Source organism: Pseudomonas algeriensis (assembly GCF_048847255.1).
Lineage (GTDB): Bacteria > Pseudomonadota > Gammaproteobacteria > Pseudomonadales > Pseudomonadaceae > Aquipseudomonas.
The window spans coordinates 396,921-451,502 of record NZ_JBKKRK010000003.1 but is presented as its reverse complement, the minus strand read 5'-3'; the positions used below and the strand labels follow the sequence as shown (position 1 = coordinate 451,502).

57 protein-coding genes (2 of these 57 running past the window's edge) are annotated in these 54,582 nt (G+C 60.4%); 28 read left to right on the top strand and 29 right to left on the bottom strand.

The window, feature by feature from the left end:
- Positions 1 to 586 carry the 3' portion of a L,D-transpeptidase family protein gene (locus ACLK1G_RS07290; protein WP_420764810.1) on the top strand. The gene continues 386 nt to the left of window position 1, outside the view, so only the last 586 of its 972 coding nucleotides appear in the window; the start codon falls outside the window, past its left edge; it ends in the stop codon at positions 584 to 586.
- A gap of 137 nt (positions 587 to 723) precedes the next feature.
- Here the strand turns inward: ACLK1G_RS07290 and oprI are convergent, their stop codons facing one another.
- Positions 724 to 975: an outer membrane lipoprotei OprI gene (gene oprI, locus ACLK1G_RS07285; RefSeq protein ID WP_011335311.1), complete on the bottom strand. Its 252-nt coding sequence runs from the start codon at positions 973 to 975 to the stop codon at positions 724 to 726.
- A gap of 635 nt (positions 976 to 1,610) precedes the next feature.
- Between oprI and ACLK1G_RS07280 the strand changes: the two genes are divergently transcribed.
- Entirely contained in the window at positions 1,611 to 1,892 is a 282-nt protein-coding gene (locus ACLK1G_RS07280; RefSeq protein ID WP_420764809.1) for a GNAT family N-acetyltransferase, read from the top strand.
- Between the two features lie 83 nt (positions 1,893 to 1,975).
- On the opposite strand, the gene ACLK1G_RS07275 is transcribed toward ACLK1G_RS07280, so the two are convergent.
- On the bottom strand, positions 1,976 to 3,052 hold the full coding sequence (locus tag ACLK1G_RS07275; protein WP_420764808.1) for a 3-deoxy-7-phosphoheptulonate synthase: 1,077 nt from the start codon (positions 3,050 to 3,052) through the stop codon (positions 1,976 to 1,978).
- A gap of 214 nt (positions 3,053 to 3,266) precedes the next feature.
- Between ACLK1G_RS07275 and ACLK1G_RS07270 the strand changes: the two genes are divergently transcribed.
- The 4 genes from ACLK1G_RS07270 (at position 3,267) to cysB (ending at position 6,838) form a co-directional block, all read left to right on the top strand.
- Entirely contained in the window at positions 3,267 to 4,232 is a 966-nt protein-coding gene (locus ACLK1G_RS07270; RefSeq protein ID WP_420764807.1) for a putative 2-dehydropantoate 2-reductase, read from the top strand.
- An 18-nt stretch (positions 4,233 to 4,250) separates the two neighbouring features.
- Positions 4,251 to 5,156 (top strand): 5'-nucleotidase, encoded by a 906-nt coding sequence (locus ACLK1G_RS07265; RefSeq protein WP_420764806.1) that lies wholly within the window; start codon positions 4,251 to 4,253, stop codon positions 5,154 to 5,156.
- A gap of 96 nt (positions 5,157 to 5,252) precedes the next feature.
- Positions 5,253 to 5,753, top strand: coding sequence for a universal stress protein (locus tag ACLK1G_RS07260; protein ID WP_420764805.1), 501 nt, complete (start codon positions 5,253 to 5,255; stop codon positions 5,751 to 5,753).
- Between the two features lie 110 nt (positions 5,754 to 5,863).
- Positions 5,864 to 6,838, top strand: coding sequence for an HTH-type transcriptional regulator CysB (gene cysB, locus ACLK1G_RS07255; RefSeq protein ID WP_003183769.1), 975 nt, complete (start codon positions 5,864 to 5,866; stop codon positions 6,836 to 6,838).
- Positions 6,839 to 6,844: 6 nt separating this feature from the next.
- Here the strand turns inward: cysB and ACLK1G_RS07250 are convergent, their stop codons facing one another.
- Both ACLK1G_RS07250 and ACLK1G_RS07245 read right to left on the bottom strand, forming a co-directional pair.
- Positions 6,845 to 7,327, bottom strand: coding sequence for a GreA/GreB family elongation factor (locus tag ACLK1G_RS07250; protein ID WP_420764804.1), 483 nt, complete (start codon positions 7,325 to 7,327; stop codon positions 6,845 to 6,847).
- A gap of 2 nt (positions 7,328 to 7,329) precedes the next feature.
- Positions 7,330 to 7,716 carry a cytochrome b/b6 domain-containing protein gene (locus tag ACLK1G_RS07245; protein WP_420764803.1) on the bottom strand — a complete coding sequence of 129 codons (387 nt, stop codon included), beginning with the start codon at positions 7,714 to 7,716 and terminating at the stop codon, positions 7,330 to 7,332.
- A gap of 121 nt (positions 7,717 to 7,837) precedes the next feature.
- Here ACLK1G_RS07245 and earP point away from each other — a divergent pair, with 121 nt between their 5' ends.
- Together earP and ACLK1G_RS07235 are read left to right on the top strand one after the other, a co-directional pair.
- The gene (earP, locus tag ACLK1G_RS07240) at positions 7,838 to 8,971 is read left to right on the top strand and encodes an elongation factor P maturation arginine rhamnosyltransferase EarP (RefSeq protein ID WP_420764802.1); all 1,134 of its coding nucleotides are present in this window, start codon (positions 7,838 to 7,840) and stop codon (positions 8,969 to 8,971) included.
- 48 nt (positions 8,972 to 9,019) lie between these two features.
- Positions 9,020 to 9,589 carry an elongation factor P gene (locus tag ACLK1G_RS07235; RefSeq protein ID WP_007955690.1) on the top strand — a complete coding sequence of 190 codons (570 nt, stop codon included), beginning with the start codon at positions 9,020 to 9,022 and terminating at the stop codon, positions 9,587 to 9,589.
- Between the two features lie 71 nt (positions 9,590 to 9,660).
- Here ACLK1G_RS07235 and ACLK1G_RS07230 read toward each other — a convergent pair whose 3' ends face one another.
- The 3 genes from ACLK1G_RS07230 to ACLK1G_RS07220 form a co-directional block, all read right to left on the bottom strand.
- Positions 9,661 to 10,674: an alpha/beta hydrolase gene (locus tag ACLK1G_RS07230; protein ID WP_420764801.1), complete on the bottom strand. Its 1,014-nt coding sequence runs from the start codon at positions 10,672 to 10,674 to the stop codon at positions 9,661 to 9,663.
- A gap of 36 nt (positions 10,675 to 10,710) precedes the next feature.
- Complete coding sequence (locus ACLK1G_RS07225) at positions 10,711 to 11,130, bottom strand: organic hydroperoxide resistance protein (RefSeq protein WP_420764800.1); 420 nt, start codon at positions 11,128 to 11,130, stop codon at positions 10,711 to 10,713.
- A gap of 296 nt (positions 11,131 to 11,426) precedes the next feature.
- A complete protein-coding gene (locus tag ACLK1G_RS07220; protein WP_420764799.1) occupies positions 11,427 to 11,888 on the bottom strand; it encodes a MarR family winged helix-turn-helix transcriptional regulator in 462 nt (153 codons plus the stop codon).
- Positions 11,889 to 12,035: 147 nt separating this feature from the next.
- On the opposite strand from ACLK1G_RS07220, the gene ACLK1G_RS07215 reads away from it, so the two are divergent.
- A complete protein-coding gene (locus ACLK1G_RS07215) occupies positions 12,036 to 12,785 on the top strand; it encodes a sulfite exporter TauE/SafE family protein (RefSeq protein WP_420764798.1) in 750 nt (249 codons plus the stop codon).
- Here ACLK1G_RS07215 and ACLK1G_RS07210 read toward each other — a convergent pair.
- Positions 12,775 to 13,629, bottom strand: coding sequence for a LysR substrate-binding domain-containing protein (locus ACLK1G_RS07210; RefSeq protein ID WP_420764840.1), 855 nt, complete (start codon positions 13,627 to 13,629; stop codon positions 12,775 to 12,777). The genes ACLK1G_RS07215 and ACLK1G_RS07210 overlap by 11 nt on opposite strands.
- A 97-nt stretch (positions 13,630 to 13,726) precedes the next feature.
- Between ACLK1G_RS07210 and ACLK1G_RS07205 the strand changes: the two genes are divergently transcribed.
- Positions 13,727 to 13,948 (top strand): DUF1127 domain-containing protein, encoded by a 222-nt coding sequence (locus tag ACLK1G_RS07205; protein ID WP_420764797.1) that lies wholly within the window; start codon positions 13,727 to 13,729, stop codon positions 13,946 to 13,948.
- Positions 13,949 to 14,012: 64 nt separating this feature from the next.
- Positions 14,013 to 15,242, top strand: coding sequence for a winged helix-turn-helix domain-containing protein (locus tag ACLK1G_RS07200; protein ID WP_420764796.1), 1,230 nt, complete (start codon positions 14,013 to 14,015; stop codon positions 15,240 to 15,242).
- A 132-nt stretch (positions 15,243 to 15,374) separates the two neighbouring features.
- Here ACLK1G_RS07200 and ACLK1G_RS07195 read toward each other — a convergent pair whose 3' ends face one another.
- On the bottom strand, positions 15,375 to 16,721 hold the full coding sequence (locus tag ACLK1G_RS07195) for a class II 3-deoxy-7-phosphoheptulonate synthase (protein WP_420764795.1): 1,347 nt from the start codon (positions 16,719 to 16,721) through the stop codon (positions 15,375 to 15,377).
- Positions 16,722 to 16,864: 143 nt separating this feature from the next.
- Here ACLK1G_RS07195 and ACLK1G_RS07190 point away from each other — a divergent pair, with 143 nt between their 5' ends.
- Both ACLK1G_RS07190 and ACLK1G_RS07185 read left to right on the top strand, forming a co-directional pair.
- The gene (locus ACLK1G_RS07190) at positions 16,865 to 17,620 is read left to right on the top strand and encodes a spermidine synthase (RefSeq protein WP_420764794.1); all 756 of its coding nucleotides are present in this window, start codon (positions 16,865 to 16,867) and stop codon (positions 17,618 to 17,620) included.
- A gap of 465 nt (positions 17,621 to 18,085) precedes the next feature.
- Positions 18,086 to 19,759, top strand: a complete 1,674-nt coding sequence (locus ACLK1G_RS07185; protein WP_030141884.1) for a DEAD/DEAH box helicase — start codon at positions 18,086 to 18,088, stop codon at positions 19,757 to 19,759.
- A gap of 200 nt (positions 19,760 to 19,959) precedes the next feature.
- On the opposite strand, the gene ACLK1G_RS07180 is transcribed toward ACLK1G_RS07185, so the two are convergent.
- Complete coding sequence (locus ACLK1G_RS07180; RefSeq protein WP_420764793.1) at positions 19,960 to 20,727, bottom strand: DODA-type extradiol aromatic ring-opening family dioxygenase; 768 nt, start codon at positions 20,725 to 20,727, stop codon at positions 19,960 to 19,962.
- 104 nt (positions 20,728 to 20,831) lie between these two features.
- On the opposite strand from ACLK1G_RS07180, the gene ACLK1G_RS07175 reads away from it, so the two are divergent.
- Positions 20,832 to 21,536: a thiopurine S-methyltransferase gene (locus tag ACLK1G_RS07175; protein WP_420764792.1), complete on the top strand. Its 705-nt coding sequence runs from the start codon at positions 20,832 to 20,834 to the stop codon at positions 21,534 to 21,536.
- Positions 21,537 to 21,584: 48 nt separating this feature from the next.
- On the opposite strand, the gene htpX is transcribed toward ACLK1G_RS07175, so the two are convergent.
- Positions 21,585 to 22,472, bottom strand: coding sequence for a protease HtpX (gene htpX, locus ACLK1G_RS07170; protein ID WP_003183732.1), 888 nt, complete (start codon positions 22,470 to 22,472; stop codon positions 21,585 to 21,587).
- A gap of 301 nt (positions 22,473 to 22,773) precedes the next feature.
- A complete protein-coding gene (locus tag ACLK1G_RS07165) occupies positions 22,774 to 23,985 on the bottom strand; it encodes a pyridoxal phosphate-dependent aminotransferase (RefSeq protein WP_420764791.1) in 1,212 nt (403 codons plus the stop codon).
- Between the two features lie 220 nt (positions 23,986 to 24,205).
- Between ACLK1G_RS07165 and msrB the strand changes: the two genes are divergently transcribed.
- The 3 genes from msrB (at position 24,206) to ACLK1G_RS07150 (ending at position 25,817) form a co-directional block, all read left to right on the top strand.
- Positions 24,206 to 24,601, top strand: coding sequence for a peptide-methionine (R)-S-oxide reductase MsrB (gene msrB, locus ACLK1G_RS07160; RefSeq protein ID WP_420764790.1), 396 nt, complete (start codon positions 24,206 to 24,208; stop codon positions 24,599 to 24,601).
- A 272-nt stretch (positions 24,602 to 24,873) separates the two neighbouring features.
- Positions 24,874 to 25,359: a glutathione peroxidase gene (locus tag ACLK1G_RS07155; protein WP_420764789.1), complete on the top strand. Its 486-nt coding sequence runs from the start codon at positions 24,874 to 24,876 to the stop codon at positions 25,357 to 25,359.
- The gene (locus tag ACLK1G_RS07150; protein ID WP_420764788.1) at positions 25,356 to 25,817 is read left to right on the top strand and encodes a MarR family winged helix-turn-helix transcriptional regulator; all 462 of its coding nucleotides are present in this window, start codon (positions 25,356 to 25,358) and stop codon (positions 25,815 to 25,817) included. Before ACLK1G_RS07155 ends, ACLK1G_RS07150 begins: the two co-directional genes overlap by 4 nt.
- On the opposite strand, the gene ACLK1G_RS07145 is transcribed toward ACLK1G_RS07150, so the two are convergent.
- Complete coding sequence (locus tag ACLK1G_RS07145) at positions 25,801 to 28,122, bottom strand: hybrid sensor histidine kinase/response regulator (protein WP_420764787.1); 2,322 nt, start codon at positions 28,120 to 28,122, stop codon at positions 25,801 to 25,803. The two genes, ACLK1G_RS07150 and ACLK1G_RS07145, sit on opposite strands and share 17 nt — an antisense overlap.
- 163 nt (positions 28,123 to 28,285) lie before the next feature.
- On the opposite strand from ACLK1G_RS07145, the gene ACLK1G_RS07140 reads away from it, so the two are divergent.
- Positions 28,286 to 29,176: an ATP-binding protein gene (locus ACLK1G_RS07140; protein WP_420764786.1), complete on the top strand. Its 891-nt coding sequence runs from the start codon at positions 28,286 to 28,288 to the stop codon at positions 29,174 to 29,176.
- Positions 29,173 to 29,655, top strand: coding sequence for a GAF domain-containing protein (locus ACLK1G_RS07135; RefSeq protein WP_420764785.1), 483 nt, complete (start codon positions 29,173 to 29,175; stop codon positions 29,653 to 29,655). The genes ACLK1G_RS07140 and ACLK1G_RS07135 overlap by 4 nt, the downstream gene beginning before the upstream one ends.
- On the opposite strand, the gene ACLK1G_RS07130 is transcribed toward ACLK1G_RS07135, so the two are convergent.
- From ACLK1G_RS07130 to ACLK1G_RS07100, 7 genes are all read right to left on the bottom strand, one after another.
- Entirely contained in the window at positions 29,656 to 32,604 is a 2,949-nt protein-coding gene (locus ACLK1G_RS07130) for an HD domain-containing phosphohydrolase (protein WP_420764784.1), read from the bottom strand.
- 74 nt (positions 32,605 to 32,678) lie between these two features.
- A complete protein-coding gene (locus ACLK1G_RS07125; RefSeq protein WP_420764783.1) occupies positions 32,679 to 36,299 on the bottom strand; it encodes a transporter substrate-binding domain-containing protein in 3,621 nt (1,206 codons plus the stop codon).
- An 11-nt stretch (positions 36,300 to 36,310) separates the two neighbouring features.
- Positions 36,311 to 36,937 (bottom strand): response regulator, encoded by a 627-nt coding sequence (locus ACLK1G_RS07120; RefSeq protein ID WP_420764782.1) that lies wholly within the window; start codon positions 36,935 to 36,937, stop codon positions 36,311 to 36,313.
- A gap of 345 nt (positions 36,938 to 37,282) precedes the next feature.
- Entirely contained in the window at positions 37,283 to 38,611 is a 1,329-nt protein-coding gene (locus ACLK1G_RS07115) for a deoxyguanosinetriphosphate triphosphohydrolase (RefSeq protein ID WP_420764781.1), read from the bottom strand.
- Between the two features lie 150 nt (positions 38,612 to 38,761).
- Positions 38,762 to 39,097: a hypothetical protein gene (locus ACLK1G_RS07110; protein ID WP_420764780.1), complete on the bottom strand. Its 336-nt coding sequence runs from the start codon at positions 39,095 to 39,097 to the stop codon at positions 38,762 to 38,764.
- Positions 39,094 to 39,483, bottom strand: a complete 390-nt coding sequence (locus ACLK1G_RS07105; protein WP_420764779.1) for a phage holin family protein — start codon at positions 39,481 to 39,483, stop codon at positions 39,094 to 39,096. Before ACLK1G_RS07105 ends, ACLK1G_RS07110 begins: the two co-directional genes overlap by 4 nt.
- Positions 39,484 to 39,485: 2 nt before the next feature.
- Entirely contained in the window at positions 39,486 to 39,800 is a 315-nt protein-coding gene (locus tag ACLK1G_RS07100) for an ElaB/YgaM/YqjD family protein (RefSeq protein WP_420764778.1), read from the bottom strand.
- 340 nt (positions 39,801 to 40,140) lie between these two features.
- Between ACLK1G_RS07100 and ACLK1G_RS07095 the strand changes: the two genes are divergently transcribed.
- Entirely contained in the window at positions 40,141 to 41,349 is a 1,209-nt protein-coding gene (locus ACLK1G_RS07095; protein WP_420764777.1) for an ammonium transporter, read from the top strand.
- 7 nt (positions 41,350 to 41,356) lie between these two features.
- On the opposite strand, the gene ACLK1G_RS07090 is transcribed toward ACLK1G_RS07095, so the two are convergent.
- Positions 41,357 to 43,069 (bottom strand): cation:proton antiporter, encoded by a 1,713-nt coding sequence (locus tag ACLK1G_RS07090; RefSeq protein WP_420764776.1) that lies wholly within the window; start codon positions 43,067 to 43,069, stop codon positions 41,357 to 41,359.
- A gap of 191 nt (positions 43,070 to 43,260) precedes the next feature.
- Here ACLK1G_RS07090 and ACLK1G_RS07085 point away from each other — a divergent pair, with 191 nt between their 5' ends.
- From ACLK1G_RS07085 to ACLK1G_RS07075, 3 genes are all read left to right on the top strand, one after another.
- Positions 43,261 to 43,500, top strand: a complete 240-nt coding sequence (locus ACLK1G_RS07085) for a glutaredoxin family protein (RefSeq protein ID WP_420764775.1) — start codon at positions 43,261 to 43,263, stop codon at positions 43,498 to 43,500.
- 90 nt (positions 43,501 to 43,590) lie between these two features.
- Positions 43,591 to 43,911, top strand: a complete 321-nt coding sequence (locus ACLK1G_RS07080; protein ID WP_420764774.1) for a transcriptional regulator — start codon at positions 43,591 to 43,593, stop codon at positions 43,909 to 43,911.
- A 73-nt stretch (positions 43,912 to 43,984) separates the two neighbouring features.
- Complete coding sequence (locus ACLK1G_RS07075; RefSeq protein ID WP_420764773.1) at positions 43,985 to 44,875, top strand: pseudouridine synthase; 891 nt, start codon at positions 43,985 to 43,987, stop codon at positions 44,873 to 44,875.
- A gap of 82 nt (positions 44,876 to 44,957) precedes the next feature.
- Here ACLK1G_RS07075 and ACLK1G_RS07070 read toward each other — a convergent pair whose 3' ends face one another.
- Both ACLK1G_RS07070 and mobA read right to left on the bottom strand, forming a co-directional pair.
- A complete protein-coding gene (locus ACLK1G_RS07070; RefSeq protein WP_039588986.1) occupies positions 44,958 to 45,179 on the bottom strand; it encodes a YgdI/YgdR family lipoprotein in 222 nt (73 codons plus the stop codon).
- 75 nt (positions 45,180 to 45,254) lie between these two features.
- Positions 45,255 to 45,857 carry a molybdenum cofactor guanylyltransferase MobA gene (mobA, locus tag ACLK1G_RS07065; RefSeq protein WP_420764772.1) on the bottom strand — a complete coding sequence of 201 codons (603 nt, stop codon included), beginning with the start codon at positions 45,855 to 45,857 and terminating at the stop codon, positions 45,255 to 45,257.
- Between the two features lie 78 nt (positions 45,858 to 45,935).
- Here mobA and moaB point away from each other — a divergent pair, with 78 nt between their 5' ends.
- Together moaB and ACLK1G_RS07055 are read left to right on the top strand one after the other, a co-directional pair.
- A complete protein-coding gene (gene moaB, locus ACLK1G_RS07060) occupies positions 45,936 to 46,475 on the top strand; it encodes a molybdenum cofactor biosynthesis protein B (RefSeq protein WP_420764771.1) in 540 nt (179 codons plus the stop codon).
- Between the two features lie 22 nt (positions 46,476 to 46,497).
- On the top strand, positions 46,498 to 47,685 hold the full coding sequence (locus ACLK1G_RS07055; protein ID WP_420764839.1) for a molybdopterin molybdotransferase MoeA: 1,188 nt from the start codon (positions 46,498 to 46,500) through the stop codon (positions 47,683 to 47,685).
- Between the two features lie 60 nt (positions 47,686 to 47,745).
- On the opposite strand, the gene ACLK1G_RS07050 is transcribed toward ACLK1G_RS07055, so the two are convergent.
- On the bottom strand, positions 47,746 to 48,054 hold the full coding sequence (locus ACLK1G_RS07050) for a hypothetical protein (RefSeq protein WP_420764770.1): 309 nt from the start codon (positions 48,052 to 48,054) through the stop codon (positions 47,746 to 47,748).
- A gap of 348 nt (positions 48,055 to 48,402) precedes the next feature.
- Between ACLK1G_RS07050 and yegS the strand changes: the two genes are divergently transcribed.
- Positions 48,403 to 49,320, top strand: coding sequence for a lipid kinase YegS (gene yegS / locus ACLK1G_RS07045; RefSeq protein ID WP_420764769.1), 918 nt, complete (start codon positions 48,403 to 48,405; stop codon positions 49,318 to 49,320).
- Here the strand turns inward: yegS and ACLK1G_RS07040 are convergent.
- The 3 genes from ACLK1G_RS07040 to ACLK1G_RS07030 form a co-directional block, all read right to left on the bottom strand.
- A complete protein-coding gene (locus ACLK1G_RS07040; RefSeq protein ID WP_420764768.1) occupies positions 49,304 to 49,963 on the bottom strand; it encodes a response regulator in 660 nt (219 codons plus the stop codon). The two genes, yegS and ACLK1G_RS07040, sit on opposite strands and share 17 nt — an antisense overlap.
- Entirely contained in the window at positions 49,960 to 50,853 is an 894-nt protein-coding gene (locus ACLK1G_RS07035) for a sensor histidine kinase (RefSeq protein ID WP_420764838.1), read from the bottom strand. Before ACLK1G_RS07035 ends, ACLK1G_RS07040 begins: the two co-directional genes overlap by 4 nt.
- Positions 50,854 to 51,078: 225 nt before the next feature.
- Positions 51,079 to 51,546: a hypothetical protein gene (locus ACLK1G_RS07030; RefSeq protein WP_420764767.1), complete on the bottom strand. Its 468-nt coding sequence runs from the start codon at positions 51,544 to 51,546 to the stop codon at positions 51,079 to 51,081.
- 482 nt (positions 51,547 to 52,028) lie between these two features.
- On the opposite strand from ACLK1G_RS07030, the gene ACLK1G_RS07025 reads away from it, so the two are divergent.
- Both ACLK1G_RS07025 and ACLK1G_RS07020 read left to right on the top strand, forming a co-directional pair.
- Entirely contained in the window at positions 52,029 to 52,952 is a 924-nt protein-coding gene (locus tag ACLK1G_RS07025; protein ID WP_039588994.1) for a chemotaxis protein CheV, read from the top strand.
- Between the two features lie 71 nt (positions 52,953 to 53,023).
- Positions 53,024 to 53,833 (top strand): MOSC domain-containing protein, encoded by an 810-nt coding sequence (locus tag ACLK1G_RS07020; protein WP_420764766.1) that lies wholly within the window; start codon positions 53,024 to 53,026, stop codon positions 53,831 to 53,833.
- Positions 53,834 to 53,920: 87 nt separating this feature from the next.
- Here the strand turns inward: ACLK1G_RS07020 and ppnP are convergent, their stop codons facing one another.
- Together ppnP and ACLK1G_RS07010 are read right to left on the bottom strand one after the other, a co-directional pair.
- Positions 53,921 to 54,205: a pyrimidine/purine nucleoside phosphorylase gene (ppnP, locus tag ACLK1G_RS07015; RefSeq protein WP_003183665.1), complete on the bottom strand. Its 285-nt coding sequence runs from the start codon at positions 54,203 to 54,205 to the stop codon at positions 53,921 to 53,923.
- Between the two features lie 78 nt (positions 54,206 to 54,283).
- On the bottom strand, positions 54,284 to 54,582 hold the 3' portion of the coding sequence (locus tag ACLK1G_RS07010; protein WP_420764765.1) for a 3'-5' exonuclease. 244 nt of this gene lie beyond the right edge of the window; the window shows 299 of its 543 coding nt (coding positions 245-543); its start codon lies beyond the right edge, outside the window; the stop codon is at positions 54,284 to 54,286.

Below are 54,582 nucleotides of genomic sequence, written 5' to 3'. Positions count from 1 at the left end.
AGGTTGGGGTTCGCCCATTGCGCACACCAGCATCATCGCCAAGACGCCTAACCCGACCTGGACGCCTCCGGCCTCGATCAAGGCCGAACACGCCGCTGATGGCGACCCGCTGCCGAATGTCGTGCCGGCCGGTCCTGACAATCCATTGGGCCCTTTCAAATTCACCCTGGGTACGCCGGGCTACCTGATCCATGGATCGAACAAGAAGTTTGGCATTGGCATGCGTACCAGCCACGGCTGTTTCCGTATGTTCAACAACAACGTCCTGGAGATGGCCGGCATGGTGCCGGTGGGCACTTCGGTACGAATCATCAACGATCCGTACAAGTTGGGCCTCAGTGGCGGCAAGGTTTACCTGGAAGCCCATACGCCCCTGGATGACAAGGGCAACCCGTCCGTGGTGGACAAGCACACCGCGGTCATCAATGCGATGCTCAAGCGTGAGGACATCACCAGCAACTTGCGCATGAACTGGGACGTGGTGCGTGACGTGGTAGCTGCCGAAGATGGCCTGCCGGTGGAAATCGCAGTGCCAAGTGCATCGGCCCCGATGGTCTCGAGCGCACCGGTCGACATGCCCCAGTAACTGTCCTGAAGCAACTGTCCTGAAGCAAACCGCCGACTTCTTGCGACCTCGGCGGTTTTTTTTGCCATGCAAAAACTCAGGGCAATAAAAAAGCCGACCCAGTAACAGGTCGGCTCGATAACAATCCCGAAGGACTATTACTTGCGGCTAGCTTTTTCCAGCATGCGCAGAGCACGCTCGTTAGCTTCGTCAGCAGTCTGTTGTGCTTTTTGAGCAGCAGCCAGAGCTTCATCAGCTTTACGGTAGGCTTCGTCTGCACGAGCTTGGGCGCGAGCTGCTGCGTCTTCGGTAGCAGTCAGACGGGCTTCGGTTTCTTTCGATGCGCTGCTGCAACCGGTAGCCAGAACTGCGGCCAGGGCCAGAGCAGAGAATTTCAGAACGTTGTTCATCGTGTTCCCCTTCAAGGACTTTCTATTTAATGACTGTCTCCCCAGAGTGAGGAGTTAGCCGGCGTACATACTACTCATTACTTGTAGTAAGTAAACTGACGTAGCGCAAGAAGCAAAAAAATTGTAGGCGGTGATTCTTTTTCAAGCAACTTTTCTGAGTGCTGTTTAAAAAACGCACAGCCCAACCTCCGGAATGGAGCGCGGCGGTGAAGAAAAGTTCCGCTGGGCAGACCAACTCATTGCAGAGCGCTAAAGTCGCTGTTTATTGATTCTCCTAGACTTTTGCTCATTTTTTGCGCAACCGCCGGCACATCTTTTATTGGTAACGGCGGTGACTTTAACAATCGGCGCTCGTCTCAAGACTCAACAACTGGCGATGTTCAGCTATTGCGCCTTGATCGACTACAGGGTGAGCGTGACGCTCAATCGATAAACCCACCGGGGTTTATCCCTTCAGTGACAGGCGTGCCTTGAGCATTTGCGTCATTGGTGCCTACTATTCACGACGTGCTCGGGTTTGAGCGATTGATTTTTTGCGCTCGGTGACCAAGCAGGCACGGGGTGGCGTAGATGTTCCTTCGCCGGAAAAACATCGGTAAGGTAGGGGTCGGCATTCAGACCCGCGAGGAGTAGTGATGAGCGAGGCGGTTACCATCCACCATGACCAGGCTGGTCATCAGTTCGAGACCATTGTGGACGGTCATCGTGCCTATCTGACCTACATGGACCTGGGCAAGCAGACCCTGGATATCTATCGCACGTTCGTGCCCAACGCGTTGCGTGGCAGGGGAATCGCGGCGAAGCTGACTGAAGCGGCCCTGCAGTACGCCGAGGAAATGGGCTACACGGTGATCCCGTCCTGCTCCTATGTGGAGCGATACATGGAGCGTCACCAGCGGCACGCGGCGAAGCTCTGACACCCAACGGTTCCCCAAAAAAACGCCGGGCTGAAAAGCCCGGCGTTTTTTTATGCTGGTGTTTTATCTGTCGAAGCGATCGATCAGCTGCGCTGACGCTTTGGCAGCACGTCCTTGAGCTTGGCGTGCATGCTGCGCAAGGTCTTCTCGGTGGTGCCCCAGTCGATGCAGGCGTCGGTGATGGAGACGCCGTACTGCAAATCGGCGAGGTCTTTCGGGATCGCCTGGCAGCCCCAGTTCAAATGACTTTCCACCATCAGGCCGATGATTGATTGGTTGCCTTCCAGGATCTGGTTGGCAACGTTTTCCATCACCAGCGGCTGCAGCGCCGGGTCCTTGTTGGAGTTGGCGTGGCTGCAATCGACCATGATGTTCGGCTTGACCTTGGCCTTGTCCAGCGCCTGCTCACACAGGGCGACACTGACCGAATCATAGTTCGGCTTGCCGTTGCCGCCGCGCAATACCACGTGGCCGTAGGCGTTGCCCTTGGTGGTGACGATCGAGACGCCACCTTCCTGGTTGATGCCCAGGAAACGGTGCGGGCTGGAAACCGACTGCAAGGCGTTGATCGCTACAGTCAGGCCGCCGTCGGTGCCGTTCTTGAAGCCGACCGCCGAGGACAGGCCGGAGGCCATTTCCCGGTGGGTCTGGGATTCGGTGGTGCGTGCGCCGATGGCCGACCAGCTGATCAGGTCCTGCAAATATTGCGGAGAGATCGGGTCCAGGGCTTCGGTGGCGGTGGGCAGGCCCATTTCGGCCAGGTCCAGCAGCAATTGGCGACCGATATGCAGGCCGTCCTGGATCTTGAAGGAGTCGTCCAGGTACGGGTCGTTGATCAGGCCCTTCCAGCCAACGGTCGTCCGAGGCTTCTCGAAATACACCCGCATTACCAGGTACAAGGTGTCGGAAACTTCCGCGGCGAGTACCTTCAGGCGCTCGGCGTATTCGTGGGCAGCCTTGATGTCGTGGATCGAGCAAGGCCCGATGACCACGAACAGGCGATGGTCGGTGCCGTCGAGAATGTTGCGGATGACTTCCCGGCCCTTGGTCACGGTGCGCAGGGCAGCGTCGCTCAGGGGGATATCGCGCTTGAGTTGGTCAGGCGTGATGAGGGTCTCGTTGGAGGCGACGTTTAGGTCATTGATCGGTAAATCAGCCATCGTGTTACTCGTCAGGTCACGGGTGCCGGCCGCCAGCGATCCCCGCGCGGCGGTGCACAGCGAAGTTAAGCGCGTCGGGGAGCCGAACCTTAGCGCGTTCGGAGGTGGCTCGACAATGGGCAGGGGCCGCTTTAATTACGGCGGGCAGGGTCCTCGCCACGAAGCGTGGGTCCTGTGTAATGATGCGCGGGGATTGTCAGAGAGGGGGAGTTGCATGACGCAGGCAGGCGCTAGACCCGGGAGCGGCAGGATCGGCATGATCGGCACCGGGGCGATCGGTGGGTTTTACGGTGTGATGCTGGCCCGGGCCGGTCACGACGTTCACTTCTTGTTGCGCAGCGAATTTGCCGCTGTCGCCGAGGGCGGCCTGCGGATCGACAGCGATGTCCATGGCGCGCTGAGCCTCGATCCGGTCCAGGCGTACCGGTCGGCGGAGCAGATGCCGCCTTGCGAGTGGCTGCTGGTGGGCGCCAAGACCACCAGCAATGCGGACCTGGCGCCGGCGATCATCCAGGCGGCGGCCGATGGGGCGAAAATCCTGTTGCTGCAGAACGGCCTCGATGTCGAAGACGATCTGCGGCCGTTGTTGCCCGATTCGCTGCACCTGTTGGGTGGCCTGTGCCTGATCTGCGTGAATCGTGTCGGCCCGGGCGTCATCGCTCACCAGGCGCTCGGTGCGGTCAACATCGGCTATCACAGTGGTCCCTGCCAGGACCAGGCTGCGCGCATGGCGATCGTCGAAGAGGCGGCGAGTCTGTTCCGTGGCGCCGGCATCGACTCCCAGGCGATGCCCGACCTGCAACAGGCTCGTTGGCAGAAGCTGGTGTGGAACGTACCGTATAACGGTCTGTCGGTGCTGCTGGGCGCCAGCACCTCGCCGTTGATGGCGAATGATCACAGTCGCGGGCTGATCCAGGCGCTCATGGGCGAGGTGGTACGCGGTGCGCAGGCCTGCGGCCATCAAATCGCGCCTGAGTATGCGGATTATCTGTTCACGATGACCGAAAAAATGCCCGACTACTGGCCGAGCATGTATCACGATTACGCCCATAAACGGCCGCTGGAGCTGGAGGCAATCTACGCCCGGCCATTGGCGGCGGCCAGGGCGGCAGGCTGCGAGCTGCCGAAGATCGAAGCGTTGCATCAGGCGCTGGCGTTCCTGGATCGCCGCAACCGTTGACAGGCGAAAGGGGGCAACATGGCAAATAACATCGATGACAAGCTGGTGCTGGCGATTTCATCGCGGGCCTTGTTCGATTTGCGCGAAAGCCACAAGGTCTATCTGTCGAGTGGCGTCGAGGCCTATCGGCAATACCAGATCGAGCATGAAGACGAGGTCCTGGAGCCGGGGGACGCCTTCGCCCTGGTGCAGAAACTGCTCAACCTCAACGAGCACCTTGGGCGCGCCCGTGTCGAAGTCATCCTGGTGTCGCGAAACAGCGCCGATACCGGCCTGCGGGTATTCAACTCGATCCACCATTATGGCTTGGCGATTTCCCGCGCCGCATTCGTTGGGGGCCGCAGTCCATACCCTTATCTGAAGGCCTTCGGCTGCGACCTGTTTTTGTCCACCCATGCCGAAGACGTGCGCAGCGCCCTGGACGCGGGATTTGCGGCCGCGACAATTCTGTCGGGGGGCGCCAGCCGTGCCGCCAGCGAGGAATTGCGCATTGCTTTCGACGGTGATGCGGTGCTGTTTTCCGACGAGTCGGAACGCGTCTATCAGAGCGGTGGCCTGGAAGCCTTCCAGGCCAGTGAACGCCAGGCCGCGCGCGAGCCGCTGCGAGGGGGGCCATTCAAGGGCTTCCTGGCGGCGCTCAATGCGCTGCAACGCGAGTTTCCCGAGGATGCTTGCCCGATCCGCACGGCATTGGTGACGGCCCGTTCGGCGCCGGCCCACGAACGGGTCATTCGCACGTTGCGCGAATGGGATATCCGCCTCGACGAGTCGCTGTTCCTGGGCGGCTTGACCAAGTCGGCCTTTCTCGAGGCTTTTGCCGCCGACGTGTTTTTCGACGACCAGACCGGACATTGCGAGCTTGCCCGGGAAGTGGTCGCCACCGGGCACGTGCCCCATGGCATCAGTAACGAAGTGAAGCTCTGACCACCCGTTGCAGGGAGCGTCACGCCGCACGTCGCACTCGTCGGGGCGCTGCTAAGCTGAATCAATCTCCGCCATTCAGGCATTCGAGGAGGTCACATGATTCGTTCGATGCTGTACGCCACAGACCTGGGCCTTTATGCCCCTTATGTGATGCAGCATGCCTTGGCGTTGGCACGGACGTTTGAAGCCGAGTTGTATGTAGTGCATGCGGTGGAACCGATGGGGCTGTTCGCCGAGTCGGTGTTGCAAAGCTACCTCGACGAGCACGCGCTGAACGAATTCCATCGCCAGGGTCTGAATACGGTGATGGCCAATATCGAGCAGCGGGTACTCGACAATTTTCGCGAGGAACTGGGGGAGGGGCAGCAGGACTTGAAGCTGATCAAGTCGGTGAGGGTATTCCAGGGTGATCCTTCCCAGGTCATTCTCGAGCAGGCCGCGAAACTCTCCGTCGATTTGTTGATCGTAGGCAGTCATTGCCAGGGGGCGAATGGCGAGACCCCTTTGGGGAGGACCGCCGCACGGGTATTGCAGTTATCCCGGGTGCCGGTCTACCTGGTGCCGCTGGTGCAGCGCCGGCGCCACGGGGAGACCTAAGGCTAAATGATGGCTTTTTATAAAAAGTTCTAGATTTATTAATACAACCATTCATATAGTTATATGCCGTCGCTGATGCCCGTCGCATCCAACTGCTTTGAGGGATACATATGAAGCTTCAACAATTGCGCTACATCTGGGAAGTGGCGCACCACGACCTCAACGTTTCCGCTACCGCCCAAAGCCTCTACACGTCGCAACCTGGCATCAGCAAGCAGATCCGCCTGTTGGAAGACGAACTGGGCGTCGAAGTCTTCGCCCGCAGCGGCAAGCACCTGACCCGTGTCACCCCGGCCGGTGAGCGCATCATCACCACGGCTGGCGAGATCCTGCGCAAGGTCGAAAGCATCAAGCAGATCGCCCAGGAATTTTCCAACGAGAAGAAAGGCACCCTGTCCATCGCGACCACGCACACCCAGGCCCGTTATGCCCTGCCGCCGGTGATCAGCAATTTCATCAAGCAGTATCCGGACGTGGCGCTGCACATGCACCAGGGTTCGCCGATGCAGATCGCCGAAATGGCCGCCGACGGCACCGTGGACTTCGCCATCGCCACCGAAGCCCTGGAGTTGTTCGGCGACCTGGTGATGATGCCGTGCTATCGCTGGAACCGCTGCGTGGTGGTGCCCCAGGGCCATCCGTTGACCAAGCTGCCGAAGCTGACCCTCGAGGCCTTGGCCGAATACCCGATCGTGACCTACGTGTTCGGCTTCACCGGCCGTTCGAAACTCGACGAAGCCTTCAGCCATCGTGGCCTGACGCCTAAGGTGGTGTTCACCGCCGCCGACGCCGACGTGATCAAGACTTATGTACGCCTCGGCCTGGGTGTGGGGATCGTGGCGAAGATGGCCGTCGATACCAAGCTCGACAATGACCTGGTGGTGTTGGATGCCAGCGAGCTGTTCGAATCCAGCGTGACCAAGATCGGCTTCCGTCGTGGCACCTTCCTGCGTGGCTTCATGTGCGATTTCATCGAGAAATTCGCGCCGCACCTCACTCGGGAGGTGATGGCCAAGGCCATCCAGTGCCACAACAAGCAGGAACTCGAAGAGCTGTTCGACGGCGTCGAATTGCCGGTGCACTAAGCTGGACTAAATCGCCTCGGTGACAGCGAATTGTTGCCGGGCGCCCGCCACGACGATCTCCACTTCATCCCCTTCGAATTTGCCCAGCAGGCCTCGGCCCAGCGGCGAGCGAGGGGTGATGACGGTGATCGGCTGACCCACCAGCGACACCTTCAGCCCCGCCGCATCCGGCCCCAGGAACAGCCACTGTTGGCGGCCATCTTCATCTTCCAGTCCAATCAAGGTGCCGACCTGGATGCCGCGTTGCCCATCGTAAGGCCTTAGCGCCAGGTTCTGGCAGAGGGCGAGGGCCTGGCGGATTTCCTCTACGCGCCTGGCTTGCCCCGCGGCAAGGTAGGACGCTTCGAGACCAAGGGTGTCGTACTTGTTTTCGGCGATGTTTTCCTCGTGGGTCGCGGTTTCATAAGCGGTTTGCGCGGCGCGCTCGGCGACGTCGAGGTCAACCTTGAGCTTGTCGAGGATCAATTGGTGAACGGTCTGCTTGTTCATGATCACTCGCAAAATTGCAGGACATTGGCGCGGCTTTTCTCGCTGGGCGCGTTCTGGTCCTGTTGCAGCCAGAACTGGCATTTGGGGTTGGACAGGTTGCGAGGATTGTTGCGCACCTGTTCCAACGCCTGTCGCTGCTCGTTCTTCTGCAGATTCTGCTGGTACTGCTCGAACATCGGCGTGGGCGGCTCGGGCGCCGGTTGCACCGCTGGCGGTTGCGCCAGTTGATGGACCGCGGCGGCCACCGGGGCCAGTTGTTCATCGAACAGGAACCTGGACAGCAACCAGCCCGTCAGAACGATGGCGACAAACCCCAGCCACAGGCCCAGGGCAATACTGACGGTCAATCGCAGGGCTGTGAGGCGCGGGGCGGGGGGATGATCAGGCATGACTGCTTCCTGGCAGGGGCATGGATAGGCGCTGATTGTCGCATGAAGATTAATCGCCGTCGGCCCTTCTGCAATACGGGTTCAATGCGGGACAATCAGGCTTTGCCACAGGGAGTCGGGAATGACCGTGCGCTGGGATATTTTTTGCACCGTCGTGGATAACTTTGGCGACATCGGCGTCACGTGGCGCCTGGCCCGGCAATTGGTGGCCGAGCATCGATGCGCGGTGCGGCTTTGGGTCGATGACCTGCGTGCTTTCGAGCGGCTGTGCCCCGAGATCGACGTCGGCCTTTGTGAACAATGGCAGCAGGGTGTACAGGTCCGACACTGGCCCACGCAATGGTGCGACACCGACGCGGCGGACGTTGTGATAGCAGCCTTCGCCTGCCAATTGCCCAGTGCCTATATGGACGCAATGGCCGAACGCGAGGTGACGCCGTTATGGATGAACCTCGACTACTTGAGCGCCGAAGACTGGGTCATCGGTTGCCATGGCCTGCCGTCGGTCAAGTACAAGCATGTACAGAAATATTTCTTTTTTCCTGGTTTCCAAGAGGGAACGGGGGGCTTGCTGCGTGAGGCCGGCCTGCTGGAGCATCGTTGGCTGTTTCAACAGGATGACGTGGCGCAGCGAAATTTCCTGCATGGATTGGGCGTTGTGCGGGAACCCGGAGCGCGCCTGATCTCGCTGTTCGCCTATGAGAACGCCGGACTGGCGAGCTGGTTCGAGGCGATGGCGACCGATGCGCGCGCATCCCATGTATTGGTTCCCGAAGGTCGGGTCCTGGGCGATGTGGCGCGCTGGCTGGGCGTGGATGGCTTGGAGTCCGGCGCGCTGCATCGCCGCGGCGCCCTGACGGTGCAGGTGCTGCCCTTTATTAGGCAGGATGATTACGACCGGCTCCTGTGGTGCTGCGATTTCAACGCGGTGCGTGGCGAAGACTCGTTCGTACGCGCGCAATGGGCCGGGCGGCCGTTGCTCTGGCACATCTACCAGCAGGAAGAAGACGTCCATCTGGAAAAACTCGAAGCGTTTCTCGCGTTGTACACCCAAGGTCTTTCGGCTTCGGCGGAAAAAGCGATCAGCGGTCTTTGGCGGGCCTGGAATGCCGGCCAGGACATGGCCGAGCACTGGAAAGCCACTGGCGAAGCGCGGCGTGAACTGGCCGAACACGCCCAGGCATGGTGCCTGGAACAGGCCTCGCGAGCCGATCTCGCCACGGCGCTGGTGAAGTTTTACCGAAATTGGATATGATACGCGGCCTAGATTTTTGTAAATCCCATCCAAATTCGGATATTCGCAATGAAAACTGGTAAAGAACTCAAACCCGGTACCGTGATTCGTATCGACAACGATCCTTGGCTGGTTCAGAAAGCTGAATTCACCAAGTCGGGTCGTAACAGCGCGATCATGAAGACCAAGCTGAAAAATCTGCTGACCGGCTACAAGACCGAAACCGTCTACGGTGCGGACGACAAGCTGGACGACGTGATCCTGGACCGTAAAGAAGCGACCCTGTCCTTCATCAGCGGCGACTCCTACACGTTCATGGACACCACTGACTACACCATGTACGAACTGAACGCCGAAGACATCGAAAGCGTTCTGCCATTCGTTGAAGAAGGCATGACCGACGTCTGCGAAGCCGTATTCTTCGAAGGCCGCCTGGTTTCCGTAGAACTGCCGACCACCATCGTGCGTCAGGTTGACTACACCGAAGGCTCCGCTCGCGGTGATACTTCCGGCAAGGTGATGAAGCCTGCCAAACTGAAGAACGGTACCGAGCTGTCGGTTGCTGACTTCATCGAAATCGGCGACATGATCGAGATCGATACCCGCGAAGGCGGTTCCTACAAAGGCCGCGCTAAATAAGCGAAGTCTCTTGTACGAAAAAGCCCGACCATTGAGTCGGGCTTTTTCATTCTTGCTCCCGGGGGGGCCTGTTACTTCAGGTGTTCCTTGAGTTCTTGGGACGCTTGCAACATCGCCGAGCGCACCGCTGGCACCTGGCTCACGACGTTGAGCAAGCCATAGTCGTGGATCATGCCGTTGTAACGGACAGCCGTGACTGGCACGCCGGCCGCGTCCAGTTTGCGGGCGTAGGCTTCGCCTTCGTCGCGCAGTACGTCAGCCTCGGCAGTCTGCACCAGCGCGGGCGGCAGGCCCTTGAGCTGCGCGGTGGTTGCCCGCAATGGCGACGCGTAGATCTCGTTGCGCTGCCCGGCATCGGTGGTGTAGTTGTCCCAGAACCACTTCATCATGTTCTTGCTGAGGAAATGCCCTTCGGCGAACTGGTTGTAGGACGCCGTCTCGAAATTGGCATCGGTCACCGGCCATAGCAGCGCTTGGAAGCGGATCGCCGGGGTGCCCTTGTCCTTGGCCATCAGCGCCACGACCGCAGCCATGTTACCGCCAACGCTGTTGCCCGCTACCGCCAGGCGCTTGCCATCGACATTGATTTCCTTACCGTGCTCGGCCACCCACTTGGTTGCGGCATAAGCCTGGTTGATCGCCACCGGGTAACGCGCTTCGGGTGAAGGCGTGTAGTTGACAAACACCGCGACGGCGCCCGAACCCGCCACCAGGTCGCGAACCAGGCGTTCATGGGTTGGGAAGTCCCCCAGCACCCAGCCTCCGCCGTGGAAGAACATGAACACGGGCAGCTCACCCTTGATACCGGCCGGACGAACGATGGTCAGGCTGATCGATTGTCCATCGACCTTGATGGTTTTCTCGCTGACATCGGCCTTGGGCAGCGTCAACTTCACACCGGCCTGGGCGCCGACCAGTACTGCGCGGGCGTCTTTGGGCGACAACTGCTCCAGCGGCTTGCCGGTACCGGCGTTCAGCGCGTCGAGGAAAGCCTGGGTGTTGTGTTCGACGATACCGTCGGCGAAAGCGTTGCTAACGCTCAGGGCGAGAAGGGCGCCGGTCAGGGTTTTGCTGAAAGTGTTCATGTGCAGCTCCTTAAATTCAGGTTCGAGGGGCGAAGATCAAACGATCACGTGCAGGCGCACATCAACGTTGCCGCGGGTGGCGTTGGAGTAAGGGCACACCTGGTGCGCGGCATCGACGAGGCTCTGGGCGTCGGCCTGGTCGAGGCCCGGCAGGCTGATGTGCAGGTCGATGTCGAGACCGAAACCACCAGGAATCTGGCCGATGCCGACATGGGCAGAGATAGAGGCGTCGTCTGGGATCTTGCGTTTGGTCTGGCTGGCGACGAATTTCAACGCGCCGATGAAGCAGGCCGAGTAACCGGCGGCGAACAGTTGTTCAGGGTTGGTCGCCGCACCGCCTGCGCCGCCGAGTTCTTTTGGCGTGGCGAGTTTGACGTCGAGAATGTTGTCGCTGGAGATAGCACGACCGTCACGGCCGCCGGTGGAAGTTGCGATTGCGGTGTAGAGCGTTTTCATGGTGGGTGCCTCGTTTTCAGGTTGGTTGTTTGCGCTAAATGTTTGCGCGCTAAATAGGTGTGGAGAGAATGTATAGCGCTAATAGTTTGCGCGCAAGATAAATTTTTGCCGAGAATATGAATTGGCAAGCCGGAAATGGCTGGAGGGGCTGTTCTAGAGCGGTTCGATGGGGTTGAAAATTTTTCGATGTGGGGGTTTTGACGGGAAGGGCGGAAGGTCAAGGGGAGGGGTATTGGATTCGCCGGCGCCTTCGCGAGCAGGCTTGGTCCCACATAGAGCCGGCGGTGTTCCTGAAGTTAGAGGCTGTCTTGCAAGTGCCCACGCAACTGCTGGAGATCATGCTGCAGTTTCTTCAGTTGCTCCAACGTCTGGCCGCTGGCGGCGAGGATGCATTGGGGGATGTCGAGGGCCTTTTTCTGCAAGGCGCGGCCTTGCTCGGTGAGCTCGACGATCACCACGCGCTCGTCCTCACGGCTGCGGGTGCGGCTCAATAGGCCCTCGGCCTCCAGGCGCTTGAGCAATGGTGTCAGGGAGCCCGGCTCAGTGAGCAGGCGGGTGCTGATTTCACCGACGGTCAAACCGTCTTTTTCCCACAGCACCATCATCGCCAGATACTGCGGATAGGTCAGGCCCAGGGCTTGGAGCAGTGGCTTGTACACCTTGGTCATCAACAGCGATGTCGAGTGCAGGGCGAAACAGACCTGGTTGTCCAGCAAAAGGGCTTCGCAAGGGTCGGGGGTGTCGCGTTGGGTGCTCATGGCAAAACCTTTCGTCAAAGATGATTACGAATCTAGCGGACGAATCTTTAATGCACCAGATAATTCTGACGACTTGATCAGGTGTTGCGTTTCCTCGGTCTCGGCAACTGCGTAGGATAGGCGCCCTGATTAAGGGGAGAGTGGTCTGTGATCGAGGTCGTGCTGTATTTGCTGTTGGGCGCCGCGTTGGGCACCTTGGGAGGATTGTTCGGCATCGGTGGCGGGCTGATTGCGATACCGGTGCTGGGCGTATGGTTCGGCCTGGACCAGCAGATTGCCCAGGGCACGGCATTGGTGATGGTGGTGCCTAACGTCATGCTGGCGCTGTGGCGTTATCACCAGCGCAATCGCATCGAGTTGCGTCATGTCCTGCCGTTGGCGTCCATGGGATTCTGCTTCGCCTGGCTCGGCTCTATCTGGGCCGTGGGCATTGACGCCGAAAGCATGCGCATCGGCTTCGTGGTGTTCTTGGTTGTTTTGGCTGCATATAACCTCATCCGAATGTTCACCACCACGCTGCCCGCTTCGGCGCAGATGCGCCACGGTTGGCCATGGCTCGGTGTGTTGGGTGCGGCTTCAGGGACGATGGGTGGCCTGTTTGGTGTGGGTGGGGCCGTTGTCGCAACGCCGTTCCTCACCAGTGTGTTCGGCACGACTCAGGTAGTTGCCCAGGGCCTGTCGCTGTCGTTGGCCTTGCCCAGTACCGGCGTGACCCTTGTCACTTATGCGTTTCATCATGAAGTGGACTGGTGGATCGGCGTGCCGCTGGCAGTCGGTGGGCTGATGAGCATCAGCTGGGGCGTGAAGGTCGCCCACGCCTTGCCGGAGCGACTGTTGCGTGGGCTGTTCTGCGGTTTCCTGGTGCTGTGCGCCGTACTGCTCATCTTTAAAGTTTGAAGCCTTCCACGATGTGTTCGGCCAGGCATTCGGTGATCGGCGACGGATTGTGCAGGTTGCGGATCAGCATGATGCTGGCCTCGGGCAGCTCCGGCAGGTTCTCGGCCTCGCCGAGGACGCGCATGTCAGGGGTCAGCAGGCTTTCCAGTTGCGCAGTGATTGCCAGGCCCGCGCCTACCACCGCCATGATCGCCGACAAGCTCGAGCTGTTATAGGCCACGCGGTAATCGCGTCCCATGGCGTCCAGCGCATTGCAGGCCCACTGCCGGCAGAAGCAATCGCTGTTGAACATTGCCAGCGGCAGGGGCGTTTGCTCATGGGTGTTGAAGCACGCCGCTTCGGCCCAGACAAAACGTTCCTTGCGCAGCAACTGGCCTATTTCATCCCCAGGCTTGCGGGTGACGATGGACAGGTCCAGGTCCTGGCGCAGCAGCAATTGCTTGGATGATTCGCAATGCACCTCGATTTCGATCAGCGGATAGAACTGGGCGAAGCGCTGCAGGATGCCTGGCAGAAAGCGCATCACATAATCGTCCGGTGTGCCGATGCGGACCGTGCCGACCATATGGGGTTCGCGCAGTGTATTGAACACTTCGCTGTGCAACTTGAGGATGCGCCGGGCATAACCCAGCAACACCTGGCCCTCGGCGGTGAGCTTGACTTGTCGCCCGTCGCGCTCGAACAGCCGACGCTGCAACACATCTTCCTCCAGCCGCTTCATCTGCATGCTGACCGCGGATTGCGTACGGTTGACCAATTCCCCGGCACGGGTAAAACCACCCTGATCGGCGATGGCGACAAAGGTCCGCAGCACTTCCGTATCGATGCTCGGGTAACTCGACAATGGATCAATCTCCGAGATGTATTGCATAAGAAACATTCGTTGGATTGATCTTAGCCTTGGCGCGAGACTTCAGCTACCCCCAACGGAGGACATGACGATGAAAGGTCAGAAAGGGTATGTATCGATAGACAAGCACTCATTCCACCGGTTTTCCCTCAGCGATCTGCTGCACAAGTTTAGCCGCTGGTATGAATTGCACCATGAACGTGAATTGCTTGCCGGCCTGAGCGACGAGGCGCTCAAGGACATCGGCGTCAGCCGTGCCGACGTGGAAAAAGAAGTGGTCCGGCCATTCTGGGATGACCCAATGCACAAATGAGCCATCCTTCCCTACACAAACCGTTTAGTGGTGAGGTAGGTTGCGAGCAGACAAGGAGATCTCCATGCCCGCGACTCTGTCCTTTACCCTCAAACAGGCCCGGCGTCTGGCGCTGGCCGCCCAAGGATTCGATGGGCGGCTACCGTCGACGCCGGTCCAACCCTCCCGCCTCAACCGCCTGATCGAACGCCTTGGCGTCCTGCAGATCGATTCAGTCAACGCGTTGGTGCGCTCGCATTACCTTCCGCTGTTCTCCCGCCTCGGTCATTACAATCGCGATTTGCTCGATCAAGCTGCCTGGAGCCAGGGGCGTCGTCGCACGTTGTTCGAATATTGGGGGCATGAGGCTTCGCTGCTGCCGATGACGATGTATCCGTCGATGCGCTGGCGCATGGCCCGGGCGGCGCGCGGCGAAGGTATTTATCAACAATTGGCGCGTTTCGGCCGCGAGCAGCAAGACGTGATCGGTCGAGTCCTGCAATCTGTTCGGGACCAGGGCGCGATTGGCGCGGGCAGCTTGTCCACGCGCCAGGAAAAGGCCGGGCCGTGGTGGGACTGGAGCGCGGAGAAGCATGCGCTGGAGTGGCTGTTCGCGGCGGGCGAGGTGACGGTGGCGGGGCGCCGTGGCTTCGAGCGCCTCTATGATTTGCCGGAGCGGGTCTTGCCGGCCTCGATCCTGCAGCAACCGCTGCCGGACGAAGCCCAGGCCCAGCGCACACTGCTGATTCATGCCGCCGAAGCCTTGGGGGTTGGCACCGAGAAGGATCTGCGCGACTACTTTCGCTTGAGCCCGGCGGACGCCCGCGAGCGGCTGGCTGAACTGGAAGAGGCCGGAGCACTGCTGCGCTGTCAGGTCCAGGGTTGGAAACAGCCGGCCTGGTGTCGCCCCCTCGTGAAAATTCCACGCAAAGTTGCCGCCAGTGCGCTGCTGTCACCGTTCGATTCGCTGGTCTGGGAGCGCAGTCGCACCGAGCGGCTGTTTGATTTTCGCTATCGCTTGGAGATCTACACGCCGGTACACAAGCGGGTGTATGGCTATTACGTCCTGCCGTTTCTACACAACGAGCGAATTGCCGCCCGGGTTGATTTGCGGGCGGAGCGGGCTTTGGGGCAATTGGCCGTGCATGCCGTGCACGAGGAGGTGCCCGGGATGGACGAGGAGGGCATGCTGGCGCTGGCGGCGAATCTGTGGAGCATGGCCCGGTGGTTGGGGTTGGAGCGGGTTCAACTCAATTGCCGGCGGGAGGGTGGGGTTCGGTTGGCGGTGGCATTGGCTGAAATTACCAGTGACTGAGCTGGCCCCTTCGCGAGCAGGCTCGCTCCCACAGGGATTTGCGGTGACTACAGCCTTTGTGACACAGCAAATCCAATGTGGGAGCGAGCCTGCTCGCGAGGCGATTGAACAGGTGAAGAAGGACCTACAGACTCACCGCCGAACCTGCTTCAAGGTCTCGGCAATCAAGAATGCCAACTCCAGCGACTGGTCAGCATTCATCCGCGGGTCGCAGTGGGTGTGGTAGCGGTCCGACAGGCCGTCCTCGGTGATCGGGCGCGCGCCGCCGATGCATTCGGTGACGTTCTGCCCGGTCATCTCGATGTGGATACCGCCGGCGTAAGTCCCTTCGGCTTCATGGACCTGGAAGAATTGCTTCACTTCGCCAAGGATCTGCGCAAAGTCCCGGGTCTTGTAGCCGCTGCTGGCCTTGATGGTGTTGCCGTGCATCGGATCGGAGCTCCACAGCACCTGCTTGCCTTCACGCTGTACGGCGCGCAGCAGTTGCGGCAGGTGATCGCCAACCTTGTTGGCGCCCATGCGCGCGATCAGGTTCAGTCGGCCCGGGTCATTGTCCGGGTTGAGGACGTCGATCAGGCGAATCAGGTCGTCAGGGTTCATGCTGGGGCCGACCTTGACGCCGATCGGGTTGTTCACCCCGCGCAGAAACTCGACGTGGGCACCGTCCAGCTGACGGGTGCGGTCGCCGATCCACAGCATGTGGGCCGAGCAGTCGTAATAGTCATTGGTCAGGCTGTCGCGGCGCACGAAGGCTTCTTCGTAGTTGAGCAGCAACGCCTCGTGGGCGGTGAAAAAACTGGTTTCACGCAGTTGTGGCGAGCTGTCCATGCCGCAGGCGCGCATGAAGGCCAGGGTTTCGTCGATGCGGTCGGCCAGGTGGCTGTATTTTTCCGCCAGGGCCGAGTTGGCGATGAAATCCAGATTCCATTTGTGCACCTGGTGCAGATCGGCAAAGCCGCCCTGGGCGAACGCACGCAGCAGGTTCAGCGTGGCGGTGGACTGGTGGTAGGACTGCAGCAACCGCTCCGGATCCGGTACACGACTTTGCTCGTCGAAGCCGATGCCATTGACGATGTCACCCCGGTAGGCCGGCAGCGTTACGCCGTCGATGGTTTCATCATTGGCGGAGCGTGGCTTGGCGAACTGGCCGGCCATGCGCCCGACCTTCACCACCGGGCAACCGGCGGCGAACGTCATCACGATCGCCATCTGCAGCAGCACCTTGAAGGTGTCGCGGATCTTGGCGGCGGAGAATTCGACGAAGCTTTCCGCACAGTCGCCGCCCTGCAACAGAAAGGCCCGGCCCTGGGTGACTTCGGCGAACTGACGGCGCAACTCCCGGGCTTCACCGGCAAACACCAGTGGCGGATAGCTGGCCAGGGTCTGCTCGACCCGTTGCAGATGCGCCGCGTCAGGGTATCGGGGTTGCTGCTGGATCGGCAGGGCGCGCCAGCTGTCAGGGCTCCAGGGTTGGCTCATCATGATCTCTAGGTGATTTACGCTCGGGCGCTCATGTTATCAGCAAATAAGTGCGTGACCTGTTCCGCTTGCTTCGCGGACAATATCGCGCCTTCGCCCCGTATGGGCAGGCCCATGGCCGCCCGGCAACATCAGGAGATGAAATGACAGAGGAGCGCGTCGAGCATTTGCTCGCCGAGGTGCACGACGAGTTCGGCATGATTCGCGTGTTCGAAGTGGCCGACTACCGGTTTCTCGAGTTCGGCGATGCCATCGAGCAGAGCTGCGTGTTCACGGCCGATCCCAGCTGGCTCGAATACGACTACACTCGCGCCATGCTCATCGGTGCGTTGTGTCACGAGCAGCCGGAAAGCGCGCTCTTCCTGGGATTGGGCGCAGGAACCTTGACCCAGGCCTGCCTCAAGTTTCTGCCGCTGGAAGATGTCGAGGCGATCGAGCTGCGCCCGGATGTGCCGCGCCTGGCCATCGAATACCTGGGGCTGGATGACGATCCGCGCTTGTACATCCGCGTCGGCGATGCCCTGGAACTGCTTGAAACGGCGGAGCCGGCCGATCTGATTTTTGTCGATCTCTATACCGATGTCGGCCCCGGCGTAGGCCATCTGGCGTGGGGTTTTCTGGAAAACTGCCAGAAGCGCCTCAACCCCGGCGGCTGGCTGGTGATCAATCAATGGGCAACCGATGACGGCAAGCCCCTGGGCGCGGCATTGTTGCGTGGCCTCTACCACCGACACTATTGGGAATTGCCGGTGAAGGAGGGCAACGTGATCCTGATCGTGCCGGCGGACCTGGACCAGGCGCTGGACATGCAAGGCTTGGTTGCCCGGGCCGAAGGGCTGGCGCCACGATTGGGGTATTCGTTGCAATCGCTGATCAAGGCGATCCGTCCGGCGACGTGATCAGAACTGCAAGGGCTTTTGTGGCGAGGGAGCTTGCTCCCGCTCGGCTGCGAAGCAGACGCCTGGGTCAGTAGTCTGGAATCGATGGGGCCGCTTCGCGACCCAGCGGGAGCAAGCTCCCTCGCCACAGGGGAACGCCAGCGCAAGTGAACCGTTTTAGCCGGCTGCCCCAAGGCTTTTGGTCGCGAGCCCTACAACAGTGTTTCAGTAAAAAAAGCTCCCTTTTTGGGCGAATTCCGGTATAGTGCGCGCCGGCCTTTAGCCGGGCCGCGTCAAGGTAGCGCAATATTCCGAAGCCAGCTTCGGTTGCATGTCCGCACAACGGATGCTTCCGCGACGTTCTTTTTCATTCATTCGTTTTCGCAAATCCCCGCCGACAAAGCTGCCAGGGCGACTCTTGAGTCTCAACACGGCATGCGCAGCTTTGGAGCATGGGTCTTTGCGGATGCACTTAGAGGCAGACCCATGACCCAGGAAATCGGCGGCTTCGCCGCTCTTGAACTTCATCCCAATATTGTCGCTGCAGTAGTCGCTACCGGCTATGAAGAGCCTTCGGCCATTCAGCAGCAGTCGATCCCGATCATTCTCGCCGGTCACGATATGATTGGTCAGGCGCAAACCGGTACGGGTAAAACCGCCGCGTTCGCACTGCCGATCCTGCACCGCATTGATCCGTCCAAGCGCGAGCCGCAAGCTCTGATCCTGGCCCCAACTCGTGAGTTGGCGCTACAAGTTGCAACCGCTTTCGAAACCTACGCCAAGCAAATGCCAGGCGTGACTGTTGTGGCCGTCTACGGCGGCGCGCCGATGGGCCCACAACTGAAAGCAATCCGTAATGGCGCACAGATCGTTGTCGCCACCCCGGGCCGTCTGTGCGACCACCTGCGTCGCGACGAAAAAGTCCTCGCCACCGTGAACCACCTGGTTCTCGACGAAGCGGACGAAATGCTCAAGCTGGGCTTCATGGACGATCTGGAAGTCATCTTCAAGGCCATGCCTGAGACTCGCCAGACCGTCCTGTTCTCGGCCACCTTGCCACAATCGATCCGTGCCATCGCCGAACGCCATCTGCGCGATCCGAAGCACGTGAAGATCCAGAGCAAGACCCAGACCGTCACCGCGATCGAGCAGGCTCACCTGCTGGTTCACGCAGACCAGAAGACTTCCGCCGTTCTCAGCCTGCTGGAAGTCGAAGACTTCGACGCCCTGATCATGTTCGTGCGCACCAAGCAAGCGACCCTGGACCTGGCCAGCGCCCTGGAAGCCAAAGGCTACAAAGCCGCCGCGCTGAACGGTGACATTGCCCAGAACCAGCGTGAGCGCGTGATCGACTCCCTCAAGGATGGCCGCCTGGACATCGTTGTGGCGACCGACGTCGCGGCCCGTGGCCTGGACGTTCCGCGTATCACCCACGTGTTCAACGTCGACATGCCGTACGATCCGGAGTCCTACGTACACCGTATCGGTCGTACTGGCCGTGCCGGTCGCGAAGGCCGTGCGTTGTTGTTGGTCACCCCGCGTGAGCGCCGCATGCTGCAAGTGATCGAGCGTGTGACGGGTCAGAAGGTCGCTGAAGTCCGCCTGCCGGACGCCCAGGCCGTTCTCGATGCCCGCATCAAGAAACTGACCAACAGCCTGTCGCCGCTGGTGGCTGACGCCGAATCGACCCACGGTGATCTGCTCGATCGCCTGACCGCCGACATCGGTTGCACCCCACGTGCCCTGGCCGCTGCCCTGTTGCGCAAGGCCACCAACGGCCAAGCGCTGAACCTGGCTGCAATCGAGAAGGAACGCCCACTGGTGCCGAACAACGCACCGCGTGGCGACCGTCCTGAGCGCAGTGGCGATCGTCCGGACCGTGGTGATCGCGAGCGTCGTGCACCGATCCCGTTGGCCGAAGGCCGTGCTCGCTGCCGTACCGCGCTGGGTGCTCGTGACGGCATTGCCGCCAAGAACCTGCTGGGCGCGATCCTCAACGAGGGTGGCCTGGCTCGTGAAGCCATCGGTCGTATCCAGGTGCGTGACAGCTTCAGCCTGGTGGAACTGCCGGAAGATGGCCTGGAGAAGTTGCTGACCAAGCTCAAGGACACCCGCGTGGCCGGCAAGCAGCTCAAGCTGCGTCGCTACCGCGAGGATTGATCGACCTACGGGTTGATTGATCGAGCACGAAAAAATCCCCGACTGGTTCGGGGATTTTTTTTGCCTGTCGTTTGGCGCTTTTCAATGCGAGCGGCGGGGAGGCCAATCGCGAGCAAGCTCGCTCCCACAGGGGATTTTTGAGCGCCGAAGACCCAATGTGGGAGCGAGCTTGCGAGCGATTGGCGCGACTCGGTTTGCGATCAGTCGAACCGATAAATGTCCATCCCCAGCGTCCCCATGGTAAATCCAGCATGGGCAACGCTGAACGTACCACCGGCTCCGCGGGCGAAATACAGCGGCAACAAATGCTCGTCGCTGGGATGGCTGCGCACGGCGTGGGGAGCCTGGCGGCGGTAGTCATGCAGAGCCGTCTCGTCGTTCGACGCCAGCCTGGCAACCATCCAGTCGCGAAACGCCTTGGCCCACGGCTCGATGCTGTCGGGGCCGGCGTTCCAATCCAGGTCCCGCAGGTTGTGGGTGATGCTTCCGGAGCCGATCACCAGCACGCCTTGTTCCCGCAGGCTCGCCAATGCGCGGCCCACCCGCGTTTGCAGCGTTGGCCCCTGACGGCTAGGCAAAGAGACCTGTACCACCGCAATATCCGCCTCGGGATACATCAGTGACAGCGGCACCCAGACGCCATGGTCGGTGGGCCGTCCCGTGTCGAGGCGTGCCGGCAGCTGCGTGGCGTTGAGCAGGTCGGCGACCTGTGTTGCCAACCGAGGATCGCCTGGGGCGGGATATTGCACCTTGTACAGGTCGGGTGGAAAACCACCGAAATCATGCCAGGTGCGTGGTCGTGGGTTGGCGCTGACCAGCAGCTCATCACTCTCCCAATGAGCTGAGACAACGACGATGGCCTTGGGCCTGGGCAACTGCGCGGCAAGGCGAGTCAGGGCCGGACCGCTTTCGCCGGGCTCCAGGGCAAGCATGGGGGAGCCATGGGAGATAAACAGGCTGGGCAGCATCGACGGGCTCCTGAGGGTTAAGATGTGTCATCTTCTGTCAGGTCAATGATCGAAATCTAATACAAGTTTTAAGCTGTTTTGATCGAATTTATGGAGCGAACCCCATGGACCCCGAGTTTTGGCACAAGCGTTGGTCAACCAACCAGATCGGCTTTCATCTGCCTGAAGTGAACCCTTACCTGCGGCGTTTCTGGCCTCAGTTGGGGTTGCCTGAAGAGACGCGAGTGTTGGTGCCCTTGTGCGGCAAGACGCTGGATCTGCTGTGGTTGGCGCAACAAGGTTATTCCGTACGGGGGATTGAGCTGTCGGAAAAAGCCGTCACTGATTTTTTCCAGGAACATCAGCTCCAGCCGAACGTGAGTGCGGAGGGCGCCTTCAAAATATTTCGTGCCGGCGCCATTGAAATCCGTTGCGGTGATTTCTTTGCGTTGACGCCTTTGGACGTAGCCGATTGCGCGACGTTGTATGACCGCGCTGCATTGATCGCCTTGCCCGAGCCGATGCGTGAGCGGTATGCGGCCCATCTGCAGAGCATAATGCCGGACTGTGTCGGGCTGGTGATCACGCTGGATTACAACCAGGACGAGATGCCTGGACCTCCGTTTTCGGTAGGGCATGACGAGGTGCAGCGGTTGCTGGGTGGGGCTTGGGAGTTGCAGGTCTTGCACGAACAGGATGTGCTGGGCGAGAGTTGGAAGTTCTTGCAGGCGGGCGTGAAGCGGCTGGATGAGCGGGTATATCTGGTATCCAGTCGTGGGGTGCATTCAATGACCCCATCGTTGAAAAGTCCGCCCCCGCGCTTGGAATAGCAAAAAGAAGCCCGCATTGCTGCGGGCTTCTTTTTGAGGCTCTAGCGATCAACCACGGCGACGCAGTGCGTCAATCCGCTCTTCCAGCGGCGGGTGGCTCATGAACATGCGGGCCAGGCCCTGCTTGATGCCACCGTTGATGCCAAAGGCATTCAGGGTGTCGGGCATGTGCACTGGCAAACCTTGCTCGGCGCGCAGGCGCTGCAGGGCGCCGATCATGGCGCTGGTGCCGGCCAGGCGGGCGCCGGCGTCATCGGCGCGGAACTCGCGTTTGCGCGAAAACCACATGACGATCGCACTGGCGAGGATACCCAGCACCAGCTCGGCGAAAATGGTCGCCACGTAGTAGGCGATGCCTTGGCCTTCTTCGTTCTTGAAGATCACCTTGTCGACAAAGTTGCCGATGATGCGGGCAAAGAACATCACGAAGGTGTTCACCACGCCCTGGATAAGCGCCAAGGTCACCATGTCACCGTTTGCCACGTGGCCGATCTCGTGAGCCAGCACCGCCTTGACTTCATCCGGTGAGAACCGCTCGAGCAAGCCCTGGCTTACCGCCACCAGTGCATCATTCTTGTTCCAACCGGTCGCGAAGGCGTTGGCCTCGTAGGCCGGAAATATCCCGACTTCGGGCATCTTGATACCGGCTTCGCGAGACAGTTGCTCGACGGTCTGCAGCAGCCATTGTTCGTGGCGAGTGCGCGGCTGGCTGATGATCTGGGTACCGGTGCTCATCTTCGCCATCCATTTGGAAATGAACAGCGAGAACAGGGAACCGGCGAAACCGAACACCGCACAGAAGATCAGCAGCTGATTGAGGTTGAGGTCAACCCCGTTGGCCGCCATGAACCCGTTGAAGCCGAAAAGGCTCAGGGTGATGCTGGCAATCAGCACGACCGCCAGGTTAGTGGCCAAAAACAGCAGGATGCGCATCATGGTGGTAGCAATCTCCTCATGCTAAAGATGTAGCGTTATGCGGGGTATATAAGGTGCTGCCGCAGGCTATTCAACTCGCCTACTATTTCAAACTGTGTCCTACACGCGTCCTAAATGTTTGAAAGACTTTTCTGAAAGTGATCGTGGAATCGAGATTTGTCGCCCTTGCCCCGTGAACGTTGAGTTTCCTCTTCCTTAGGTCGCTGGTTTCCCAGTGTAGAAGGCCTGCCGGCGCGCAAAGATTGGATATGTTGCTGAATCAGACAGCGTGCGAGGCGAGGGGCCTCGCACGCTGACCGGGCTACTGGCGGTAGGACTTTAGGAAATTGCCGATGCGTCCGATGGCCTGGTCCAGGTCATCGACTCGCGGCAGGGTCACGACACGGAAATGATCCGGCCATGGCCAGTTGAACGCCGTGCCCTGGACGACCAGCAGCTTTTCGGACAGCAGCAGGTCGAGGACGAATTTCTCGTCGTTGTGGATCGGGCAGATTTTCGGGTCGATGCGCGGGAACGCATACAAGGCGCCCATCGGCTTGACGCAGCTGACGCCTGGGATGTTGTTGAGCAGTTCCCAGGTGCGGTTGCGTTGTTCCAACAACCGGCCCTGGGGCAAGACCAGGTCGTTGATGCTCTGGTAGCCGCCCAATGCCGTCTGGATGGCGTGTTGGCTCGGCACGTTGGCGCACAGGCGCATGTTGGCCAGCATGTCGATGCCTTCGATGTAGCTCTGGGCGTGATGCTTGGGCCCGGAGATGGCGATCCAGCCGGAGCGGAAGCCGGCGACGCGATAGGACTTCGACAAGCCGTTGAAGGTCAGGCAGAGGAGATCCGGCGCCAGGGACGCGGTGCAGACGTGCACAGCATCGTCGTACAGGATCTTGTCGTAGATCTCGTCGGAAAACACTACCAGGTTGTGCTGACGGGCCAGTTCCAGCATGCCCAGCAGCACTTCTCTGGAATAGACGGCGCCGGTGGGGTTGTTCGGGTTGATGATCACCAGGGCCTTGGTATTCGGGGTGATCTTGGCCTTGATGTCCGCCAGGTCAGGGAACCAGTTCGCCTGCTCGTCGCACAGGTAATGCACCGGGTTGCCGCCGGACAGGCTCACGGCAGCGGTCCACAACGGATAGTCCGGCGCCGGCACCAGAACTTCGTCGCCATTGTTGAGCAAGGCTTGCATGGACATGACGATCAGCTCGGACACGCCGTTGCCCAGGTAGATGTCCTCGATGCCGATGCCTTCGACCTGCTTCTGCTGGTAGTACTGCATCACGGCCTTGCGCGCACTGAACAGACCTTTGGAGTCGCTGTAGCCCTGGGCGGTCGGCAGGTTGCGGATGACGTCCTGGAGGATTTCATCGGGGGCTTCGAAACCAAAGGGCGCCGGGTTGCCGATGTTCAGCTTGAGGATGCGGTGGCCTTCCTCTTCCAGGCGTTTGGCGTGCTTGAGCACCGGGCCGCGAATGTCGTAGCAGACGTTGGCGAGCTTGTTCGATTTGCTGACCTGCATGGCGATGTGTTCCCGAAAATGAACGATCCAGGCGGCGTGTGAACTACCGTACTGGGGATCCTGCGTCTGTGCCCGGGCCGGACGCGGTAGATGCGCCACAATCCATTTGAATGCGCATGACGTGGCTGCCAGACTGGCGCCTGACGAGGCGCAATCATACGTGCCGCCCGATCTGCGGAAAAGCGTCGGATCGGGCTTTTTCAATTGCCGAGGTAGGACGATGGAAAAGTTGCAGAAAACCCTTGAAGAGTGGCGTGAAATGCTCGACCCGGAGCAATACAACGTCTGTAGGCTCAAAGGCACCGAGCGACCGTTCTCCGGCAAATACAACGGGACCAAGACCGACGGTGTTTACCACTGCATCTGCTGCAACGAGCCGTTGTTCGATTCGATGACCAAGTTCGATTCCGGCTGTGGCTGGCCGAGTTTCTATGCGCCCATCGAAGGCAGCGCGGTGGTGGAAGTGCGGGATGTCAGCCATGGCATGATCCGCACCGAGGTGGTCTGCGCCAAATGCGACGCGCACCTCGGGCACGTCTTCCCCGACGGCCCGCCGCCCACCGGCCTGCGTTATTGCATCAACTCGGTGTGCCTGGATCTCGTGCCTCGGGAGTAACGTTCTACGCGGTCCTTTGTGGCGAGGGAGCTTGCTCCCGCTGGGTGGCGCAGCCGCCCCAACGCTGTTTGCCAGACGGACCGCGTCAGCTGGGTTTACGACGGCTGCGCCGCCGAGCGGGAGCAAGCGCCCTCGCCACAACACCCATGGCTCATCGCAGTCACAACAGTCACAGCAGCCTCATGGTCCGTGACGTGTCCCGAGAATTAAATTGCACGCAATTTAATTGGTCGCTATCTTCATTCTCCCAACCTCTTCAGGAGCTCCCCTCAATGACCGATAATCTGCTAAGCATCCCGTGCACGACCATCAAGGGCGAGCAAAAGACCCTGGCCGATTTTTCCGGCAAGGCCGTGTTGGTGGTCAACACCGCCAGCCAATGTGGTTTCACGCCGCAGTACAAGGGGCTCGAGGCGTTGTGGCAGTCCTACAAAGACCGAGGGCTGGTGGTGCTGGGTTTTCCCTGCAATCAGTTCGGCAAGCAGGAGCCAGGCAACGAGGGGGCGATTTCTGAGTTTTGCGAACTCAATTTCGGCGTGAGCTTTCCATTGTTCAAGAAGGTCGAGGTCAACGGTGCCAATGCCCATCCGTTGTTCGTGCAGCTCAAGCAGCGGGCACCTGGGGTGCTGGGGTCCAAGGGCATCAAATGGAATTTCACCAAGTTCCTGATCGGCAAGGACGGCCAAGTGGTGAAGCGCTTTGCCCCGACCACCAAGCCCCAAGACCTCACCGCCGAGATCGAAGCCCTGCTCAAATGAATGATCTGTCAGTCGATTCGCTGAAGCTCGACAGCCAGTTGTGCTTCAAGTTGTACGCCGCGTCGCGGGCGGTGATTCGGGGTTACAAGCCGATGTTGGATCAGCTTGGCCTGACCTATCCGCAATACCTGGCGATGCTCGTACTGTGGGAATGGCAGGTGAGCCCGCCGGAGCAACCGACCGTCAAAGCCCTGGGCGAACGCTTGCTGCTTGATTCCGGCACGCTGACGCCGTTGCTCAAGCGCCTGGAACAACTGGAGCTGGTCCGGCGGCAACGATCGGCACGTGATGAACGCGAAGTGCATTTGAGCCTGTCGGAGCGCGGGCGGACCTTGCGTGAGCAGGTCGGCCCGCTCAAGGCTCGCTTGCTGTGTGACAGCGGTATTGATCTGGATCGCGTGGGAGAGCTGCGTGACGGCCTCGATCATTTGTTGGCTCAGATCAAAGCGCTGACGTAGTGGGCACCCATTGATCCAGCAATGCGGCCAGTTCTTCGCGACGGAACGGCTTGGATAAATAGTCGCTCATGCCGGCGGCCCGACAGCGCTCACGTTCCTCGGGCATGGCGTTGGCGGTCAGCGCGACAATCGGCAGGTCGGGCCAGCGCCCGCTGCGGCGGATCTGCCGGCTGGCTTCGTAGCCGTCCATGACCGGCATGTTGCAGTCCATCAGGACCAGGTCGAATTCCCGCTGTTCGAGCTGATCCAGGCCCTCGGCGCCGTGGGCCGCGACAATCACTTCACAACCCAGTTTGACCAGCATGCCCTTGGCCACCAGCTGGTTGACGGGGTTGTCTTCCACCAACAGGACACGAGCACGCAGGGTGGGCGGCAATGCGTCGATCTGCGCCTCATTGATCGTGGTCGCCTCGCTTTGCAAGGCGCGACGCAGGACCTGATAAAGCGCATGGCGCGCCAGCGGCCGGGCCTGTTGCAGCAAGGGGGCGAGGGCGCTCGCTTCTTCGCTGGGCATGAAACTGCCATAGGCGGTAACCAGCAGAATGGTGGCGTCGAAGGTCGGCCGCAGGTTGAACAGGCATTCCGGGCAATCGGTGATCAGGATGTCGGGCTTGAGCCCCAGCAGCCCGTCATCCACGGAACGTTGGACATAATCCAATCCCCAGGCGGGTAGCAACATGCCCAGCAGTTCGGCCAGCCCGCTGTTCGCGGTGGTGATGGCCACGACGTTGCCATGCAAGCGTACGACGGGGACGGCAGGGGTGTGGCAAGGCAACGGCAGGTCGGCACAGAACTGGCTGCCGAAGCCGGCCTCGGAACTGATCGTGAGCCGGCCCTGCATGGCTTCGCAGAGGTTGTAGGTCAATGCCAGCCCCAGCCCGGTGCCGCCGAACTGGCGGGTAATGCCTGCGCCGGCCTGGGTGAACGGCTGAAGGATCCGCGCCTGGGCCTCCTGGGGGATGCCGATGCCCGTGTCGCAGACCTCGATCCGCACGCCGCCCTCATACTGGCTCAAGCGCACATCGACCCGGCCGAAGCGGGTGAACTTCAATGCGTTGGACAGCAGGTTGCTGACGATCTGGCGGACGCGGGTCGGGTCGCCCAGTACCTGCGCGGGAAACTGCGGCTCGATCAGGCACGCCAGTTCGACGCTCGGGGCGGCATTTTGTGAAAGCAGGTTGGCGGTGTCTTCGACCAGAGAACCCAGGTCGAACGGGATGCGTTCGAGCTCCAGCTGGCCGGCATCGAACTTGGACAAGTCGAGGATATCGTTCAGCAACTCGACCAGCACTTTGCCCGAGTCGTGGGCGATCGACAGCTGTTGCTGCTGTTCAGCGGTCAGTGGGCCATCCAGGGACAGGGCGATCATACCGAGCAGGCCATTGAGTGGCGTGCGGATCTCATGGCTCATGTTGGCGAGGAATGCAGAGCGGGTGTCGGCCATGTCCAAGGCGGTACGCCGGGCGACCTCCAGTTCTTCGTTGGACTGGCTGAGGCGGGCATTGATGGCCTTGAGTTCGGCGGTGCGCGCCGAAACGATATTTTCCAATTGCGCCAGGTAATCGGTGAGGCGGTTTTCAGCCGTGCGTCGCTGCTGGATCTCGGTGGAGATATTTTCGAACTGCTGGTTGGCGACTGAAACCAGCACGCCGATTTCGTCGTATTGGTGGCCGGAGGGGCATTCCAGTGGGCTCTGTTCGCTGCTACTGGGATCGCGGCTGCTCAGCTCGCGGATGACCCGCACCAAGGGCTTGGTCAGCATGACGTAGAAAAGCGCCAGCAACAGGCCGGTCAGGATCAGGCTGCGAGCGAAACCGTTGAGCAGGGTGATCTCGGCCCGTCGCAGGAAGCGACTGCCGAACGAATAGGTGTCGACATCCAGCCGCAACACTCCCAGGGACTCGCCGGGCAGATGGGTCAGGTAGAGCCGGTCTTCGAACTGGCGCTGGGCGCCAAAGAGAAAGTCGCTGATGAACCGATTGTTGCTCTGCAGTTCGGGACGTTTGACGCTGGCCAGGACCGTATTGTTGTTGTCGATGAGTTCGGCACCGATGATGGCCGGCGAGCGCAACAGGCCCAGGGCCAGTTCCTGAGCGAGTTCGGCGTCGATGTTGTAGGCGATGCGCGAGGCCGGGTTGTGGCTGATTTCCAACAGCGAGAGGATTTCACGGTTGATCGATGCGTCTTCGCTGGCATAATCGATGCCGATCTGTCCCAGGCTTAATAAAGTACCCAGCACGAAACCCACCAGGACGGTCAGTCGGGCCTGTTTGTACGACAACCGTTGGGTGAACCTGATGTCCATGGAATGGTGAACCACTTACGTTTCCCTTCGCCGGTCAAGCATAGCTGATCATCTCTGAATATCGGTGCGGCCGGTATGTAGTGTGTGAAACAGACCCGCTATCGGCTTCGTCGTTTCGTCGCTGTAGCGTCATCATTACCGTGAACCTGTCCGAGGAGAAGACGTGGACGCCCGATTGATTGCTTTTCTTGAACGCGCCGATGCGGTGCTGACCCGTATCGAGCCCTTTTTGCCTGCGCCACGGCCCGCCATCGACTGGAACCAGACCCTGGCCGCCCGTTGGCAGCGCGACGGGCGCGGCGGTTTTCTCCTGCCGCTCCAGGTCAGCCTCGATATGCGCTTGTCGGACCTGATCGGCGTTGATCGCCAGGTCGAACAGTTGGGGCGCAACACCCGGCAGTTCATCGATGGCATGCCTGCCAACCACGCCTTGCTGTGGGGCTCGCGCGGCACGGGCAAGTCTTCGCTGGTACGTGCGTTGCTGGCCGAACATGCTGGCCAGGGCCTGCGCTTGATCGAGATCGAACGCGATCATCTGGCCGATCTGCCTCGGGTGGTCGAGCAAGTGGCGAAATTGCCCCAGCGCTTCGTGGTGTTCTGCGATGATTTGTCGTTCGAGTCCGGCGAAGGTGACTACCGCATACTCAAGAGCGTGCTCGACGGATCCCTCGAACAGGCCCCGGACAACGTGCTGCTGTATGCCACCTCGAACCGTCGTCATCTGGTGCCGGAAAAGGAAAGCGACAACGAGAACTGGAAGCGGGTCGACGGCGAGCTTCATCCGAGCGAAGCCGTGGAGGACAAGATTGCCTTGTCTGACCGTTTCGGGCTTTGGCTGTCGTTTTATCCGTTCACCCAAGAGCATTTTCTCGACGTGGTGGAGCATTGGATCGGCGAGCTCGCGGCGAAGGCCGGGCTGGCCTGGCAGCGTGACGAGGCGCTGGAAATACAAGCGGTTCGCTGGGCGACCGGACGCGGCAATCGCAACGGACGTTGCGCCTATCAATTTGCCCGTTATTGGGTGGGCCTGAAATTGCTGGAGCAAGATGCATGATCGATTTGATAAGCACTGGCGAAGGCCTCGAAGGCTATGGCTTGTTATCGGCACAGTTGCAATCGCTGCTGGCGGATGAGCGCGATTTCATCGCCAACGCCGCACAGTTCTCGGCGTTCCTGTTCAGTCAGCTGGACGACCTCAACTGGGCCGGTTTTTACCTCAATCGCAACGATGAGCTGGTGCTGGGGCCGTTCCAGGGGCAGATCGCTTGTGTAAGGATTCCCTTCGGTCGCGGCGTGTGTGGCGCCGCTGCGGCGACCCGCCAGACCCAGCGCGTCGAGGACGTGCATGCGTTCCCCGGGCATATCGCCTGCGACAGCGCCTCGAACAGCGAGTTGGTGGTGCCGCTGGTCAAGGACGGGCGCCTGGTCGGCGTGCTGGACCTGGACAGTCCCAAACTGGCGCGCTTCAGCGAGCATGACCAGGCCGGTATCGAACAGTTGGCGGCGATATTCCTGCGCCTGACCGATTGCTGATCATGCTTTCAATCCAGCCCTGAGCAATAGGTCGCCCGGGTCGACTTCATCGATCTGGAGCGGGTCGAGAAACGCCTCGGCGTAGCGCAGGTAGATTCTTTCTTCGATGAACAGCCCGAACAGCTCGGGATCGATATGGGCGTCACGGCACATGGTGGCCATGATGCCCAGGGCTTCGCTCAGCTTCTTGGCTTTTTTATAGGGGCGATCGGCCGCGGTCAGGGCTTCGAAGATATCGGCAATCGCCATCATTCGAGCCGGCAGGCTCATCTGCTCACGCTTCAATCGCTTGGGGTAGCCGGTGCCGTCCATCTTCTCGTGGTGGCCGCCGGCAATTTCCGCAACATTTTCCAGGTGGCTGGGGAAGGGCAACTGGCTGAGCATCAGGATGGTCTGGACCATGTGGTGGTTGATCACGTAGCGCTCTTCGCGGGTCAGCGTGCCACGCGTGATGCTGAGGTTGTAGAGCTCGCCGCGGTTGTATTTCCAGGTCGGCACATCGAGCTGGAAACCCCAGGGATTGTCCTCTGGAATCAACTCGGCCTCGTGCCGCTCGAACAGATGCTCGGGTTTGTCCACCAACAAGGGTTCATTCACGGGCAATGTCGGCTTGGGCGTGCGCGCCTGGCGGCGGTTTTCTTCCCAGGAAACCCCCAGGCGATCGTCCAGGGTCCGGGTCCATGTGCGGCGGGCGATGGTTTGCAAGCGTTGCAGGTCGGCATCGGCCATGGCTTCGGAGCCCAGGTTGCAGCGTGCGACAAAGGTGAAGTCATCGTCGAGGGCGGCCAGTGTCGCGTCGCGTTGCTCTGCCAGGGATGAGGGTTCGCCTCCGGTTGCCAGCGCCTGCCAGTAGTCGACCCAGGCGTCACGCTTGAGGACTTCGAAGCGGGTACGGATCTCGTGGATACGGTCGTTCAGGGTTTCCAGCTTGGTGGCTTTGTCCACCACGTATTCTGGCGTGGTCACCTTGCCACAGTCGTGTAGCCAGGCCGCGATGTGCAGCGCCTCCCACTCGTCTTCGGTCGGGCGGTAGCTTTCGAACGCCGGCGCCGGGCTGGCGGCGACGGCCCGGGCGAGCATCAGCGTCAGGGCCGGTACTCGCTGGCAATGGCCGCCGGTGTACGGGCTTTTGGCATCGATCGCGCCGGCCAGCAATTGGATGAACGAGTCCAGCAATTGTTTTTGCCTGGCTTGCAGGCGCTGGCTTTCGATGCTCACCGTCGCGGTGCCGGACACGGCCTGCAGGAAGGCGATGCGATCCGGCTGGAGTTTTTCCAGGTCCGCTTCGGTGCCGGTGTCGGTGATCAACAGAACCAGCGCGCCAACGGTTTCCTGGTGACGATTGCACAGGCGGATGCCGATCAGGTGTACCCGTGGCGCGTCCAGCGCAAGCAGGACACTGCGCAAATCGCCCGCCTGTTCGAAACCCAGGGACGATACAAGGGTTTGCGCGACGGCCAGCTCGCGAAGCCATTGGGGATTGTCCGCAGCGTCCAGCGAGTAACCTCGCAGGGCGAAGGTTTGCGGGTCCCGAGGGGAACCGTCGATGACCAGTCCGCAGGGCTTGATGTGCTCGCCATCGTTTTCGCGCAGGTAGATCAGGCCAGCCTGGGCCTGGCCAATTTTCACGGTCTCGAACAACACTCGCTCCAGTAGCGGGGCGAAGCGGGTTTCGGCGCGCAGGCTGGCGGTGATTTCGAAAAAGCTCGCCAGGGTTTCCTTCATGCGGGCCATTGAAACGCCCAGTTGGTCAACCTCCAACACGGGGGAGCGACGGGACACCGGGTAATGGAAATTGAAACTGCGGATGGCATCGGCTTCTTGCACCAGGGCCCGCAATGGCTTGACCAGGATCCTGGAGGTCAGCCAGCCCAAGGGCAGGCACAGCAGCAAGGTGGCGAGGGTGATCAGCGCGCCTTGCCAGCGCATGCGATAGGCGCCGGCGAGCAACTCGTCTTCCGGAACCAGCAACGCCAGTTCCAGGCCCTTCGGCCCGCCTTCCTGCATGTGGCTGCGAGAAACGATCCACTCGCGTCCCGCCGCCTCCAGGCGCGGCGTATCAGTGTCGTTGTCGAGCGCGGCGGCAATGGCCGGGTGCAAGTCGCGCGCCTTGATCAAGCGTGCCGACTGGCTGTCGGTCACCAGCCGGCCGCTGTCGGGATAACCCACGGCGTTGCCCTGCAGATCAGCCAGGACAATCTCGGTACTGGCGGTTACTTTGTGCTTGGCCAGCGTCTGGGAGAGGGCGGCCAGGGTGAGGTCTGCGCCGATGACGGCCTGATCACCACTGCGGCGGGCGAGGGTCGTGCCGATGTTGCGGCTGGAAAAAAACACGTAGGGTTCGGTGGTGATTTGTTCGGAGGTGTCCATTGCGCTGCGAAACCAGCCGCGGCTGCGCGGATCGAAGGTCTCGCCAGAGTTGTCGCGGCGACCGATGAGCGCCAGGGCCTGATCGTAGAACAATGATTGGGAGAGCACCTGGCCTTCGTCAGCCGTGCGCTCGATGGTCCAGACCTCGTAGCGCGCGGCAGCCGGTGCCTTGATCGCCGTCTTCGAGGCCTCGGAGCCCAAAGGCCGGACCATCAGGAAATTGCCGTCGCGATCGCCCAGGTACAGCGATGCCAGGTTCGGGTTGTCCCGCAGTGCCTGGGTGAAGGGGGCGAGGAGCGTCAGTCGCTGGGCCATCCCCGGTTCGCGCGTCGCCGGGTAGTGGGCCAGCAGGCCCAGCAGATGGCGGATCGGTTCATAAGTGTCGTACAGGTCCAGGCGCACGTCCTGTTCGATTCGATTGAACAGCTGTTCGCTGCCAGACAGGATGATCTGGGTGGTTTGCCGATAGTTGAAGACGCCCAGCACCACACCGGTCAGCAGCAAGAGCAGCGTGAACATCACACTGATATGAACGTGCAGGGGAAACCGGCGTTTTTGCGGACGCGGTGCGCTGGGCATTTCCATCACTCCAAGTGTTGGGGGAGATCGCCCCCGGCTACGCACTGCTGAGCGAACAGCATAGTAAACACCGGTTATTTTGCCTTGGCGATCTCTGTTTCCAGGGCCTGCTCCAGTTCGCTCATCGCCCGGCCCAGGGCATGCGTGCATTCATCGATGCGTTCCGGCGCGAGCCCTTGTTGGCAGGCCTGCTCCAGTGTCTCGCACAGCTGGATCAATGAAGTTGCCTGCACGATACGGGCGACGCCCTTTATCTTGTGTGCTGTCTCGGTGATCGCCTGTGGGTTTGCCCCTCGGGCGACGTCGAGTAGCTCCTGGCGGTCTGCGCGATTGCTGCTGAGCAGTTCCGCCAGCAGACGCTGGATGGAGACAGGGTCGCCGCCAGTCAGCATCTGCAGGCTTTGAACGTTGAAAGCGTGGGCGCGGCCGCCGGGTTTGATCGTGCTCATCCACTGATGCAGGGCGCTCAGGCTGATGGGCTTGAAGAGGCAGTCGTCCATGCCCGCCTCCTTGCAGCGTTGTTTTTCCTCGGGTTGTGCATTGGCGGTGAACCCGAGGATGGTGCAGGGCGGCCGCCGTTGTTCGGCCTCGTGTCGACGGATTGCTCCGGCGAGCTCGTAGCCGCTCATGACCGGCATGTTGCAGTCGGCGATGACCAGGTCGAAATTCCCCTCCTGCCAGGCCTTGAATCCCTGTTCGCCGTCATGGCTGACATGGTGGTGATGACCCAGGTAGTCCAGTTGTTGCGACATCAACAGGCGATTGGCCGGATGATCGTCCACGACCAGGACGTTCAGCGCGCAGGCGGCTGTTTCAACGACAGGCGCGACGGGGGCGCGAGCCTTTGCGTCGGGCAGGATGGCCAAGGGCAGGCAAACCCGGACCTGGGTTCCTGCGCCCGGTTGGCTGTTCATGTGCAGTTCACCGCCCATGACCTGGCACAGATGGCGGCTGATCACCAGGCCCAGCCCAGCGCCCTTGCGGGCCATCCGGTTGCCATTGTCGACCTGGGCAAACGGCTCGAACAGGCGTTGCAGGTCGGCGGGGCTGATGCCGATGCCACTGTCGCGCACGTCCAGTTGCATTCGAAGGGTGTCTTCCCCGATCGAGCGTGACAGCCTCACGCTGACATTCACTTCACCTTGCTCGGTGAACTTCAGGGCGTTGCTGATGAGGTTCGAAATCACCTGCTTGAATCGCAACGGGTCCATCAGCACGTCCGGGTTACCCTCGGTTGGCTCGAATCGCAACGACAACGCCAGGTTTTTCTGCCGGGCCAGTCCTTCGAAAACCCGCATGACCGATTGCACCAGCGCCTTGAGGTCGACCCGTTCGGGTGCAAGGCCCAAGTGGCCGGATTCGATACGGGCAATGTCGAGGATATCGCCGATCAGGTCGAGCATGCCGGAAGCCGACTCGCATGCGACTTCAATCGCCGCGCGGTCCATCTGGCCCTTGTCGGCATGCTTGAGCGCCAATTCGAGCATGCCGATCACGGCATTCATGGGGGTGCGGATCTCATGGCTCATGGTGGCCAGGAACGTGCTCTTGGCCCGGTTGGCGTCGTCGGCCTGTTCCTTGGCGGCTCGCAGATCCTCGACAAGCTGTCGCCGTTCGCTGATATCGATCCAGCCGCCGATGATCCCTTGCACCTGGGCCGCGGAGTTACGGTAAGGCAGTATCCAGTGATAGATCGTCAGCTTGCGGTCACCGATGTGCAGGGGCCGATCGATGATCTGTGCGGTGCCCTGGGCCATGACGCGTCGATAATCGGCCTGGTACTCCAGCGCTTCGAAGGCGTTGCTCATGGCCCCGGGCATGATGTCCTTGCCGATCACGTCTTCGCGTCTTGCGTCGAACGTCTCCAGGTAGCTGTCGTTGCAGCTTTGCAGGACCCCGTCCCGGTCTCTTACATAAATGGGATGGGGCGTGCCGTTGAGCAGGGCGTGCATGAACTCGAGCTGGTCATTGAGGGCCAGTTCCGCCCGCTGGCGTTGGCGGATCTGCCGTTGCATATAGGCATTCCAGGCCAGTGAGAGCAGCAGCAAAAGGCCTGCCCCCGCTACGACCTGGAGAAACAGGCGGTTGTAGGTGCGCCATGTGCTTTCCGCGGCCGGGATATAGCCGCGCCAACGGTTGTCGATCACGCCCAGTTCATCGGGGTCGATGCTGGTCAGGGCTTTATCGAGGATGGCGCTTAGCTCCGTCGCGTTCCTGGCCGTGGCCAGGGAGAACATGGCGTCGCGGGTGCCGACGGTGCTGCTGATCTGCAGCTTGCCCTGCAGCGTATGGGACGCCAGGAAATAGTTGGCCATGACCAGCGCGTTCACGCTGCCGTCGACTTGCCCCTCGGCGAGCGATTGGGCGGCATGCTGCGAATCGATGGTTTCGATAATTCGCAGGTCTGGATACTGGCTGCGTAGCCATTCGATGATGGGATTGCCTTTGGTAACGGCCAGGCTCCGCGCGCCGAACTGGTCCAGCGTCGCCGGTGTGTCGGATTGCTTGCGCGTAAGCAATACAAACGAGCTGTCCATGTAGGGACGGCTGAATTTCAGCGATTTCTGTCGTTCGCTGCCAGGCAGCAACGCGGCGATCACGTCGGCTTTGCCGCCGAGGACCGCGGCGATCATTTCGTCATCGTCCTGATAACGCTGGATATCCAGGCGCAAGCCGCTGCGCAGGCGGATCAGTTCCAGCAGGTCGGCGCTGATGCCGTGGAAATCCCCGTCTGGGTCGAAAAAAGTAAAGGGCGCGAATCTTTCGTTCACCGCCACCCGGACCACCGGGTGCCGAGCCAGCCAGTCCTGTTCGCGGTCGGTCAGCTGGATTTTATGCTCGGCGAGGTACAGGTCGCTGCCTGCCCTCCAGCGCTTGGCGATTGTCGCTTGTTCGGCGATGGGAATCTGGTTGAGCGTGGTATTGACGATGTTCAACAGGCGGGTGTCGTCCTCCCGGAGCGCGAAGCCGAACCCGTGTGCCTCGTGTTTGGCAAAGCTGGCCATGCGGATGTTGTTCAAGTACCCTTTGCTGATCATGTAGTGGGTGGAGATGGCGTCGCCAAGAAAGACATCGGCCTGGCCGAAGGCAACGGCATTGATCGCGTTCTGGTAGGAGGGATACGTGCTGATGCGGGCCGTGGGGTATAGCTGTTTGACGTCCTCCAACGGCAGGTAGTGATAGACCATGCTGAGCCGCAGCCCTTTGAGGTCTTCGTTCAGCGGGCGGCTTTCATTCGTCCGGGTGACCAGCACCGGTTGATCGACAGCGTAGTGTGCCGAAAGAGCGACGCCTGAATTCTGCGCTTCGAACCCGTTGGCAGTGCCGAGCAGGTCGATTTCTCCGGCCTTGAGCGCGGCGATGGCGGCTTCCCGCGAATCGAACCGCAGTACGGTCATTGGCAGGCCGGTCGCCTTGGCGATGACTCCGGCATAATCGGCGGTCATGCCTTCGTAGTCGCGGCCACTGCTAGAAAGGTCGAAAGGCGGATAATCCGGGGCGGAGGTTCCCAGGATCAGTTCGCGACGTTCCTTGAGCCAGGCGCGCTGGGTATCGTCGAGCCTGATCTCGATATGATCCGCGGCCGCGCGACTCAGCAGCGAGTAGGCCTGAGGCACATTCGTTGTCGCCAGGAGGAGCCCTGCATGGAGTCCTGCGGCTAACAACAAAAAGTAGCGGCTTATGCATTTGAGCATTCTGTTGTTTCTCACACCAGTGCGTTGCGTTTTGCCATTTCGATAAGGTCGACGAGGGACTTCACCTTGAGTTTTTGCATGAGTCGTTTTTTATAAGTGCTGACAGTTTTATTGCTAAGGAACATGCCTTTGGCTATTTCCTTGTTGGTCCGACCTTGGGCAAAAAGTTGCAATACCATCAACTCCCGGTCGTTGACACTTTTGAACAGGTCCAACTCGAAACTGCGTGGGTCATCTGGACGAACAGGGTTAAGTGCCTGGCTGGGGAAATAGTTGTAGCCGGATAATACGGCTTTGATCGCGCTGACCAGTTCACTGAGATCTTCCTGTTTACAGACATAGCCGGAAGCCCCGGATTGCATGCAGCGAATGCCAAACAGCGTTGGCGATTGCGCCGTCAGGACCAACGTCTTGAGGGGCGTGGTCATGGCGTTGAAGCGCGAAAGAATTTCCAGCCCGTCAAGTTTCGGAATGCTGATGTCGAGGATGACCAGGTCCGGCATGCATTCACGCACCATTTGCATCGCGTCGACGCCATTGTCAGTTTCTCCGACGACTTTATAGCCTTCATGCTCCAGCAGCATTCGGACAGCGAGGCGGATGACCGGATGATCGTCGACAATGAAAACGGAGTTCATGAATAAAGTCCCCTAGAGCTCTTATAAAGCGCGCACCTTAGCCCAGTTAAGGCTAACTCGTGCGGGGAGACCGGCATGCACGATCAATTTCAGAAGTTTCCTACAAAAAAAGAAGCGGGATACCACGACGTATTTAGGGCGGCAGGTAGGCAAGTGGAGCGAGGAGGGCATGTTTTACATTTTATTGAATATAAAACCGCGCTTTTAATAGTTTGGGAAAAGAAACTGTGCCGTTGTTTCCCAGCGGCAGAAAATGACGAGCTGACAACCGGAAGGCTCCAGGCGCAGGCTGCAAAGCGAGCGCCAGGTCGCGTTTCCCTACCGATCGCCGGCTGCAATCGCCTGCTATTGGCGCGTGCGGCCGGTCATCTCCTGTGCCATGTCGCTTGCATAGCTGTCAGTCATGCCGGCGATGAAGTCGATCATCCGCAGGAAGGCGCTGTGAAGTGAACCTTGAGGATCGGGCGCGTTATTGCCCAGCAAGTCGAGAATCCGGCGATTCTTGAACGACGGCGTACGGCCACCGTGTTGTTCGAGGGCTGCGCCGCAGAAACCGTTGAGCAGGATCTCCAGCGTGGTGTAGGCGCCGATTTCGTTCAGGGTCTTTCGTTTGTCCTGGAAAATTTTCTTGCGGGCCATGTCCTTGGCGTTTATTACGCAACGCTTGGCAGGGCCGTGCATGTGTTCCACCAAATCGCCTTGCAGCGTGCCAGCGAGCAACGCCTCCTGCTGCTCGACGAATGCCCGTGCGGCCGCGTTGGTCAGGTGCTCGATGGCCTTGCCTCGCAGGATCGCCAGCTTTCGCCGTCGCGAATCCAGCGGCCCGAGTTGACGGTACGTCTCTGGCAGATCATCACCCACCAGGTCCAGGAGCAGCGATTCAACCTGCGGATACTCCAGCAGGTCCATTTCGACGCCGTCCTCCAGGTCGATGAGCGCATAGCAGATGTCATCCGCGGCTTCCATCAGGTAGACCAGCGGATGCCTTGCCCAGCGCTCGTCCTCGATTTGCGGAAGGCCGAGTTTATGGGCGATTTGCTCCAGCAACGGCAGTTCGCTCTGGTAGCAGCCAAACTTGTGCTTCTTGTAGCCCAGGGAATCGGCGTGGCGAGCCGTCCAGGGATACTTCAGGTACGTGCCGAGGGTCGCATAGGTCAGGCGGGTGCCGCCGTCGAACTGGTGGTATTCGAGCTGCGTAAGGACGCGGAACCCCTGGGCATTGCCTTCGAAGTTGAGAAAATCGTTGCGCTCGGCCTCGCTCATTGCGTCAAGCCAGCCCCGTCCCGCCGCCTGTTGGAACCAGTAGCGGATGGCGTCCTCGCCCGAATGGCCGAACGGTGGATTGCCGATGTCATGGGCCAGGCAGGCCGACTGCACCACCATGCCCAGATCACTGGGCTCACACCAGTCGGGCAGGGCGCCGCGGATGGTTTCCCCTACGCGCATACCCAGGGAGCGACCGACGCAACTGACTTCCAGCGAATGGGTCAGGCGCGTGTGGATATGGTCGTTGCTGGAAACCGGATGCACCTGCGTCTTGCGCCCGAGGCGGCGGAAGGCACCGGAAAAGATAATGCGATCATGGTCTTTGTGGAATGGACTGCGGCCCAGCTCTTCCGGGCTGTGCAGCGGTTTTCCCAGGCGTTCGCGCGTCAGCAGGGTGTGCCAATCCAAAGCCGGTTGCTCCGTTTGATGAGTCGAAGTCCTAGCTTCCCGGTTCGAGCGCCGTCCTGCAAGGGCTCAGGACCCCGATCAGTTGTGCCCGAGTGTTGCTGCGTCGACGGTCGAACAGGGCTCTTCGATGGAAGAGCCCGTCGATTCGCCTCAAGGCTTGCGCGCACTCTTGGCCAGTTTGATCAGGGGAAGCACGGCGGTCGCCAGCCGGATCAGGCGTGACAAACCACCGGAGCGGCCACTGCGGGTTCGCTTGCCACCGAGAAAGCCGAGCAGGCTCACCGCGGCGACGCCCCAAAGCGAGGCGTGCTTGAGGCCGAACCCTTCGTGCCAGCTCTGGGTGAATCCGCGTACCCGTTGCAACGGGTGCAGCAATTGTCGCGTTTCCTGACGAATTTCCTGGCGATGCATCTCCATGCGCAGGCGCACCAGTGCCTTGCGCATTTCCTGCCGCGTACGGGCTTGAGGAGCATTAGGGCGACTCATGGCAACAGGCGCTCCCGGTCGTTGGCGAGTTCTTCGAGAGTGCCGTGGAAAGGCGAGGACTCATCAAAAATCGCTGCCTTGAGCCGAAGCCCGCAGAACAGCGCCGCCAGCAGGTAGAACAGGCACAGGCCGATGATGCCCGCCAACCGATAGGTATCCCACACCAGGATCAATACCAGAGCCGACAGCCCCACCAGTAACAGCAGGCCGAAAACCAATGCCAGCCCCGCGAATAACAACAGGCTGACGGTGCGAGCCTTTTGTTCCTGCAGTTCAATACCGAACAACTCGACGTGGCTGTGCAGCAATCCAAGGAATGCCGCGCCCAGGCGACGCGCTGTTGGTTTAGTGCCCGTTTCGGGCGATCCGGATTCGTCGATGCCCATGATCAGCGCCGTGTCGCCAACAATCCGATCAAAAAGCCTACGCCCGCCGCGATGCCGACCGATTGCCAGGGATTGGCCTGTACGTATTCTTCGGTAGCGATCATGGCTGCCTGGCCGCGCTCACGCACTGAATCTTCGGTCAACTTAAGGGTTTCGCGGGCGCGCAGCAGTGTTTCGTGGATCTGGCCACGCAGTTCGTCCGCCTGGTCGCCTGCCAGCGTGGCGGTGTGATCCAGCAATCGTTCGGTGTCTTTGACCAGCGTCTGAAAATCATCCATCAACGTTTCTTGAGCAGTCTTTGCCTGGGTTCTGGCCATGGGGGTGGATCTCCGTAAGTGACGTCTGAAGCGTTCGAGTATGAGCCCAACCGGAAGGTTCAGTGAAACTGACTGGTACAACTTTTGCTCCGCCCTTTGCCATGTGCTGGTGCGCCGAGGTGTGCCGGTGCGCTGAAGCTGGGCGGAAGCCCGAAAACCTTAACCCAAATAATCAAAACCGGCGAAGCACCTCCAAGCGGGGCGTCATGTTGTCGCGTTTCATGCACCAAAGCGGTTCGGCTGCCCACCTATGGTCGGTCGTTCGGTCTCAACTTGGTGCATGACCGGCTGGGATGAACCATCACGGTGCTTTTTCAACTTCTTCAGGTCTGCCAATACCATGGAAAATCTGCAAAGTGCTGTGGACGGTCTGGTCCATAGCTCCAACACGCTGTTCATCCTGCTCGGCGCGGTCATGGTCCTGGCCATGCATGCCGGGTTCGCGTTTCTGGAAGTAGGAACGGTCCGGCAGAAGAATCAGGTGAACGCGCTGTCGAAAATCCTCAGCGATTTCGCGGTATCGACGCTGGCCTATTTCTTCATTGGTTATTGGATTTCCTACGGCGTGACTTTCCTGCAGCCGGCGGCCGTTCTCAGTGCCGACCACGGCTACAGTTTGGTGAAGTTTTTCTTCTTGTTGACGTTCGCCGCCGCGATCCCGGCGATTATCTCTGGCGGGATAGCCGAGCGTGCCCGGTTCGTCCCGCAGTTATGCGCCACGGTGCTGATCGTGGCGTTCGTCTATCCGTTTTTCGAAGGTCTGGTCTGGAATGGCAATTTCGGTTTCCAGGCTTGGCTGCAAGCGCACTTTGGTGCCAGCTTCCATGACTTTGCCGGTTCCGTGGTGGTGCACGCCATGGGCGGCTGGCTGGCACTGGCCGCGGTGCTCCTGCTCGGACCGCGAAACGGGCGTTACCGGGACGGTCGTCTGGTGGCCTTCGCGCCTTCGAGCATTCCGTTCCTGGCGCTGGGGTCGTGGATTCTCATCGTCGGCTGGTTCGGCTTCAACGTGATGAGCGCCCAGACCTTGCCCGGCGTGAGTGGGTTGGTGGCGGTCAACTCGTTGATGGCGATGGTCGGCGGGACCGTGACGGCGTTGGTCGTTGGGCGCAACGACCCCGGTTTCCTGCACAACGGCCCGCTGGCCGGATTGGTGGCGGTCTGCGCCGGCTCCGACCTGATGCATCCGATGGGTGCCCTGGTGATCGGCGCAATTGCTGGCGGTCTGTTCGTCTGGTGTTTTACCGCGGCCCAGGGCAAGTGGAAAATCGACGATGTGCTGGGCGTCTGGCCCCTACATGGGCTGTGCGGCGTCTGGGGCGGTATCGCCTGCGGGATTTTCGGCCAGGACGCCTTGGGTGGCTTGGGCGGGGTAAGCCTCGCCAGCCAGTTCGTCGGCACCGCCCTCGGCGTGGTGATCGCCCTGGTCGGTGGTTTCGCGGTCTACGGTGTGATCAAGGCGGTGCTGGGCTTGCGGCTGACTCAGGAAGAAGAGTACTACGGGGCCGACTTGTCCATTCACAAGATCGGAGCGGTCAGTCAGGACTGAGCCTGTGCTACGGCTCCTTGTCCTGATTGCCGGGATAGAAGCCATGGAGCAAGCCATAGCGCTCGTGACGAACTTGATCCACATGGTGCCGCACCCGCTGTTCGGGCAGCCCGAGCATGATCAGCGCATGGGAGGCCAGCATCAGGCTCGATTCCAGCAGCTCTGGAACCACCTCGGTGGCTCCGGCTGCCTGCAACTCGGCCAGTTGGCTGTCGTCCCGGGTGCGCACGAGGATGGGCACTTGCGGGTTGACCCGCCGGGCCTCCCTCAGCACGGTCATCGCAATGTCCGTCTTGTCGACTGCAATGACCAGCAGCCTTGCGCGACCCAGCCCTACGGCGGCCAGCAGGTCGGCTCTGCGTGAGTCTCCGTAATGCACGCATCGTTCGCCGACGGACGCTTCACGAATGATGACCGGGTCATCATCCAGGGCCACGAACGCCAAGCCCTCCCGGCGCAGAAAGCGCCCGATCGATTGTCCTACCCGGCCATACCCGCAGATGATTACGTGACTCGACAAGTCGGCATTGAGAGCGCTGATCTGGTCCAGTTGCGCCTCTTCGTTGGGTTTTCGGTGCAGCCGCGCGGCCAGGCCGGGTGCGGCGCGCAGCAACAGCGGCGTCAACAGCATCGAGCAGAAGGTGGCGGCCAATAGCAGGCCGCCGATATCCCCTGGCATGAGTCGGTTCTGTTGCATCAGCGCCATCAGCGCGAAACAGAATTCACCGCCCTGGGCCAGGGCGAGGCCGCTGCGCCAGGCGGTTTCGCCGTCGCTGCCGCGCCACTTCACCAGGGCGGCCACGACGCTGCCCTTGATGAGCATCAGAGCGAGGGTCAGCCCGAGGATCAACAGGCCATCGTCAACAAACAATTGCAGGTCGATCAGCATGCCAATGCTGACGAAGAACAGCCCCAGCAAGATGTCGCGGAACGGTCGGATATCGGCCTCGATCTGGTGTCGGTAGTGGCTCTCTCCCAGCAGCATGCCGGCCAGGAATGCTCCCAGGGCGGGGGAGAGGCCGAGCAGGTGTGTAAGCCATGCCGTCAACAACACGATGACCAGGGCCAGCAGCACGAACAGTTCGGCGGAGCGGGAGGCTGCCACCTCATGGAACAGCCGTGGCAGCAATAGTCGGCTGGCCAGCAACAGGCCGCCAAACAGCACCAGGGTCTTGCCCAGAGTCAACGGCAACGCCCAATACCACGGGTGTTCGCTGCTGCCGGCAAATACCGGCACCAGGGTCAGGAGCAACACGGCGACGACGTCCTGGAACAGCAACACGCCTATGGCGTTCTGGCCGTGGCTGGTGAAGATTTCCCCCAGGCTGGTCAGTTCCTTGCTGACAATGGCGGTAGACGACAAGGCCAGCCCGGCACCAAGCAACACGGCCGCCGTCATCGGCACACCACTGCTTGCCAGCAGCACGCCCAATAGCAACCCAGAAGCCAGGACCTGGAGGCTGCCAAGTCCAAACACCACCCGACGCAGCTCGAGCATTTTCGATAACGAGAATTCCAGCCCCAAGGAAAACAACAGGAAAACCACCCCAAGCTCAGCCAGGTCCGGCAGCTCTTCTCTGTCGTTGACCCAGTCCAGCGCAGTGGGCCCGATGGCCAGGCCCACGCACAGGTAACCGAGTACCGGCGGCAGGCGCAGTCGCCTGAACAGGGCGATGACCACCAGGGACGAGGCAAGGATGATCAGCAGGTTGGCGTACAAGAGACACTCCGTTTCAGGGCTTGCTGGATCCAGCGTAGAACAGCAAAAAACTTGAGCATCACTGGAAAGTCGTTTCAGCACAGTGATTTGCATCAGCGTTTTACCGACATAATCTGCGGCATTTTAGCCGGCTCGACGGTTGCGTGAGGTGGGCCTAGAATGGCGAACTGTCTTTTTTGGGTCTACCTGCCATGCTTCCTGAATGCCAGCTGTTCGGCACCCTGGGTTGCCATCTGTGTGAAGTCGCCGAGAGCGTGCTGATGCCTTTCGTCGAATATGGATTGTTGGTGGAGTTGGTGGATATCGCCGAAAGCGAGGCCTTATCCGAAGCCTACGGGCTGCGCATTCCAGTGCTGCGCAGGGTTGATACAGGCGCCGAACTGGACTGGCCCTTCGACGATCCAGACCGGGTTGCTGCATTTTTACGTTGAACCTTCCATCGGCTGGGTCCCTACGTCGCGATTGGCGAAAAGACGTTCTTCGGTTACTGTATGCCCATACAGTTATCTGGAGTGGGTCCCTTGGTCAATGTCGAACAACTGAAAAACAGCGTGAACCGGATGTCCGTGGACGTTGTGCGCGAGGCGGTCCTGGAATTGCGTCTGGACGGGCTGGTGACCGAAGGCAAGACGCCCTTCAATAAACTTCACTTCAACACATGTTTCGCCGAGATCGAGGCGCTGTTCCAGCGCGCCGGCTACCACAAGCAGCTGGATGTGGTGGGTTATCAGGGGCTGTTGTATGCGCTGTACGATCCGGGGCGCTGGGAGGCGGTCGAGGTACTGCGCTGGCTGAAGGAATTCACCGAGGCCGCGACGAGGCCGGCGCCAATCCTTGCATGAGGCAATCATTGCTGGGCTGGCTCGTGTGACTGTCGGATAATGCCCAGTCCGCAACAGGCTGAAGAATTTTTTAATGTCCGGTCCATCGTTTTCCGCAGCTCAGCATCAGGCCAGCACGCTTTACCTGCCGCCCGGCCCCTGGCAGACGGTATTGGATTGCCTATGCGATCACTTCAGGGCGATCAGCCGCGAGCAGTGGCTCGATCGCATCGCTCGAGGCCGGGTGCTGGACGCCGAGGGCAAGGCAATCCGCGCCGACCTGCCATACCGGGAAGGCTTGCGCGTCCATTACTTTCGGGAAGTACCGGACGAAAAGCCGATCCCGGTGATGGAGTCGATTCTGTATGTCGACGAACATCTGGTCGTGGCGGACAAACCACATTTCCTGCCGGTCACCCCAGCGGGCGAGTACGTTGAGCAGACCTTGTTGCGACGGCTGATTCATCGCCTGGACAATCCCCATCTGGTGCCTTTGCACCGCATCGATCGGCACACCGCCGGGCTGGTGTTGTTTTCAGCCAATCCGGACACCCGCTCGTGTTATCAAGCCTTGTTTCCAACGCGACGGATTGAAAAATTCTACCAAGCCATCGCTCCCGCATTGCCCGGATTGACGTTTCCCCGCGTACACAAAAGCCGGATGGTCGATGGCGAACCCTTTTTTCGCATGCAGGAGGGGGCGGGCGAGCCCAACACCGAAACGGCCATGGAAGTGCTTGAAAAAAACGGGGACCTATGGCGCTACGGCCTGTATCCGGTCACCGGGAAAAAACATCAGCTACGGGTCCATATGAACGCCTTGGGCGCGCCTATCTGTAACGATCCGTTCTATCCGGACGTGGTGCGAGACGCGGTGGATGATTTTGCCAATCCGCTCAAGCTGCTGGCTCGAGGTGTGCGTTTCATCGATCCGCTTACGGGGCAGGAACGGGACTTTGAAAGTCGGATTTCGTTGGGGTGGTAGCGAGCCGACGGTTCGAGCAGGCAACAAAAAAGCCCGCAATAACCATTGCGGGCTTTTCTTTATCTGGCTTCGACGCTGAGGATCACAGGTCTTTAACGGTACGAACCTGATCCTTGTTCACGCGAGTCTGCTTGCCGTCCAATTGTTCGAATTCGTAGAAGCCGCTGTCTTCATCATAATGTGGCGTGTCGACGGCCTGGATTTCGCGACCGTCATTCAAGGTAATCACTGTTGGCGATGCGCACCCGGCGAGAGTGGCGAGGCCCAGCGCGAGCATGAAAGTAGCGAGGGTCCGTTGAGTCATGGTGTTTCTCCGAAAGGATTTCTTCAAGTTACTGACCTTCAGACGTATACATCGCGAGCAAGTTCCTGGCTAGTGTCAATCTGACACGCCTTTGTGCTGGGCAAGGAGTTCCGGCGTATTGAGATTGGCCAGCCGGGGATCGTCGGCCGGGCATTGCAATGGGACCGCGTGCAACGTGCGCATGATCCGGCCGGGGCTGCGTTCGCCTTCTTTCCATGCCTGTTCGAAGTCATTGGCCAAGGCTCGCGGGATGACGCACAACAGCGGCTCCCAATGTTCGCCATGACGAACCATCAATGGCTTGTCCGGGTGTCGGCTTGCCGTTTCCCGCATGCCTTCGAGCAGGCTGGTGTCGATTCGCGGCACGTCGCATGGCAACACCAACAGATACGGATGGCGTGCCGCCCTCAGGCCCGCCCGTATGCCTGCCAGCGGGCCGGGGAAATCACCCTCGTCATCATGCACCAACTGATCGGCGTACGCGGCGTAACGCTCCCGGTTGCGGTTGCAGGAAATGATCAAGTCATCGCTCATGGCCCGGGTCTGCCGATGCAGATGAGCAATCAATGGGCTGCCTTGCCACTCCAGCAGCCCTTTATCCTGTCCACCCATCCGTTGCCCGCGTCCGCCCGCCAGGAGCAGGATGGAGCAGGGCGGCAGCGGATTGTTCAAGGTCATGAGGTGTCTCCACACGGGCGAAAAAATCGGGCGCTGTGATATAACACCAGGCTGTTTCCCCTACAACTGGACGAGCCTATGAAACCCAAGGCTGATGTACCTTTCGTACCGCTCAATATCGCGGTGCTGACTGTCAGCGATACCCGTACCCTGGAAACCGACACGTCGGGCCAGGTCTTCGTCGACCGGCTCTCGGAAGCCGGGCACAATCTCGCGGCCCGGGTGCTGCTCAAAGATGATCTGTACAAGATCCGCGCGCAAGTCGCCGCCTGGATTGCCGACGAGGTGGTGCAGGTGGTGCTGATCACCGGGGGGACCGGCTTTACCGGCCGCGACAGTACTCCAGAAGCCGTTGCGTGTCTGTTGGACAAGCAGGTCGACGGTTTCGGTGAGTTGTTCCGGCAGATATCCGTGGCGGACATTGGCACCTCCACCGTTCAATCCCGGGCACTGGCCGGGCTGGCCAACGGGACGCTGGTGTGCTGCTTGCCGGGCTCCACCAATGCGGTGCGCACCGGATGGGACGGCATACTGGCCGAGCAACTGGATGCGCGGCACCGGCCGTGTAACTTCGTAGCCCATTTGAAACAGGCGGCCCCTTGTGAATCCCGTGGGTAAACCGGGCAAGACCGGTGCCTTGATGGCCGTCGAAGTCGCGCTGGAGCGCTTGCTCCAAAGCGCGGCGGCTTCGCCAATCGTCGAGCGTGAGCGGGTTTCACTGGCGCAAGCGCAGGGGCGGATCCTCGCCGAAGATCTGGTGGCGACGCTCGACCTGCCGCCTTGGCCCAACAGTGCCATGGACGGCTACGCGTTACGCCTGGCCGATTGGCGCGGCGAGCCACTGGTGGTCAGCCAGCGGATTTTCGCCGGGCAGGCTCCGGAGCCCCTGGTCGCGGGAACCTGCGCGCGGATCTTCACCGGCGCGCCGATTCCGGTCGGCGCCGATTGCGTCGAGATGCAGGAAAACGTCGAGCTTGAGGATGACCAGCGGGTGCGGTTCATCCAGCCCCTGGCGATCGGGCAGAATATCCGCCCTCAAGGGCAGGAAACGACTGTCGGCGAACGGGTGCTTTGTGCCGGCACCCGCCTGGGCCCGATTGAGCTTGGGCTGGCGGCCTCCCTGGGATGTGCATCGTTGGAAGTCGTGCGCAGGGTGCGCGTTGCGGTCCTGTCCACGGGCGATGAATTGGTGGAGCCTGGCCAGCCCCTTGGGCCGGGCCAGATCTACAACAGCAATCGCGTGTTGCTCTGTGGTTGGCTGCAACGCCTGGGGTGCGAGGTTATCGATGCAGGTATCCTGCCCGATGACCTGCCCACTACCCGCAAATGTCTGGCCCAACTGTCGGATGTCGACCTGATCCTGTCGACTGGCGGTGTATCGGTGGGGGAGGCTGACTTCCTGGGCATCGCCCTTCGTGAGGAAGGCGAGCTGACGCTGTGGAAACTTGCCATCAAGCCGGGAAAACCCCTGACATTTGGGCATTTTCGCGACGTGCCGGTCATAGGCCTGCCCGGGAACCCTGCTTCGACGCTGGTGACCTTCGCGTTGTTGGCTCGGCCTTATCTGTTGCGACGCCAGGGCGTTCAGTCAGTGGCCCCCCTCAAGTTCAAGGTGCCGGCCGGTTTCGCCTGGCCGAAGGCTGGCAGCCGGCGCGAATACTTGCGAGGCCGCATCGAAAATGGTCGAGCAATCATCTATCGCAACCAGAGTTCGGGAGTCCTGCGCAGCGCAGCTTGGGCCGACGGACTGGTCGAGGTCCTCGAAGAGCGGACGTTGGTCGAAGGCGATGAAGTGGGCTTCATTCCTTTGAGCGAGGTGCTGGGTTAGTCCGGCATCGCATTCATTGGTGACGGCCTGAGCTGGGCTCGGGCCGTTGCGGTTTTGCCTTCATCGCGACAGTAGCATCACCAGTTGATCGAAACGGCTGTTCGCGACCCACCCCAGCAGGCCGACCACCACCGCCGCCGCGCCTGCCAGATAGGCAAGTCGGTGGCGAACCGCCTTGACGTCGGTACGGATTTCATCCATGTCCCTGCGGATGTACTTGAGGTGGGTTTCCAGTTCAACGACGCGCGGTTCCAAATCAATTCCTCCAGCGGGATTACTGCAACTTTTGCCTTCGTTTTTGGCGTGGGCCCGCTCGCTCCCGAAGGATACGAAGTGGCGGGGCGACACCTTGCATTCATGGCTGCGCATAGGACGTTCCTTCCCTGTGGCCATGATTAATCGAGCGATTCAGCGGGCCTCTACGGGCCGTGACATATCCATCCATGGGTGACACATCCTTGTCTAAATGATCGTTTGCCGGTTAAACGCAACAGAATGCCAAGGTGTCTCAATATGCCCAGGGGGTCAATTGAGCTGATTCGCCACGTCTTGTAAGAAAATTCTTTGAATAAGAAAAAGCCATGGGAAGGCTGTCCCCATCTTCGTGGCATCGGCCCGAACGCCATGCTTTTTCATATAAATTGAGGGAAGCTGGGCTTTTTCCAGTGAATGAGCGGTCCCATTTCCTGAACCTTCTTTCCAATGACGGAGACAACAATGAGCAAAGGCAAGGCGCTATTGATCCTGCATGGCAAGCAAGCGCTCAACGAAGAGGTTCGCGCCGCAGTGATGCTCAAGCGCAAACAGGGTTGGGACCTCGCGGTCCGGTTGACTTGGGAAGCCGGGGATGCCCGGCGATGTGTGGAGGAAGCACTGGCGGCCGGTTATACCCAGTTGATTGCCGGTGGCGGCGACGGGACCTTGCGCGATATTGCCGAGGCCATCGCCCAGCACTCTGGCGATGCCAGCCTGGTATTGCTGCCGCTGGGCACGGCCAACGATTTTTCCCGGGCCGCCGGTGTCCCGCTGGAGCCGGAGCGGGCCCTGGACTTGCTGGAGGTTGAGCCTCGGGCGGTCGATCTGGGCGAGGTCGGCGGGCGGATTTTCCTTAACATGGCCACGGGCGGCTTCGGTAGCCAGGTAACAGCGAACACCTCGGAAGACTTGAAGAAAATTCTCGGCGGGGCCGCCTATCTGTTTACCGGCCTTTCAAGGTTCGGTGAGCTGAGTGCAGCCTATGGCGAACTGCAAGGGCCTGGTTTCCAATGGCGCGGCGATCTGCTGGCGCTGGGGATAGGCAATGGCCGGCAGGCCGGCGGCGGACACATGTTGTGTCCGGAGGCGTTGGCCGATGACGGGCTGCTTGATATCAGTATCCTGCCGGCGCCGCAGGAGGTGGTGAGCACGCTGAAGGACCTGCTGGCCGGTGGCCTGGGTATCGACAACATGTTCGTGCGGGCACGCTTGCCCTGGGTGGAAATCAAGGTAGCCCAGGGGCTGGATATCAATCTGGATGGCGAACCACTACAGGTCGATGATCTGCGTTTTACCTTGCGTCCCAAGGCGCTGCGGGTGCATCTGCCGGTGGACTCGCCGCTATTGGGATCCCCCGGATTGCTCAATCGTCCAGGCTGATGATCTGCTCGCGCACCGCAAACAGCACCAGGCCCGCCACGTCATGGATCTGCAGGCGTTTCATGATCTGGGCGCGGTGGGTTTCCACGGTCTTGATGCTCAGGCTCAAGCCGTTGGCGATTTCCCGGGTGGACTTGCCACGCACGATCAGCCGCAGGATCTCCAGCTGACGCGCCGTCAGGTTATGGGTCGGGGCAGGATGGGGCGGCTGTTTCTGCACCCGGGTCAGTGCCTGGTTGATCACGGTATGGGCGATGGCCGGGCTCAGGTAGCGTTCGTTGTTGCGCAGCGCTTCCAGGGCGTGCTCCAGCTCGGTGGGAGTGGCGTCCTTGAGCAGATAGCCATGGGCTCCGGACTCCAGCGCCTGCATGATCACCTCTGGGTCGGTGTGCATTGACAGGATCAACACCTTGCTCTGGGGGCGGACCTGCTTGAGCTGTTGCAAGGCTTGCAGGCCGCTGGTGTCTTTCATGGAAATATCCAGCAGCACGATATCGGGGTTCAGCCGTTCTACCAGCTCCAACAGTTGGGCGCCGTCATTGGCTTCGCCGACCACGGCGTAGCCAGGCAGGTCGAGGACCAGGGCGCGCACACCGGCCCTGATCAGCGAATGGTCATCTACCAGAAGCAAATTACAAGTCAATGGAGAACCTTATTCTTCCTGGCCCGTTCCAGGGTGCGAGGCGCCCAGGGAAAGCGAGCTTCGATATGCGTGCCTTTGCCGGCCTCGCTGGTTACCTTGAGGGCGCCGCCCAGTTGTTCGACCCGTTCCGACATGCCGGCCATGCCGCGTTGCCCTTCGCGGGCGGGATGGATGGCGGGGACAAAGCCCCGGCCGTCGTCGCTGATGAGCAGCGTCAGCCCTTCGGGCAGTCGTTGCAGGCGTACCAGCAGGTTTTTTGCCTGGGCGTGGCGCAGGATGTTGGTGACCGCTTCCTGTGTGATCCGAAAAGCCGCCACTGTCATTTCTTCCGGGATACCCGTCATGCGTTGCTGGCAATCCAGGCTCCAGTTTACGGGGGTATTAGCCAGGGTCTTGAGCAGATGCGCGCGCAGGCTGGCTTCGAGTCCCAGGCTGGTCAGTTGCCTTGGATTGAGGATCGCCGACACGTCGCGCACCTTGTTCAACGTTTCTTCCAGCGTCTCGCTGAGCACGGAGCATTGGCCTTGCAGCTCTTGCGGCATGCGACGCTTGAGCCATTCGCTCTGCAGTTTTGCCGCTGTCAGCAATTGGCCAATGTCGTCGTGCAGTTCGCGACTGAGGCGATGGCGCTCGTTTTCCTGGACCTCAAGCAGCCGGTCAGCGAGTTCCTGCGGCTGGAATTTGATGGATTTTCGTGACAACCGATACTGGATCCAGACACAGGCAAGGGCTGCGACATTCAGCACCAGCAAGCTCAACGGCACCGTGAGGGCCGACAGGTAAGCCAACAGACAACCGAGGGTCGAGCAGATGCACAGCAACAGCGTGAACCGGCGGGCGTTTTCTCGGGAAGGTGGCCAGGAAATGAATGACTTGAAGCTGGCGTACATAGCGGATGGAGCCAATGGGTGTTCGCTGCGGGCAAGCCGGTCAGCGCATCTGACGGGCCGGGTCGGGTAAACGTTTCAGGTCGGGGATTGCTTCAGTTGGCGGCGGCTGGTTGAAGCGAACGACGCGAGACATAGTACCACTTCAAATATCGTTGGTCGCGCTCGGCTTGGCGGCCCGAAAGCTCCGTGCGCCGGGCACATGGCACCAGGCAGCGACAGGCAGCTTCATGCTTGTTTCTGGGCGTAGGGCACCAATGCCAGCGGGCGCGGTGGTTGTAACGCCTGACAAGGGCTCTGACCCACCTGGAAGGCGAAGGCTTCGATCAGCGACGTCTGTTCGCTGTTGTCCAGGCCCAGTTTACCGGTGGTGTGGTCGACCAGCTCCAGCTGCCAGGCCATGAGCGTGAAACAATCCTTGAGCGCGACCAGGGCCTGCTCATGCAGTTCCATGTCCTGCGCATGGCTGAGCAAGCCGTGGATATGCAGTGAAAACTCCGAAACGGCCTCCAGCGCCAGCGCATCGGCCTTGTTTGCCAGCTTCAGCAGCGTGCTGAGCATGCAATCAATGGCGTCTTTATCGTTGCTGATCAATTGCAGGTGGCTCAGGCATTCCTCTGACTTGGCCAAGAGGGTCTCGGCTTCGACCAGGAACTCAGGAAGGCGCTGGCTCCAATTCTTGCGATCGTTCGGCATGCTTATCTCCACAACATCATGTCAGGCGAAAAGTAAATCGCGCGTGGCGAACGGTTGGATCTCATGGCCGACAACGAACCAATACGCCCGGCGCGCCCATGCGATCCGGCAAAGAGCTGCTGTTCGCAAACGATTGCACGGGCGGGATCGGCCGAAAGGCTTGAGGTTCGGTGTCCTGCGATGGCGCACAAAAGCCTGACTCCGTTCAGCAATGAGAATGGCGTCACATTAATGGCTATTGGATAGCGCGAATATCAGGTTGGACCTGATTGTGCCTAGGGGAATCCCTTAGGCAGGGGAACTTCGTGCGCAAACCGGAGTCGCGCAGCGAAAAAATAACGGATGAAAACGGAACGCCAGTAAAACATGATGTTAATGTGACATCAATCCCCGAGGGGAGTATTTTGTGTCGGGGTCAAGATCCAGCCCCGGCAGCCGATAAGCCTTTACAAGATTCATCCGAACAAGCCCAGGAGTCATCGATGGCCGGCATTCTCGACACAGTAGATCAGCGAACCCAACTGGTGGGTGAGAATCGCCTGGAAATTCTCATGTTTCGCCTGGCAGGGCGGCAATTGTTTGCCATTAACGTGTTCAAGGTCCAGGAAGTGTTGCAACTGCCGAAGCTGACCTTGATGCCCCAGCGCCATCCTTTCGTCTGCGGCGTGGTCAACCTGCGGGGCCAGACGTTGCCAGTCATTGATCTGTCCCAGGCCATCGGCATGCGTCCGCTCGTGCCCGGGCCGAACAGCACCATCATCGTCACCGAGTACAACCGCTCGGTCCAGGCGTTCCTGGTGGGGGGCGTGGACCGCATCGTCAACATGAACTGGGAAGCCATCCTGCCACCGCCGACCAGCGCCGGCCGCGAGCATTACCTGACGGCCATCAGCAAGGTGGACGATCAGTTGGTGGAAATCATCGACGTGGAGAAGGTCCTGGCGGAGATCGTCCCCTACAACGCCAAGGTTTCCCGAGACAAACTCGAAGACCCGGTGCTGGAGCGCGCCCGTGGTCGCGAAGTCTTGCTGGTGGACGATTCCAACGTAGCGCTCTCCCAGTTGCGCGATACCTTGGGCCAGTTGGGCGTGAAGATGCACATCGCCAGCGACGGCTTGAAGGCGTTGAACATGCTCAAGGCCTGGGCTGATTCCGGCGAGGTGATGACTGACAAGTTGCTGATGATCTTCACCGACGCGGAAATGCCAGAGATGGACGGCTATCGCCTGACCACCGAAATCCGTAACGACCCGCGGCTGCGTGGGCTCTATGTGGTGCTGCACACCTCGCTGTCCGGTAGCTTCAACGACTCGATGGTCAAGAAGGTCGGCTGTGACAACTTCCTCTCCAAATTCCAGCCGGACAAGCTCGTCGATGTAGTACGCCAACGGTTGATGCTCGACTGAAGCCAATCCGGGTTTGTTTCATCGACCGGCTCGTATAAGGTTGCGTTTTTTCGCCACCAGGAACGTCGATCATGTTGCGGCTGAGTGCGCTTTACCGTTATCCGTTGAAGTCCGGCAAGGGGCAGCAGGTCCAAGGGATTGGCCTGGACAAGCTCGGGCTCGACGGTGATCGTCGCTGGATGCTGGTGGATGAGGCCAGCGGACGGTTCCTGACCCAGCGAGCCGTGGCGAAAATGAGCCAGCTTTCGGCGCTGTGGAACGAGGCGGGTGGCCTGACGCTCAGTGCGCCGGGCCATGGCGTCATCGAAGTGCCGTTGCCGCCTGCCCACGAAGAACAGCGGCGCGGCGTGATTATCTGGCGCGACACGTTGCGCGTGCCGGATGCGGGCGACGAGGCGGCTGCCTGGGTCAGCGCGTTCATCGGCAATCCTACCCGGCTCGTGCATGTGCCAGTGGAGTTGGCCCGCACCACAGCCGCCGGGTATGGCAAGGACGATGACAAGGTGGCCTTCGCCGACGGTTTTCCCTTGCTGTTGATCGGCCAGGCCTCATTGCAGGACCTGTCTGGCAGGGTAGGTCGCCCGCTGGAAATGCTGCGTTTCCGTCCGAACCTGGTGGTCGAGGGCAGCGAGGCGTTCGCCGAAGATGGTTGGAAGCGTATCCGTATCGGCGATATGGAGTTGCGCGTGGTCAAGCCGTGCTCGCGCTGCATCATGACCACGATCGATCCGCAGACCGGTGAGCGCGATCCGCAGCGCGAGCCTTTCGCGACGTTGCTGCAGTACCGTTCGACCCCGGACGGTGCGATGTTCGGGCAGAACCTGGTCAATGACGGTAATGGCAGCCTGGAAGTGGGCATGCCGGTCGAAGTGCTGGAATAAAAAATGCCCGTGTCGTTGGACACGGGCATTTCATTTACCACGCAATCGCTTTTGCCGTGGGGGCAAGCGTCCTTGCTACGGTCCGACTCAGCCGCGATATTCGCACAGGTAAGCCGTGTCGACGGCGACCTTGAGCTGGAACTTGCTGTTGGCCGGGACGTTGAACTGGCTGCCGGCCGCGAAGGTTTCCCAGTCGGTGCTGTCAGGCAGTTTCACGGTCAGGGCGCCGGAAACAACGTGCATGATTTCCCGCTGGGCGGTGCCGAATTCGTATTCGCCCGGTGCCATGACGCCGATGGTCGCGGGGCCTTCGGCAGTGCCGAACGCGATCGACTTGACGGTGCCGTCGAAGTACTCGTTGACTTTGAACATGGGCGATTCCTCGAGAAAGGGCTGAAAAAGGCGGCCAGTATGCACAAGGCCACACGGGCCGTCATCTGCTACGCCGGGTCAGCCCGTCAGCACCAGAGGCAATAGTCGCGCTGTATTGCGGGCGTCCTCGAGCGCGCGGTGCTGTTGTCCGCAAAATTGCAGCCCGGCCAGTTGCAGCGCGCTATTGAGCCCCAACGGTCGTTCCAACCGGCGGGCCTTGGCAAAACGTTGCTTGAGGTTCATGTGCGGCACTTGGCCGAGGAGGCTGTGCAATCGCTGTTGCTGCCATTCCTGAAGAAGCTGCTTGCGATCGTAGTCGCCCCAACTGACCCAGCCTTCCAGGTTGGGGTGGTAGGGCGCCAGCCAATTTTCGAACG

Bases quoted from the DNA above. Each gene is read 5' to 3' on its own strand.
- ACLK1G_RS07165 (WP_420764791.1), bottom strand. From the start codon at position 23,985: ATGCAGGTCAGCAAATCGAACAAGCTCGCCAACGTCTGCTACGACATT.
- ACLK1G_RS07205 (WP_420764797.1), top strand. From the start codon at position 13,727: ATGAAAGGTCAGAAAGGGTATGTATCGATAGACAAGCACTCATTCCAC.
- ACLK1G_RS07125 (WP_420764783.1), bottom strand. From the start codon at position 36,299: ATGCTCAAATGCATAAGCCGCTACTTTTTGTTGTTAGCCGCAGGACTC.
- ACLK1G_RS07035 (WP_420764838.1), bottom strand. From the start codon at position 50,853: ATGTACGCCAGCTTCAAGTCATTCATTTCCTGGCCACCTTCCCGAGAA.
- ACLK1G_RS07150 (WP_420764788.1), top strand. From the start codon at position 25,356: ATGAATGATCTGTCAGTCGATTCGCTGAAGCTCGACAGCCAGTTGTGC.
- oprI (WP_011335311.1), bottom strand. From the start codon at position 975: ATGAACAACGTTCTGAAATTCTCTGCTCTGGCCCTGGCCGCAGTTCTG.
- ACLK1G_RS07130 (WP_420764784.1), bottom strand. From the start codon at position 32,604: ATGCCCAGCGCACCGCGTCCGCAAAAACGCCGGTTTCCCCTGCACGTT.
- ACLK1G_RS07095 (WP_420764777.1), top strand. From the start codon at position 40,141: ATGGAAAATCTGCAAAGTGCTGTGGACGGTCTGGTCCATAGCTCCAAC.
- ACLK1G_RS07270 (WP_420764807.1), top strand. From the start codon at position 3,267: ATGACGCAGGCAGGCGCTAGACCCGGGAGCGGCAGGATCGGCATGATC.
- ACLK1G_RS07105 (WP_420764779.1), bottom strand. From the start codon at position 39,483: ATGGGCATCGACGAATCCGGATCGCCCGAAACGGGCACTAAACCAACA.
- ppnP (WP_003183665.1), bottom strand. From the start codon at position 54,205: ATGTTCAAAGTCAACGAGTACTTCGACGGCACCGTCAAGTCGATCGCG.
- ACLK1G_RS07250 (WP_420764804.1), bottom strand. From the start codon at position 7,327: ATGAACAAGCAGACCGTTCACCAATTGATCCTCGACAAGCTCAAGGTT.
- ACLK1G_RS07275 (WP_420764808.1), bottom strand. From the start codon at position 3,052: ATGGCTGATTTACCGATCAATGACCTAAACGTCGCCTCCAACGAGACC.
- ACLK1G_RS07100 (WP_420764778.1), bottom strand. From the start codon at position 39,800: ATGGCCAGAACCCAGGCAAAGACTGCTCAAGAAACGTTGATGGATGAT.
- ACLK1G_RS07025 (WP_039588994.1), top strand. From the start codon at position 52,029: ATGGCCGGCATTCTCGACACAGTAGATCAGCGAACCCAACTGGTGGGT.
- ACLK1G_RS07230 (WP_420764801.1), bottom strand. From the start codon at position 10,674: ATGAACACTTTCAGCAAAACCCTGACCGGCGCCCTTCTCGCCCTGAGC.
- ACLK1G_RS07055 (WP_420764839.1), top strand. From the start codon at position 46,498: ATGGCCGTCGAAGTCGCGCTGGAGCGCTTGCTCCAAAGCGCGGCGGCT.
- ACLK1G_RS07235 (WP_007955690.1), top strand. From the start codon at position 9,020: ATGAAAACTGGTAAAGAACTCAAACCCGGTACCGTGATTCGTATCGAC.
- yegS (WP_420764769.1), top strand. From the start codon at position 48,403: ATGAGCAAAGGCAAGGCGCTATTGATCCTGCATGGCAAGCAAGCGCTC.
- ACLK1G_RS07135 (WP_420764785.1), top strand. From the start codon at position 29,173: ATGATCGATTTGATAAGCACTGGCGAAGGCCTCGAAGGCTATGGCTTG.
- ACLK1G_RS07070 (WP_039588986.1), bottom strand. From the start codon at position 45,179: ATGACTCAACGGACCCTCGCTACTTTCATGCTCGCGCTGGGCCTCGCC.
- ACLK1G_RS07075 (WP_420764773.1), top strand. From the start codon at position 43,985: ATGTCCGGTCCATCGTTTTCCGCAGCTCAGCATCAGGCCAGCACGCTT.
- ACLK1G_RS07020 (WP_420764766.1), top strand. From the start codon at position 53,024: ATGTTGCGGCTGAGTGCGCTTTACCGTTATCCGTTGAAGTCCGGCAAG.
- ACLK1G_RS07225 (WP_420764800.1), bottom strand. From the start codon at position 11,130: ATGAAAACGCTCTACACCGCAATCGCAACTTCCACCGGCGGCCGTGAC.
- mobA (WP_420764772.1), bottom strand. From the start codon at position 45,857: ATGACCTTGAACAATCCGCTGCCGCCCTGCTCCATCCTGCTCCTGGCG.
- ACLK1G_RS07245 (WP_420764803.1), bottom strand. From the start codon at position 7,716: ATGCCTGATCATCCCCCCGCCCCGCGCCTCACAGCCCTGCGATTGACC.
- htpX (WP_003183732.1), bottom strand. From the start codon at position 22,472: ATGATGCGCATCCTGCTGTTTTTGGCCACTAACCTGGCGGTCGTGCTG.
- ACLK1G_RS07050 (WP_420764770.1), bottom strand. From the start codon at position 48,054: ATGCGCAGCCATGAATGCAAGGTGTCGCCCCGCCACTTCGTATCCTTC.
- ACLK1G_RS07265 (WP_420764806.1), top strand. From the start codon at position 4,251: ATGGCAAATAACATCGATGACAAGCTGGTGCTGGCGATTTCATCGCGG.
- ACLK1G_RS07120 (WP_420764782.1), bottom strand. From the start codon at position 36,937: ATGAACTCCGTTTTCATTGTCGACGATCATCCGGTCATCCGCCTCGCT.
- moaB (WP_420764771.1), top strand. From the start codon at position 45,936: ATGAAACCCAAGGCTGATGTACCTTTCGTACCGCTCAATATCGCGGTG.
- ACLK1G_RS07195 (WP_420764795.1), bottom strand. From the start codon at position 16,721: ATGAGCCAACCCTGGAGCCCTGACAGCTGGCGCGCCCTGCCGATCCAG.
- ACLK1G_RS07180 (WP_420764793.1), bottom strand. From the start codon at position 20,727: ATGCTGCCCAGCCTGTTTATCTCCCATGGCTCCCCCATGCTTGCCCTG.
- ACLK1G_RS07110 (WP_420764780.1), bottom strand. From the start codon at position 39,097: ATGAGTCGCCCTAATGCTCCTCAAGCCCGTACGCGGCAGGAAATGCGC.
- ACLK1G_RS07175 (WP_420764792.1), top strand. From the start codon at position 20,832: ATGGACCCCGAGTTTTGGCACAAGCGTTGGTCAACCAACCAGATCGGC.
- ACLK1G_RS07190 (WP_420764794.1), top strand. From the start codon at position 16,865: ATGACAGAGGAGCGCGTCGAGCATTTGCTCGCCGAGGTGCACGACGAG.
- msrB (WP_420764790.1), top strand. From the start codon at position 24,206: ATGGAAAAGTTGCAGAAAACCCTTGAAGAGTGGCGTGAAATGCTCGAC.
- earP (WP_420764802.1), top strand. From the start codon at position 7,838: ATGACCGTGCGCTGGGATATTTTTTGCACCGTCGTGGATAACTTTGGC.
- ACLK1G_RS07145 (WP_420764787.1), bottom strand. From the start codon at position 28,122: ATGGACATCAGGTTCACCCAACGGTTGTCGTACAAACAGGCCCGACTG.
- ACLK1G_RS07220 (WP_420764799.1), bottom strand. From the start codon at position 11,888: ATGAGCACCCAACGCGACACCCCCGACCCTTGCGAAGCCCTTTTGCTG.
- cysB (WP_003183769.1), top strand. From the start codon at position 5,864: ATGAAGCTTCAACAATTGCGCTACATCTGGGAAGTGGCGCACCACGAC.
- ACLK1G_RS07260 (WP_420764805.1), top strand. From the start codon at position 5,253: ATGATTCGTTCGATGCTGTACGCCACAGACCTGGGCCTTTATGCCCCT.
- ACLK1G_RS07155 (WP_420764789.1), top strand. From the start codon at position 24,874: ATGACCGATAATCTGCTAAGCATCCCGTGCACGACCATCAAGGGCGAG.
- ACLK1G_RS07030 (WP_420764767.1), bottom strand. From the start codon at position 51,546: ATGCCGAACGATCGCAAGAATTGGAGCCAGCGCCTTCCTGAGTTCCTG.
- ACLK1G_RS07185 (WP_030141884.1), top strand. From the start codon at position 18,086: ATGACCCAGGAAATCGGCGGCTTCGCCGCTCTTGAACTTCATCCCAAT.
- ACLK1G_RS07200 (WP_420764796.1), top strand. From the start codon at position 14,013: ATGCCCGCGACTCTGTCCTTTACCCTCAAACAGGCCCGGCGTCTGGCG.
- ACLK1G_RS07085 (WP_420764775.1), top strand. From the start codon at position 43,261: ATGCTTCCTGAATGCCAGCTGTTCGGCACCCTGGGTTGCCATCTGTGT.
- ACLK1G_RS07280 (WP_420764809.1), top strand. From the start codon at position 1,611: ATGAGCGAGGCGGTTACCATCCACCATGACCAGGCTGGTCATCAGTTC.